The sequence below is a fragment of the Nonomuraea antri genome (genome assembly GCF_013283785.1).
Lineage (GTDB): Bacteria > Actinomycetota > Actinomycetes > Streptosporangiales > Streptosporangiaceae > Nonomuraea > Nonomuraea antri.
On record NZ_JABCPZ010000009.1, the window covers coordinates 1 to 57671 of the forward strand.

The 57671-nt window shown below is 72.1% G+C and carries 48 protein-coding genes (1 of these 48 running past the window's edge); 21 read left to right on the plus strand and 27 right to left on the minus strand.

Annotated features, from left to right (window positions below):
• The 12 genes from HII36_RS04645 to HII36_RS04705 all read right to left on the minus strand — a co-directional run.
• On the minus strand, positions 1-1095 hold a 1095-nt coding region (locus HII36_RS04645), incomplete at its 3' end, for a sensor histidine kinase (protein ID WP_173521782.1).
• Positions 1096-1129: 34 nt separating this feature from the next.
• Positions 1130-1933, minus strand: coding sequence for an ABC transporter permease (locus tag HII36_RS04650; RefSeq protein ID WP_173521783.1), 804 nt, complete (start codon positions 1931-1933; stop codon positions 1130-1132).
• A complete protein-coding gene (locus HII36_RS04655; RefSeq protein ID WP_173521784.1) occupies positions 1930-2844 on the minus strand; it encodes an ABC transporter ATP-binding protein in 915 nt (304 codons plus the stop codon). Before HII36_RS04655 ends, HII36_RS04650 begins: the two co-directional genes overlap by 4 nt.
• Before the next feature lie 87 nt (positions 2845-2931).
• Complete coding sequence (locus HII36_RS04660) at positions 2932-3618, minus strand: GntR family transcriptional regulator (protein WP_173521785.1); 687 nt, start codon at positions 3616-3618, stop codon at positions 2932-2934.
• Positions 3618-4334: an alpha/beta fold hydrolase gene (locus tag HII36_RS04665; protein ID WP_173521786.1), complete on the minus strand. Its 717-nt coding sequence runs from the start codon at positions 4332-4334 to the stop codon at positions 3618-3620. The genes HII36_RS04660 and HII36_RS04665 overlap by 1 nt, the downstream gene beginning before the upstream one ends.
• Before the next feature lie 33 nt (positions 4335-4367).
• Positions 4368-5228, minus strand: a complete 861-nt coding sequence (gene hpaD / locus HII36_RS04670; RefSeq protein ID WP_173521787.1) for a 3,4-dihydroxyphenylacetate 2,3-dioxygenase — start codon at positions 5226-5228, stop codon at positions 4368-4370.
• Positions 5228-6664 carry an aldehyde dehydrogenase family protein gene (locus HII36_RS04675; protein ID WP_173521788.1) on the minus strand — a complete coding sequence of 479 codons (1437 nt, stop codon included), beginning with the start codon at positions 6662-6664 and terminating at the stop codon, positions 5228-5230. Before HII36_RS04675 ends, hpaD begins: the two co-directional genes overlap by 1 nt.
• Positions 6665-8149: a GMC family oxidoreductase gene (locus HII36_RS04680; protein WP_173521789.1), complete on the minus strand. Its 1485-nt coding sequence runs from the start codon at positions 8147-8149 to the stop codon at positions 6665-6667.
• Positions 8136-8822, minus strand: a complete 687-nt coding sequence (locus tag HII36_RS04685; RefSeq protein ID WP_173521790.1) for an ABC transporter ATP-binding protein — start codon at positions 8820-8822, stop codon at positions 8136-8138. Before HII36_RS04685 ends, HII36_RS04680 begins: the two co-directional genes overlap by 14 nt.
• Positions 8819-9514, minus strand: a complete 696-nt coding sequence (locus HII36_RS04690; protein ID WP_173521791.1) for an ABC transporter ATP-binding protein — start codon at positions 9512-9514, stop codon at positions 8819-8821. Before HII36_RS04690 ends, HII36_RS04685 begins: the two co-directional genes overlap by 4 nt.
• Positions 9511-11412, minus strand: a complete 1902-nt coding sequence (locus HII36_RS55530; RefSeq protein WP_217369178.1) for an ABC transporter permease — start codon at positions 11410-11412, stop codon at positions 9511-9513. The genes HII36_RS04690 and HII36_RS55530 overlap by 4 nt, the downstream gene beginning before the upstream one ends.
• Positions 11412-12674 (minus strand): ABC transporter substrate-binding protein, encoded by a 1263-nt coding sequence (locus tag HII36_RS04705; RefSeq protein ID WP_173521792.1) that lies wholly within the window; start codon positions 12672-12674, stop codon positions 11412-11414. Before HII36_RS04705 ends, HII36_RS55530 begins: the two co-directional genes overlap by 1 nt.
• Positions 12675-12949: 275 nt before the next feature.
• Between HII36_RS04705 and dapA the strand changes: the two genes are divergently transcribed.
• The 3 genes from dapA (at position 12950) to HII36_RS04720 (ending at position 16564) form a co-directional block, all read left to right on the plus strand.
• Positions 12950-13864, plus strand: a complete 915-nt coding sequence (gene dapA, locus HII36_RS04710) for a 4-hydroxy-tetrahydrodipicolinate synthase (protein WP_173521793.1) — start codon at positions 12950-12952, stop codon at positions 13862-13864.
• Positions 13861-15327 (plus strand): 5-carboxymethyl-2-hydroxymuconate semialdehyde dehydrogenase, encoded by a 1467-nt coding sequence (gene hpaE / locus HII36_RS04715; RefSeq protein WP_173521794.1) that lies wholly within the window; start codon positions 13861-13863, stop codon positions 15325-15327. Before dapA ends, hpaE begins: the two co-directional genes overlap by 4 nt.
• 136 nt (positions 15328-15463) lie before the next feature.
• Entirely contained in the window at positions 15464-16564 is a 1101-nt protein-coding gene (locus tag HII36_RS04720) for a glycerophosphodiester phosphodiesterase (RefSeq protein WP_236003204.1), read from the plus strand.
• A 27-nt stretch (positions 16565-16591) separates the two neighbouring features.
• Here the strand turns inward: HII36_RS04720 and HII36_RS04725 are convergent, their stop codons facing one another.
• The gene (locus tag HII36_RS04725; RefSeq protein ID WP_173521795.1) at positions 16592-17410 is read right to left on the minus strand and encodes a DUF1206 domain-containing protein; all 819 of its coding nucleotides are present in this window, start codon (positions 17408-17410) and stop codon (positions 16592-16594) included.
• Positions 17411-17511: 101 nt separating this feature from the next.
• Positions 17512-18297: an SDR family NAD(P)-dependent oxidoreductase gene (locus HII36_RS04730; protein ID WP_173521796.1), complete on the minus strand. Its 786-nt coding sequence runs from the start codon at positions 18295-18297 to the stop codon at positions 17512-17514.
• Between the two features lie 66 nt (positions 18298-18363).
• Here HII36_RS04730 and HII36_RS04735 point away from each other — a divergent pair, with 66 nt between their 5' ends.
• Complete coding sequence (locus HII36_RS04735; RefSeq protein WP_173521797.1) at positions 18364-19143, plus strand: MoaF C-terminal domain-containing protein; 780 nt, start codon at positions 18364-18366, stop codon at positions 19141-19143.
• A 12-nt stretch (positions 19144-19155) separates the two neighbouring features.
• The gene (locus HII36_RS04740) at positions 19156-19548 is read left to right on the plus strand and encodes a nuclear transport factor 2 family protein (RefSeq protein WP_173521798.1); all 393 of its coding nucleotides are present in this window, start codon (positions 19156-19158) and stop codon (positions 19546-19548) included.
• Positions 19549-19622: 74 nt separating this feature from the next.
• Here HII36_RS04740 and HII36_RS04745 read toward each other — a convergent pair whose 3' ends face one another.
• Entirely contained in the window at positions 19623-20558 is a 936-nt protein-coding gene (locus tag HII36_RS04745; RefSeq protein WP_217369179.1) for a TIGR03619 family F420-dependent LLM class oxidoreductase, read from the minus strand.
• A 99-nt stretch (positions 20559-20657) separates the two neighbouring features.
• Here HII36_RS04745 and HII36_RS04750 point away from each other — a divergent pair, with 99 nt between their 5' ends.
• From HII36_RS04750 to HII36_RS04775, 6 genes are read left to right on the plus strand one after another with little or no spacing between them, the layout of a single operon-like run.
• A complete protein-coding gene (locus tag HII36_RS04750) occupies positions 20658-21836 on the plus strand; it encodes an ABC transporter substrate-binding protein (RefSeq protein ID WP_173521799.1) in 1179 nt (392 codons plus the stop codon).
• On the plus strand, positions 21836-22693 hold the full coding sequence (locus HII36_RS04755) for an ABC transporter permease subunit (protein WP_173521800.1): 858 nt from the start codon (positions 21836-21838) through the stop codon (positions 22691-22693). The genes HII36_RS04750 and HII36_RS04755 overlap by 1 nt, the downstream gene beginning before the upstream one ends.
• Positions 22680-24413, plus strand: a complete 1734-nt coding sequence (locus HII36_RS04760; protein ID WP_173521801.1) for a branched-chain amino acid ABC transporter ATP-binding protein/permease — start codon at positions 22680-22682, stop codon at positions 24411-24413. The genes HII36_RS04755 and HII36_RS04760 overlap by 14 nt, the downstream gene beginning before the upstream one ends.
• Positions 24410-25108 (plus strand): ABC transporter ATP-binding protein, encoded by a 699-nt coding sequence (locus tag HII36_RS04765; RefSeq protein ID WP_217369180.1) that lies wholly within the window; start codon positions 24410-24412, stop codon positions 25106-25108. Before HII36_RS04760 ends, HII36_RS04765 begins: the two co-directional genes overlap by 4 nt.
• Positions 25105-26688, plus strand: a complete 1584-nt coding sequence (locus HII36_RS04770) for an amidohydrolase (protein ID WP_173521802.1) — start codon at positions 25105-25107, stop codon at positions 26686-26688. The genes HII36_RS04765 and HII36_RS04770 overlap by 4 nt, the downstream gene beginning before the upstream one ends.
• Before the next feature lie 37 nt (positions 26689-26725).
• The gene (locus HII36_RS04775; RefSeq protein WP_173521803.1) at positions 26726-27223 is read left to right on the plus strand and encodes a MarR family winged helix-turn-helix transcriptional regulator; all 498 of its coding nucleotides are present in this window, start codon (positions 26726-26728) and stop codon (positions 27221-27223) included.
• 12 nt (positions 27224-27235) lie between these two features.
• On the opposite strand, the gene HII36_RS04780 is transcribed toward HII36_RS04775, so the two are convergent.
• Complete coding sequence (locus HII36_RS04780; protein ID WP_173521804.1) at positions 27236-28462, minus strand: cytochrome P450; 1227 nt, start codon at positions 28460-28462, stop codon at positions 27236-27238.
• A 112-nt stretch (positions 28463-28574) separates the two neighbouring features.
• On the opposite strand from HII36_RS04780, the gene HII36_RS04785 reads away from it, so the two are divergent.
• The gene (locus tag HII36_RS04785) at positions 28575-29972 is read left to right on the plus strand and encodes a tetratricopeptide repeat protein (protein ID WP_173521805.1); all 1398 of its coding nucleotides are present in this window, start codon (positions 28575-28577) and stop codon (positions 29970-29972) included.
• Positions 29973-30059: 87 nt separating this feature from the next.
• Here HII36_RS04785 and HII36_RS04790 read toward each other — a convergent pair whose 3' ends face one another.
• From HII36_RS04790 to HII36_RS04800, 3 genes are read right to left on the minus strand one after another with little or no spacing between them, the layout of a single operon-like run.
• On the minus strand, positions 30060-33197 hold the full coding sequence (locus tag HII36_RS04790) for an efflux RND transporter permease subunit (RefSeq protein ID WP_173521806.1): 3138 nt from the start codon (positions 33195-33197) through the stop codon (positions 30060-30062).
• A 12-nt stretch (positions 33198-33209) separates the two neighbouring features.
• Positions 33210-33683 (minus strand): hypothetical protein, encoded by a 474-nt coding sequence (locus HII36_RS04795; protein WP_173521807.1) that lies wholly within the window; start codon positions 33681-33683, stop codon positions 33210-33212.
• 16 nt (positions 33684-33699) lie between these two features.
• The gene (locus HII36_RS04800) at positions 33700-36876 is read right to left on the minus strand and encodes an efflux RND transporter permease subunit (protein WP_173521808.1); all 3177 of its coding nucleotides are present in this window, start codon (positions 36874-36876) and stop codon (positions 33700-33702) included.
• Between the two features lie 495 nt (positions 36877-37371).
• Here HII36_RS04800 and HII36_RS04805 point away from each other — a divergent pair, with 495 nt between their 5' ends.
• The 3 genes from HII36_RS04805 to HII36_RS04815 all read left to right on the plus strand — a co-directional run bounded on the left by HII36_RS04805 (position 37372) and on the right by HII36_RS04815 (position 40552).
• Positions 37372-38190: a PIG-L family deacetylase gene (locus HII36_RS04805; protein WP_173521809.1), complete on the plus strand. Its 819-nt coding sequence runs from the start codon at positions 37372-37374 to the stop codon at positions 38188-38190.
• Positions 38191-38497: 307 nt separating this feature from the next.
• The gene (locus HII36_RS04810) at positions 38498-39598 is read left to right on the plus strand and encodes a globin domain-containing protein (protein WP_236003205.1); all 1101 of its coding nucleotides are present in this window, start codon (positions 38498-38500) and stop codon (positions 39596-39598) included.
• A 72-nt stretch (positions 39599-39670) separates the two neighbouring features.
• A complete protein-coding gene (locus HII36_RS04815; RefSeq protein WP_173521811.1) occupies positions 39671-40552 on the plus strand; it encodes a GNAT family N-acetyltransferase in 882 nt (293 codons plus the stop codon).
• A gap of 71 nt (positions 40553-40623) precedes the next feature.
• Here HII36_RS04815 and HII36_RS04820 read toward each other — a convergent pair whose 3' ends face one another.
• On the minus strand, positions 40624-41607 hold the full coding sequence (locus HII36_RS04820) for a BtrH N-terminal domain-containing protein (RefSeq protein WP_173521812.1): 984 nt from the start codon (positions 41605-41607) through the stop codon (positions 40624-40626).
• A gap of 75 nt (positions 41608-41682) precedes the next feature.
• Entirely contained in the window at positions 41683-42474 is a 792-nt protein-coding gene (locus HII36_RS04825; RefSeq protein WP_173521813.1) for a helix-turn-helix domain-containing protein, read from the minus strand.
• A 174-nt stretch (positions 42475-42648) separates the two neighbouring features.
• Here HII36_RS04825 and HII36_RS04830 point away from each other — a divergent pair, with 174 nt between their 5' ends.
• Both HII36_RS04830 and HII36_RS04835 read left to right on the plus strand, forming a co-directional pair.
• On the plus strand, positions 42649-43728 hold the full coding sequence (locus HII36_RS04830; RefSeq protein ID WP_173521814.1) for a WD40/YVTN/BNR-like repeat-containing protein: 1080 nt from the start codon (positions 42649-42651) through the stop codon (positions 43726-43728).
• Positions 43729-43731: 3 nt separating this feature from the next.
• Positions 43732-44040, plus strand: a complete 309-nt coding sequence (locus HII36_RS04835) for a ubiquitin family protein (RefSeq protein ID WP_217369181.1) — start codon at positions 43732-43734, stop codon at positions 44038-44040.
• Positions 44041-44059: 19 nt separating this feature from the next.
• Here HII36_RS04835 and thyX read toward each other — a convergent pair whose 3' ends face one another.
• The 4 genes from thyX to HII36_RS04855 all read right to left on the minus strand — a co-directional run bounded on the left by thyX (position 44060) and on the right by HII36_RS04855 (position 50030).
• Positions 44060-44770: an FAD-dependent thymidylate synthase gene (thyX, locus tag HII36_RS04840; protein WP_173521815.1), complete on the minus strand. Its 711-nt coding sequence runs from the start codon at positions 44768-44770 to the stop codon at positions 44060-44062.
• 112 nt (positions 44771-44882) lie between these two features.
• The gene (locus tag HII36_RS04845; RefSeq protein ID WP_173521816.1) at positions 44883-47549 is read right to left on the minus strand and encodes a M4 family metallopeptidase; all 2667 of its coding nucleotides are present in this window, start codon (positions 47547-47549) and stop codon (positions 44883-44885) included.
• Between the two features lie 142 nt (positions 47550-47691).
• A complete protein-coding gene (gene glpK, locus HII36_RS04850; RefSeq protein ID WP_173521817.1) occupies positions 47692-49203 on the minus strand; it encodes a glycerol kinase GlpK in 1512 nt (503 codons plus the stop codon).
• 20 nt (positions 49204-49223) lie between these two features.
• A complete protein-coding gene (locus tag HII36_RS04855; RefSeq protein WP_173521818.1) occupies positions 49224-50030 on the minus strand; it encodes an MIP/aquaporin family protein in 807 nt (268 codons plus the stop codon).
• A 113-nt stretch (positions 50031-50143) separates the two neighbouring features.
• On the opposite strand from HII36_RS04855, the gene glpD reads away from it, so the two are divergent.
• Positions 50144-51832 (plus strand): glycerol-3-phosphate dehydrogenase, encoded by a 1689-nt coding sequence (gene glpD, locus HII36_RS04860; RefSeq protein ID WP_173521819.1) that lies wholly within the window; start codon positions 50144-50146, stop codon positions 51830-51832.
• A gap of 10 nt (positions 51833-51842) precedes the next feature.
• On the opposite strand, the gene HII36_RS04865 is transcribed toward glpD, so the two are convergent.
• Positions 51843-52988, minus strand: coding sequence for an amidohydrolase family protein (locus HII36_RS04865; protein WP_173521820.1), 1146 nt, complete (start codon positions 52986-52988; stop codon positions 51843-51845).
• Between the two features lie 136 nt (positions 52989-53124).
• Positions 53125-55254 (minus strand): anthranilate synthase component I, encoded by a 2130-nt coding sequence (locus HII36_RS04870; protein ID WP_173521821.1) that lies wholly within the window; start codon positions 55252-55254, stop codon positions 53125-53127.
• A 238-nt stretch (positions 55255-55492) separates the two neighbouring features.
• On the opposite strand from HII36_RS04870, the gene HII36_RS04875 reads away from it, so the two are divergent.
• The 3 genes from HII36_RS04875 to HII36_RS04885 all read left to right on the plus strand — a co-directional run.
• A complete protein-coding gene (locus HII36_RS04875; protein WP_173521822.1) occupies positions 55493-56311 on the plus strand; it encodes an oxidoreductase in 819 nt (272 codons plus the stop codon).
• A 3-nt stretch (positions 56312-56314) separates the two neighbouring features.
• Positions 56315-56914 (plus strand): TetR/AcrR family transcriptional regulator, encoded by a 600-nt coding sequence (locus HII36_RS04880; RefSeq protein WP_173521823.1) that lies wholly within the window; start codon positions 56315-56317, stop codon positions 56912-56914.
• A 201-nt stretch (positions 56915-57115) separates the two neighbouring features.
• Positions 57116-57671 carry the start of a S8 family serine peptidase gene (locus tag HII36_RS04885; protein ID WP_328807592.1) on the plus strand. Its footprint extends 2873 nt past the window's final position, so 556 of the gene's 3429 nt are visible here — the first part of the coding sequence; it begins with the start codon at positions 57116-57118; its stop codon lies beyond the right edge, outside the window.

The following is a 57671-nucleotide window of genomic DNA, read 5'->3' on the forward strand; positions in this document are numbered from 1 at the left end:
GAGCGCCTTCACCCGCCTGGCCAGCCCCGCCAGCCCGCCGCCAGAAGGGTCGGCCCCGCCGCCGCCGTCGTCCGAGATCGCCACGCGCACCGTCCGCTCGTCCTCGCTCACCACGACCAGGATGTCATGGGCGCCGGCGTGTTTGACCGCGTTGGTGATCGCCTCGCGCACGACGAAGTACAGCGCGGTCTCGATCTCCGAGGCCGGCCGCCCGGTCAGCCCGTAGTGGACGGTCACCGGCACGCTGGTGCGTTCGGCCACGCCCGCGAGCGCGGCGCGCAGGCCCAGTTCGTCGAGCGCGGTCGGGTAGATGCGCCAGGCCACGCTGCGCAGCTCGTCGAGCAGGCGGCGCGACTCGGCGTAGGCCTCGGCCACCAGTTCGGCGTTCCTGGCCGGGTCGGCGCCGTGCTTGGCCCGGCCGAGGAGCATGGCCAGGGCGACGCCGCGCTGCTGCACGCCGTCGTGCAGGTCGCGTTCGATCCTGCGGCGCTCGTCGTCCACGGCCTGGACGATCCCGTAACGGCTGGCGGTCAGCTCGGCGATCCGCCGGCGCATGCGTTCCTGGCGTCCAGGGCCGAGCAGGTGGTCGGCGAGGCGGCGTTCGGCGGCCTCCAGGCCGAGCAGGGCGGGCACGGCCAGCGCCAGCAGCACCAGGCCGCCGGTGATCCCGAGCATCCCGCTGCGGGTGATCAGGCGCACGCCCGGCAGGTTCACCGGGACGGCGTCCGGACGTCCCCAGACCAGGTCCCACAGGCCGCCGAGCAGCAGCAGCCCGCCGAGGAACGCCAGGGACCAGACGACGTACCCGCCCAGCACGCCGAGCGCGCCACGGGCGGCCAGGAACCCCAGGCCGCCGCCGCGCCCGCCGCCGGCGGGGTCGTGGCCGAGCCTGGCGCGTTCGAGCGCGACGAGGCGGGCCGTGCCGCGCGCCAGGACCCGCGCGACCGCCCGTCCCGGGCGTCCAGGGAGCGCGGACAGCGGCCAGGCCACCCCGGCGAACGGCACCTCGACGAGGCCCAGCAGCACGCCGGTGACCACCCGGCCCACCCGGCGGCCGAACGATCCGCTTCCCGGCACCACACCCCCCAAGCCCATGCCTGTCACGACATTCCCCGCGTCGGCCCGCAGTCTAGGCGTCGCGCCCGCGCAGGACGGCATGGCCGGCCGCGAGCGCCGCCGCCGTCCAGGCCAGCAGCCAGGCCAGGCCCTCGCCCGCCGAGTACGGGATCGGCCCGCCTGTCAGGTTGTCCGCGCTGTCCATGAAGGCCAGTCCCGCGAACGTCGGCATGCGCATCGACACCTCGAGCGCGACCTGGCTCCCGGTCATGACCAGCACCAGCGGCAGGCCCATGAGCAGCATGAACACCACGCTCAGCGTCCCGGCCGCGCTGCGTACGGCGGCGCCGACGCCCAGCGTCATCACCGAGACCAGGCCGCAGAACACCCCGACCCGCAGCAGGTCGAGCGCGGTCCGGCCGGCCGGCAGGGCCGCCGCGCCGCCGAAGGCGTCGGCTGACAGCACCAGGTAGACGGCGCCGGTCGCCACGCCGCCGATCAGCACGCCGGAGACCAGCATCACGCACAGCACCACCAGCGCCTTGGCGGCCAGCACCCGGCCGCGTACCGGCACTGCCTGCAGCGTGGCCCTGATGCCGCCGGACGAATACTCCGCGGTGATCACCAGCATGGCCGCCGCGACCAGCGCGAACTGCACGAACGAGGTGGCCGAGACCACCGGCGCGCCGACCGGGAACGGCGTCACAGGCCCGCCGTCGCGCAGCAGCTCGGTGGCGGTGCCCGCGCCCAGCGTCACGGCGGTCAGCACCATGAGCGCGGCCGCGATCCCCAGGCACCACCAGGTGGAGCGGACCGACCACACCTTCGCCCACTCCGCGCCGACGGCCTGCCCCAGTCGCCCGATGCCCATCCTCATGCCCTCTCCCCCGCGGCCGCGTATTCCACGCTGGTCCCGGTCAGCTCCTGGTACGCCTGCTCCAGTGACGCCTCGCGGGTACGCAGCTCGTGCAGCCGGATGCCGGCCTCGTGGGCCAGGTCGCCGACGCGCTCGGTGGTGGCGCCGGTGGCCACCAGCTCGTTCTCGGCCACCCGTTCGCACCCGATGCCGGCGGCGCCGAGGCGCGCGGCCAGGTCCTGGACGTGCGGCGTGCGCACCACCACGGCCGTCAGCGAGCTGCGCGCGATGACCTCGGCCAGCGGCGCGTCCACGATGAGCCGGCCCTTGCCGATCACCACCAGGTGGTCGGCGGTGAGCTGCATCTCGCTCATCAGGTGGCTGGAGACGAACACGGTCCTGCCCTCGGCGGCCAGCGAGCGCATCAGCTTGCGCACCCAGCGCACGCCGTCGGGGTCGAGTCCGTTCACCGGTTCGTCGAACATCAGCACCTCGGGGTCGCCGAGCAGCGCCGCCGCGATGCCCAGCCGCTGGCTCATGCCCAGCGACATCGCCCCGGCCCGCTTGCCGGCCGCGCCGGTCAGTCCGACGACGTCCAGGACCTCGTCCACGCGCCGGCGGCCGATGCCGTTGGCGCGGGCCAGCGCCACCAGGTGGGCGCGGCCGCTGCGGCCGGGGTGCAGGGCGCGGGCGTCGAGCAGCGCGCCGACCGTGCGCAGCGGGTTCCTGATGCGGCGGTAGGGCACGCCGCCGATGGTGGCGGTGCCGGCGGTGGGCCGGTCGAGCCCGAGTATCAGGCGCATGGTGGTGGACTTCCCCGCGCCGTTCGGCCCCAGGAAGCCGGTCACCGCCCCCGGCGTGACCCGCAGGGTCAGGTCGTCGAGCGCGAGCCTGCCGCCGTAGCGTTTGCTCAATCCGTCAAGGCTGATCACGCTGGTCAACGCTAGGGACGGCAGGCGCCGGCCACCATGGGGGCGATCCGCCGAGTGCGATGGCGGAAAACCCCATGGCGGCCCGGGTCAGGTGCGCGACAGCGAGCTGTGCAGGGCGTCCGCGGTCGCGATCTTGTGGGCACGGGCGGCCTGCTCGATCTCCTCGGCGGCCGCGCGGGCCTCGATGAGCTCCAGCAGGTGGTCGTGCTCCTCCACCGACTTGCGGGCCCGGCCGGGCACGTAGGTGAAGGTGGAGCGGCGCATGTGGTCGAGCCTGGCCCACTCCGACTCCAGCAGCGCGTTCAGGTGCTCGTCGGGGCAGTGCTGGTAGAGCGAGAAGTGGAACTCCCGGTTGAGCGCCGTGAACGAGGTGGGGTCGAACTCCTGCAGCGCCTCCTTCATCCGCTCGTTGATCTCGCGTGACTCCTGGATCTGCGCGGCGTTCATGTGCGGCGCGCAGATCGCCGTGGCGTAGCCCTCCAGCCTGGCCAGGACGTTCAGCGTGTGCTCGACCTGCACCGAGTCGAACACCGCCACCCTGGCGCCGATGTTGCGCACGACCTCGACCAGCCCGTCGGACTGCAGCCTGCGCACCGCCTCGCGCAGCGGGATCGTGCTCACGCCGGTCTCCCTGGCGAGCTGGTCCATGACCAGCCGGTAGCCGGGGCCGTAGGTGCCGTCGAGGATGCGTGCCCGCAACAGGTCGTAGCTGATCTCGGCCTTGGAACCCTTGGCCCGCTTCGCCGGGGCCGGTTTCTTCGTGGTGCTCACCATCACCTCTGCAGGAACTTCACGAGAGCGGCGCGCATCCCCGCGCCCGCCAGCGCCTCGGCGTGGCCGCCCGGAACTCTCACCAGTTCCGCTCCCTCGGCGACCTCGACGACACGCTCGATGCCCACCGCCATCACATCATCCTCCCCCACGACGAACACCGGTGGCGCCGTTCCCGCCCACGTGCGTGGCGCGAACGGGGTCTCACGCAGCCCCTCGACCATCAGTGCCAGACCGGAGGTGCCGGCGAACCTGGCGATCATCGCGGTGAACGGGTCGCCGGGCGGCTCACCCGTCGTCACGGCCCGGTGCAGCTGGGCCACGTCGACGGCGGCGAACGGCTCGTTCGGGGCGAGGCCGCCCAGCAGCACCTGGCCCACCCGGTCGCCGGCCAGTGCGGGCAGTTCCCACGCCAGCCGGGAGCCGAGCGAGTAGCCGGCCACGTCGAACGTGTCCGCTCCGGCGCGGTCGAGCACGGCCAGGATCTCTGCGGCCACCCGGTCGGCGTGGGCGTCCGCGGAGGTGCCTGGCGCCGGGCTGTCGCCGTGCGCGGGCAGGTCGGGCACGATCACCGTGCGGCCGAGCGCGGTCAGCGCCGCGGCGTGCCCGGTGTCGATCCAGTCGCGCCGCCCGTCGGAGGCGAACCCGTGCAGCAGGACGATCGGCGGGCCTTCTCCCGGAGGGTCCGGGTCGAACCGCCGAAAGTGCAGCCCCGCCATGAACCCTCCATCTGTCACATTTCACATATGATTTTAGATCTTATCGTACGAGGGCACGGGAAAGTCCACGACCACCTGACCGGTTCCCGTCGAACCGAAATAGGGGCAGAGCTGTTCTCCCTGACCCTTGTACGAGCGCCAGCCGAGCATCCCGAAGAGCATCGCGGTGTCGGCCATCGCCCCCTCCCCGCTGCAGCGGACGTTGTAGTCGGGCAGCATGTCGAGGAACTCGCCGATCCTGCCCTCGGCCCACATGTCCAGGACGGCCATGTCGATCTTGCGGTTGAGCGGCGAGCTGACCTCGTTGAGCAGCGACTCGGCCGTCTCGTTGGTCGGGAAGGCGTGCGAGAGCGACCCGCTGGCCAGGAACGCCACCTTGCGGTCGCTGCGCTGGATGGCGCGCATCAGCGCCTCGCCGATGCGCCGGTTCTCGTCGATCGAGGAGTAGATGTTGCACCCGATCGGCAGCACCCGGACGTCGGCGTCGCCGTTCATGAAGTACATCGGCACCAGCGTCGCGTACTCCAGGCCGAGATCCCGGTAGGCGTGCACGAGCGCCTTCTGCCCGCCCGCGGCGATCTCCTGCCTGGCCAGCTCGGCCAGCTCGGCGTCGCCCGGGTAGTCGTACTCCAGGTCGTGGATGAAGTGCGGCAGCTCGTGGCTGGCGTAGGAGCCGTGGTGCCGCTCCTTGCCGTTCAGGTGGAAGCCGATGCTGTTCATCCAGTGCGTGTCGGCGATCAGGAACGTGTCGGCGCCGTGCTGCCTGGCCCGGCGGCCGATCTCGGTCAGCGCCAGCTCGGCCGGCCGTCTGATGCCGTAATGCCTGCCCGGTTGGATCGACAGCCAGATCGACGGCACATGCGTGATCTTCGCTGCCAGGACGAGCTCTCCCATCACGTCGCTCCCAGGTGGGTCCAGACGCCTTTGACCTCGGTGTAGGCGTCGATGGCATACGGTCCCATCTCGCGACCCCAGCCACTGGCCTTGTATCCGCCCCAGGTGGTCGCGGCGTCGGGAACGTGGATCATGTTGATGAACACCGCGCCGGCCCTGATGCGGGCGGCCAGCCGGTGCGCGGTGGACAGGTCGTCGGTCCAGATGGAGGCGGCCAGCCCGTATTCCAGGCCGTTGGCCCGGCCGACGAGTTCGTCCGGGTCGTCGTAGGCGAGCACCGGGATCACCGGGCCGAACACCTCCTCTCGCGCGACCGCCATCGTGTCCGTCACCTCGGCGAACACGGTGGGCTGATAGAAGTATCCCGGTCCTTCCGCGCGCCTGCCGCCGGTGACGAGCTGGGCGCCGTCGTACAGGGCGCTGCGCACGTGCGCGTCGACGGACATCAGGTGGTCCTCGCTGATCAGCGGGCCGAGCTGGGTCTCCGGGTCGAGCCCGGAGCCGACCTTGAGCGCCGAGGCGGCGGCCGCCATCTTCTCGGTGAACTCGTCGGCGCGCTTGCGGTCGACGTAGAACCGCGCGTACGCGGCACAGACCTGGCCGCTGTTGAAAAGCGCGCCCTGCACGTTGCCCGCCACGGCGGCGTCGATGTCGGCGTCGGCGGCGATGATGCTCGGGGTCTTGCCGCCCAGCTCCAGCGTGAGCCGCTTGAGGTTGCCGGCGCTGGCACGTACCAAGGAGCGGCCGACGGCCGTCGAGCCGGTGAACGAGATCTTGTCCACGCCCGGGTGCTCGGCCAGCGCGGCGCCGGTGGCCGGGCCGCCGGTCAGCAGGTTCACCACGCCGGGCGGGAACCCGGCCTGCGCCATCAGCTCGACCAGGCGCACGGTGGTGAGCGGGGTCTGCTCGGCGGGCTTGACGATGACGGTGTTGCCGCAGGCCAGGGCGGGCGCGATCTTCCAGGCGGCGATCATCAGCGGGAAGTTCCACGGGGTGATGAGCGCGCAGACGCCCACCGGCTCGCGCCGCGTGTAGTGCAGCGTGTTCGGGAACGACACCGGGAGCACCGAGCCCTCGATTTTCGTACACCATCCCGCGAAATATCGGAAATGCTCGGCGGTGCCGGGTACCGTCACCCCGCGTGCCACCCCGATCGGCTGGCCGTTGTCCCGCGTCTCCAGCTCGGCCAGCTCGTCCGCGTGCTCCTCGATCAGGTCGGCGACCTTCCACAGCAGGCGGGCACGGGCGGCGGCGGGCAGCTCGGCCCAGGCGGGGTCGTCCAGCGCGGCCCTGGCGGCCGCGACGGCCCGGTCCACGTCCGCCGGTCCCGCCTCGGCGCACTCCGTGATCACGGTGGCGTCGGCGGGGTCGACGGTCGGGAACCGGCCGCCATCGGCGGCGGGCGTCCACGCGCCGCCGATGAAGAGGTCCGTCATTTACTGCATCTCCTCTCGCACCAGGTCCGCGCACCGCTCCCCGATCATGATCGCGGGAGCGTTGGTGTTGCCCGAGGTGACCGCCGGCATCACCGAGGCGTCGGCCACGCGCAGCGCGTCGATGCCGCGTACCCTGAGCCGGTGATCCACGACGGCGCCCATGGCGCAGGTGCCGACCTGGTGGTGATATGTCACAAGCGATGTATCGATATAGGTGGATAGATCGGTAGTCCCCGGATAGAGCTCCTTTCCGGCCCAGCCGGACAGCGCGCGTGCCCGCGCGATCTCCCTGCACAGCTCGACCGCCGCCCGCATGCACTTCCTGTCGGCCGGCGCCTCCAGGTAGGCCGGGTCGATGAGCGGCGGCGCCTCGGGGTCGGCCGAGGCCAGCTCGACCCGTCCCCGGCTCTCCGGCCGGACGATGCCCGCCATCAGCGTGAACGCGTCGGCGGGGCCGGACATCGTCTCGTCGTAGAGCGGGACGTGGAAGAACAGCGGCTGCACATCGGGCGCGGACAACCCGGGCCGGCTGCGCCAGAAGAGCTGGCTGTGCATGGGCTGCAGGCCCGGCATCGGCGGCGGCACCGGCCTGCGGGCCGCCACGATCACCGGGACCAGCGCGTGGTCGTGCAGGTTGCCGCCCACCTGGGGCAGGTCCTCGACCACCGCGATGCCGTGCGCGCGCAGCGCGTCGGCCGGGCCGATCCCGCTGAGCATGAGCAGCCGGGGCGACTCGATCGTGCCGCCGCTGACCACCACCTCGTGCGCCGCGCCCACCCGGTGCAGCACGCCGTCGCGGCTGTACTCCACGCCGACGCAGCGCCGGCCGCGCAGCAGCAGCCGGCGCGCCCGGGACCGGGTGCGGATCTCCAGGTGCGGACGGTCGCGGCGCGACCGCAGGTAGGCCGCGGCGGTGCTGTGCCTGCGGCCGTGCTTGACGGTGAGCTGGCAGAACCCGACGCCGTCCTGCTTCTCTGCGTTGCAGTCGGCGTTGAACGGGATGCCGAGCTCCGTGGCCGCCGCCACGATGGCCGCGTTGACCTGGTGCGGGGCGTAGTCGGCGATCACCCGTACCGGGCCGCCCGCGCCGTGGTAGTCGTCGGCGCCGCGGTCGAAGTCCTCCAGGCGCTTGAAGTACGGCAGCACCTCGGGATAGCTCCACCCGGGACCCCAGGCGTCGTAGTCGGCCGGGGCGCCCCTGACGAAGATCATGCCGTTCAGCGACGAGGACCCGCCGAGCACCTTCCCGCGCGGCCAGTGCAGCCGCCGTCCGCCGAGCTGCCGCTGCGGGACGGTGAAGTAGTTGTAGTCCTCCGGCCCGCCCCACAGCCGGAACACGCCCGCCGGGTCATGGATGTCCGGATTCGTGTCGGGCCCGCCGGCCTCCAGCAGCAACACCCGCAGGCCGTCGTGGTCGGCCAGCCGCCGGGCCACGGCCGCGCCCGACGAGCCCGCCCCGACCACGACGACGTCAAAGGTCTCCATCGAGGTCTCCCAGGTAGGCCGAGTGCAGCTTGTCGCGCAGCTCTTCCGGGGTGCCGCGCAGGGTGACGCGGCCGCGGTCCAGCACGTGGACACGTTCGGCCAGGTCCAGCGCGAGCTGCGTGTACTGCTCGATGAGCAGCACGCCGACGCCGTCGGCAGCGAGCGCGGCCAGCGCGGGCACGAGCCTGGCGACCACGGCGGGGGCCAGCCCGAACGACAGCTCGTCGACCAGCAGGTAGCGCGGCCGGCCGGCGATGGCCTGGGCGAGCGCGAGCATCTGCTGCTGGCCGCCGGACAGGCTGCCCGCCGGCCGCCCGGCCAGTTCGGTCAGCTCGGGGAACGCCTCCAGGGCCGCGCCGGTGGCCGGTCCGGCGACCCTGAGGTTGTCGGCGACGGTGAGCGAGCCGAGCACCCGGTGTCCTTCAGGGACCGCGGCCACGCCCAGCCGCCTGACGCGTTCCGGCCGCAGCCCGGTCAGCTCGTCGTCGCCGGCGCGCACGCTGCCCGACTCGGCCCGCAGCAGCCCGGCCACGGTGAGCACGAGCGTGCTCTTGCCCGCGCCGTTGGCCCCGAGCAGCGCGGTGACCTGGCCGGGCGGCACCTCGAGGTCCACCTCGCGCAGCACCTCGCGGCCGCCGCGGCGGACCGTCAGCCCTCCTACGGTGAGCGTCATGTCACCTCCTCGCCCAGGTAGGCGGCCCTGACCCGGTCGTCGGCCAGCACCTGGGCGGTGGGCCCGGCGGCGAGCAGTCGGCCGAAGTCGAGCACGGCGGTGGTCGCGCACACCTCGCTGACCAGCGCCACGTCGTGCTCGATGAGCACCACCAGCGCGTCGAACTTGTCCGGCACCGCGACCACCACCTCGGCCAGCGCCCGCGACTCGGCCTCCGACAGCCCGGCGGCCGGCTCGTCGAGCAGCACGATCCGCGGCACGCCGACCAGGGCGCGGGCCAGCTCCAGGCGCCGGCGTTCGAGCAGGGTCAGCGCGCCGGCCGGCCGTGACGGGTCGTCCAGGCCGCAGAAGCCGAACAGCCCCTGGTCGGCCGGGCCGCCCAGGTGGTCGGCGGCCAGGCGCAGGTTGTCGGCGGCGCTCAGCTCGGCCACCACCTGCTCCTGCTGGAACGTGCGGCGCAGGCCCCAGCGGGCGCGCCGGTGCGGCGGCAGGGCGAGCAGGTCGGCGCCGTCGGCGGTGACCCGGCCCGAGACCGGGCGCACGAAGCCGGACAGCACGTTGAACAGGGTGGTCTTGCCCGCGCCGTTCGGCCCGATCAGCCCGCACAGGCCGGAGTCGAAGGCGAGAGTGACCCCGTCGAGCGGGCGCACGCCGCCGAAGCGCACCCGCAGGTCCTCGATCAGCAGGTTCATCCGCGCCGCCCTGTCACACGGGTCGCCAGGTCCTCCAGCTGGCCGCCGATGCCGCGTGGCGCGGTCACCAGCGCGTGGATCGTGCCGGCGCCGAACACCACCAGCATGAGGTTGCCGTTCACGCCGACCGCGTCCAGCGCGGCGGGCACCACCTGGCCGACCACTCCGGCCAGGACCACGCCGGTCAGCCCGTACGCGCCGCCGATGAGCACCACGGCGAACAGCAGCACCGAGTCCGAGGCCTTGAACGAGATCGGGTCGAGCCGCCCGGTGTTGGCCGCGAGCAGCGCGCCCGCCGTGCCGGTGATGAAGGCGGCCAGCGCGAAGGCGTGCACCTTGTACCTGGTCAGCGCCACCCCCACGGCCAGCGCCCCGGCCTCGCCGCCACGGATCGCCGCCCACGCGCGCCCGGGCCGGCCGCGCTGGTTCAGCACGACGAGCGCCAGCGCGAGCGCGGCGCAGACCAGCGCGACGACGAAGAAGCCGGCGTCGGTCTCGCCCAGGACGGGCCTGGGCATGGCCTGCTGCATGCCGCTGCCGGCCACCCGGCCGAGGAAGCCGGGGCCGCCGTCGGGGAAGCCGGTGGCCGAGAACGCCACTTGGAACGCTCCCCCGGCCATCAGCGTCACCAGGGCCAGGTCGACGCCGGACAGCCGCAGCGCGGGCAGCCCGTACACGATGCCGACCAGGCAGGTCACCAGCCCCGCCGCCAGCACCACCAGCGGGAACGGCCAGCCGGTGGCGAAGGTCAGCCGCAGCGCCACCCAGCCGCCGACGCCCAGCAGCGCCACCTGGCCGAGCGAGACCAGGCCGAGCCTGCCGTACAGCAGGGCGATGCCCGCGGCGGGGATCGTGAAGATCACCGCCGAGGTGAGCACGCGCACCCAGTAGCCGTCCACGAGGAGCGGCACGAGCACGGCCAGCGCGGCGGTGCCGGCCGCGAGCCCCAGCAGCACGCGCAGCACCGAGCGCGCGTCGCCTGGGGGCAGCGGCCGCCAGGCGGCGGCGACCGGGCGCTCGGCCGAGCGCACCTCGACCACGCCGCCGCGCCTGGCCCTGGCCGCGGTGCGCTGCAGCCACAGGATGGCGACGACGGCCACCGCGAACGGCGCCACCGACCGGTACGGCGCGGTCGCCGCGAACGCCCCGCCCAGCGCCTCGACCAGCCCGATCGACAGTCCCGCGACCAGCGTCACGGTCAGCGACCTGAACCGGCCGACCACGCCGGCCGCCAGCGAGGCGATCACCAGGAACGTCAGCGTGCCCGCCTCCAGCCGGGTCAGCGAGCCGAGCACCAGCCCGGTCAGCCCGGCCACCGCGCCGCCCGCCACCCAGGTCACCGCCTCGACCCGGCGGATGCGCACGCCGAGCAGCGCGCTGATCTCCCGGTCGTCGGCGAGGGCCCGCATGGCGGTGCCGAAGGCCGTCCAGCGCAGCAGCGCGGCGGTGCCCGCGGTCAGCCCGACGGCCAGGGCCAGGGCGAGCACCTGGGTGGTCGTCACCCGGGCGGCGCCGAGGTCGAACCCGGCCGTGTCGGTGGGCAGCGTGAGCGTGCGCGGGTCGTCGCTCCACGTCCAGTAGCACAGGCCGAGCAGCATCAGCGCGAACCCGAGCGTGCAGACGGCCTTGACCAGGGGGTCGCGGCCGGCCACCAGCGGGCTGATCAGCGTGCCGTACAGGCCGGACAGCAGGGCCGACAGCACCGGCGCGGCCAGCAGCGCCAGCGGGACCGGCAGGTCGTCCTGGAGCAGTTGCCACGACAGCAGCGCGCCGATCGCGCCGACGGCTCCGTAGGCCAGGTTGAGCACGCCGGTGGCGCGATAGAGCACGACGAGGCCGACGCCCGACAGGGCGTAGACCGCGCCGAGCGCCAGCCCGCTGATGACGAACGGCAGCATCACCCGGTCAGCCCCAGTTGTTTCTCCGCGTCGAAGATGGGCTGGAGCTCGGGGTCCTGGGTGGGCGTGCAGTCCTTCGCCTTGACCCAGCCGTCGCCCTTCATCGTGACGTAGCGGGTGGTGTGGTTGGCGTTGTGCCGCTGGGTCTCGCCGAAGTACCAGGGGGTGCAGAGCATGTCGCTGCGGAAGTTCTTGATCCCGGCCAGCGCCTTGCCGACCGCGGCCCGGTCCAGCGTGCCGCCGGCCTTGGCCAGCGTGTCCACGAAGATCTTCGCGGCCAGGAAGCCGCCCTGGGAGAAGGAGTCGCGGGGGGCCTTGTCGTCGGCGTAGGCGTCCATGACCTGGCGCCACAGCTTGTTGTCGGGGGTCTCGGCGTCGAGCAGCGTGAACTCGGAGTTCGAGACGAACCCGTCCCAGTACGAGCCGACCTGGCCCGGGAACGTGGTGTCGTAGCAGGGGGTCAGGCAGACGAAGGTGACCTTGTCCTTGAGCCCCTGGGCCTGGGCGGCCTTGAGTATGGCGGCGTCGTCGGGCGCCGGGTCCTGCAGGATGATCGCGTCGGGCTGGTTGCGCATGGCCTCCAGCAGGACGGCGGTGGCGTCCTTGATGCCCGGGTCGTGCAGCACGTCGCCGGCCGAGGTCAGGCCCTTGGTCTTCAGGTAGGCGCGCACGCCGTCCTGGGTCCAGTCGCCGACGTTCGGCACCCGGTTGCTGATCTGGGCGACCTTCTTGGCGCCGACCACCTCGACCGCGTACTGGGCGGCGGCCACGGCGCTCACCCTGGGACCGGCGTTGACCGGGGCGATGCGGGGCGACTCGAAGCAGGCGCGGGGCACGCCCACGGCCAGCACGTCGTAGAGGTCGTTGCGCTCCCAGATCGGGCCCGACACGCCGCACGCGACGAAGCTGGAGCCGCCGACGAGCGCGACCACGTCCTTGTTGCCCGCCAGTTTGGTGGCCAGTTCCGAGGCCTTCTGCGGATTGAGCCCGTCGTCCTCCACCAGGTATTTGATCGGCCGGCCGCCGATGCCGCCGCCGGCGTTCACACAGTCGAAATACGCCCGCGCGGCCTTGGTCGACGAGCTGAAGTCGATCCCGCCGCTGGCCGTGACGATCGCGCCCACGGTGATGGGAGTCCCGGTGGCGGGCTGTCCCGTGCCGCAGGCCATCTTCCCTGTCTTGCCGTCCTGCCCTCCGGTGGAGCAGGCCACGACCACGAGCAGCAATGCGGCCAGGCTCGCCAGGTGTCGTGGACGTCGCATACGCACCCTCCTAGAAGCGCCGTGCGCCAGCCCCGATACCTGGAATCATGTAGGAAGTCGCATATTTTTGTCCATAGCCCCGACGTGTATCATCGACGATGTCCTATACGATTTGACGGGGCTGCCATGGACCATTCGCTTGGCCTTTCACCTGCGATAATCACCGCGACACACCTCACGAGCGCATCGCCGACCGCAGCTCGTGGGAACGCCGCCCACACCGACTTCCCCCTGCCGTGCCCGGGCCGCTGGTCCGGGCGGGACGAGGAGGTCCGATGAGGTTCCGTGCCGATCCGGCCGCCATCAGGGGGTCGATAGCCCCTGTGGTGACCCCGTTCACGGCCGAGGGCGCCGTGGACCTCGACTCGCTGCGCCGCCTGGTCGGCTGGCAGCTCGAGCAGGGCTCGCACGGCATCTCCACCGGCGGCTCGACCGGCGAGCCCGGCGCGCAGAGCGCCGAGGAGCGCAAGGCGGCGATGGCCGCGGTGGCCGAGGTGACGGCCGACCGGGTGCCGTTCCTGCCGGGGACGGGCTCGGCCAAGCTGGACGAGACCCTGGAACTGACCGACGAGGCCGACCGGCTGGGCGCCGACGCGGTCCTGATCATCACCCCGTACTACGCGCGGCCCTCGCAGGAGGCGCTGTTCCGCTGGTACGCCACCGTGGCCGGAGAGTTCCCCGGCCTGCCGATCGTCATCTACAACGTCCCCTCGCGCACCGCCGTCGACATCGCGCCGGAGACCGTCGCCCGGCTGCGCAGGGCCCATGACAACATCGTCGGGATCAAGGAGACCACCAGGGACTTCGAGCACTTCTCGCACGTGCTCCACCACTGCGGACGCGACTTCCTCATGTGGTCGGGCATCGAGCTGCTGTGCCTGCCGCTGCTCGCGATCGGCGGGGCCGGGTTCGTCAGCGCCGCGGCCAACCTGGCGCCCGCCGCGGTGGCCGCCATGTACACCGCCTACGTGGCGGGCGATCACGCCACGGCCCTCGACCTGCACTACGCCCTCCACCCGCTGACCGAGCTGCTGTTCGTCGAGACGAACCCGGCCCCGGCCAAGTGGGTGCTCAGACAGCGGGGACTGATCGCGTCCGAGCACGTGCGCCCGCCGCTGATCACGCCGACCGAGTCCGGCCGCGCCCGCATCGAGGACCTGCTGGCCCAGTGCAAGGAGATCGCCCGTTGAACCTCGAGCACTACATCGGCGGGGCCCACGTGCCCAGCGTGTCCGGCGAGCGGTTCACCTCGCTCGAACCCGCGACCAACCGTCCGTGTCTGACCGTGGCCTCGGGCGGCGCCGAGGACGTCGACGCCGCCGTGCGCGCGGCGCGCAAGGCGTTCACCGACGGGCCCTGGTCGCGCATGTCCGGCGAGCAACGCGCGGTGGTTTTACGTAACATCGCCGCCGCCATCGAGTCCCGCGACGAGCGCATCGCCGAGCTCGAATGCGGCGACACCGGGCTGCCCATCACCCAGGCGCGCGGCCAGGCCCAGCGCGCCGCGCACAACTTCCGCTTCTTCGCCGACGTGATCAGCAACCTCGGCGAGGACGTCTACCGCGTCGGCTCCGCCCAGCTCAACTACGTGGTGCGCAAACCCGTCGGCGTGGCCGGGCTGATCACGCCGTGGAACACCCCGTTCATGCTGGCCACCTGGAAGCTCGCGCCCGCGCTCGCGGCCGGCTGCCCGGTGGTGCTCAAGCCGGCCGAGTGGTCGCCGCTGTCGGCCAGCCTGCTGCCGGAGATCATGGAGGAGGGCGGGCTGCCGCCCGGGGTGTTCAACCTGGTGCACGGCATCGGCGAGCGGGCCGGCGCGGCGCTGGTCGCGCACCCGGACGTGCCGGTCATCTCCTTCACCGGCGAGACCACCACCGGCAAGACCATCATGCGCACCGCCGCGGCCGGGCTGAAGACGCTGTCGATGGAGCTGGGCGGCAAGTCGCCGCTGCTCGTCTTCGACGACGCCGACCTGGACCGGGCGCTCGACGCGGCCGTCTTCGGCGTCTTCTCGCTCAACGGCGAGCGCTGCACGGCCAGCTCACGCATCCTCGTGCAGGACACGGTCTACCAGGAGTTCACCGACCGGCTGGCGGCCCGCGCGGCCAAGGTCAGGGTCGGGCCGCCGCACGATCCCGGCACCGAGCTGGGCGCGCTCATCCACCCCGAGCACTACGAGCGCGTCCTGGGCTACGTGCGCTCCGGCGTGGCGGAAGGCGCGAGGCTGGTGGCCGGCGGCGCACGTCCCGACGGGCTGCCGGAGGGCAACTTCCTGGCGGCCACCGTGTTCGCCGACGTCACGCCGGACATGCGGATCTTCCAGGAGGAGATCTTCGGCCCGGTCGTCTGCGTCACGCCCTTCACCACCGAGAAGGAGGCGGTGGAGCTGGCCAACGCCACCAGGTACGGCCTGGCCGCCTACCTGTGGACCAGCGACCTGCGCCGGGCGCACCGGCTGGCGCAGTCCGTCGAGGCCGGGATGCTCTGGATCAACTCGCAGAACATCAGGGACCTGCGCACGCCGTTCGGCGGGGTCAAGGCCAGCGGGCTGGGCCGGGAGGGCGGCAGGCACAGCATCGACGTCTACACCGAGCCGCACGTCGTGCACGTGGCCACCGACGACCTGCCGATCCCCCGCTTCGGCGCGGGCTGACCCACCTGGACTTGCGCGGGGCCGCCGGTCGTCTCCTCCCCGGCGGCCCCGCGCAACACGAAGCCCTGATCGTCTCGTCTTTCCCCGTGTTCTCTGCCGTAACGCGCCGTCCTCCTGGGCGGTCTACCGTGCGCGCATGATGATGCGCAGGTTAGTCGCGGGCGTGCTGGCCCTCGTGGTGAGCGGTACGGTCGCCGTCGTGCTGTCACAGTCTGAACCGGCCACGGCCGAACGCCGCGGCCCCACCGCCCGTACACCCATCGTCATCGGGCATCGGGGGGCCAGCGCCCACCGTCCCGAGCACACGCTGCTGTCGTACGAGGCGGCCATCGCGATGGGCGCCGACTACATCGAGCCCGACCTCGTCGCCACCAAGGACCACGTGCTGGTGGCCAGGCACGAGAACGAGATCTCCGGCACCACGGACGTGGCCGTCCGGCCGGAGTTCGCCGACCGGCGCGCCACCAAGACCATCGACGGCCGGCCGGTCACCGGCTGGTTCACCGAGGACTTCACGCTCGCCGAGCTGAAGACGCTGCGCGCCAAGGAGCGGGTGCCCGACCTGCGGCCCGACAACGCGGCCTTCGACGGGCTGGCCGAGATCCCGACGTTCGAGGAGGTCGTGCTGCTGGCCCAGCGGCACGGCGTCGGCGTCTACCCGGAGACCAAGCACCCGACGTACTTCGACTCGATCGGGCTGTCGCTGGAGGAGCCGCTGCTCGACGTGCTCGGCCGGCATCGGGTGCGCAAGGCGTTCATCCAGTCGTTCGAGACCGCGAACCTGCGCGAGCTGAGCCGACGGACCAGGCTGCCGCTGATCCAGCTCATCACCGCCACCGGCGCGCCCTACGACTGGGTGGCCGCCGGTGACCCGCGCACCTACGACCACATGGTCACCCCGGACGGCCTGCGCGAGGTCGCCTCCTACGCCGACGGGGTCGGCGTGGACACCAGGCGGGTGATCCCGGTCGGCCCGGACGGCCGGCTGCTGGCCCCCACGACGCTCGTGCGCGACGCCCACCGCAACCGCCTCGACGTGCACGTCTGGACGATCCGCAACGAGAACTCGCAACTCCCGGCCGACCACCGGCTCGGCAACCCGGCCAGCCCGGTGTTCCCGCGCGCCACGGGCGACGTGATGGGCTGGCTGGCCAGGCTGGTGGACCTGGGGATCGACGGCGCGTTCTGCGACGACCCGGCGATGGGCCGCGCGGTGGTGACCAGGCGCTCGGCCTGACCTCCACTGATCACGTACGGCGCCTGATCACGTACGGCGCCAGCGCGACTCGCCGAAGCAGTAGCCGGCGAACAGCAGCAGGCCCACCGCGACCACCACGAGCAGGCCGGGCCCGACCGGGGTGGAGGCGAACTCCCTGAGCGTGGCGTCGATGCCGCCGGCCCGGTCCGGGTCGGCGGTGATCGCCGCCTGCACCACGAACACCCCGGCCAGCACGGCGATCGCGCCGCGCGCCAGGTAGCCGGCGAGCCCCAGCTTCTCCATCACCGAGCGGGCGCGCGGGGACATCCGGCCCAGGTCGAGCTCTTCCCTGAACTTCCTGGTGATGCCCCGGCGCACCCAGTAGACGCCGAGCGCGACGATGCCCAGCCCGACCGCGCCCACGATGAACGGCCCGGCGGGCAGGGCGAGCAGCTTGGCCGTGACGTCCTGCGACTTCTGGTCGTCGGAGGCGGCCTTGCCCGCCTGCAGGACGGTCCACAGCGTGTAGACGATCAGCACGTAGACGCCGGTGCGCAGCCCCGACTCGACCCGCTCCAGCGCCCGGTGGTGGCCGAACGCCACCTCCGAGGCCTGCCAGAGCGCCAGCGCGGCGAAGCCGACCAGCATGATCCACAGCAGCGCGGTGCCGAACGGCAGCGCCGCCACCGTGGTGATCGCGCCGGCCTTGTCGGCCTGTTCCCCGCCGCCGCCCAGCGCGATCTGCACCGCCAGGACGCCGATCAGCGCGTAGAGCACGCCCCGGCAGGCCAGGCCTAACCTGGCCAGCCGGTCCAGCGCGGGACTGTCGGCGGCCCGCTCGGCCGCGCCCTTCGCCTCGCGGCCCGCCCGTTCCACTGTGCCCATGGCCCCTCCTCAAGGGTCGGCAAAACCCTCAAGCTGCCCAGGAGGCGGCGTTCTAGGCCCGGGCGGGCCCGCACGGGACGGAGCGGCCGGCCCTGCGAGGATCAGGTGAAGGCGAGGGTGGGCAGGTCGACGGCGGTCGCGCCGCCGTCGGCGACCACGACCGCGCCGGTCATGAGCGAGCTCTCGTCGGAGGCCAGGAACAGGCAGATCCCCGCGATCTCGGCGGCCGTGCCCGGGCGGCGCAGCGGGACGTCCTGGGTGACCCGCGCGTACGCCTCCTCCACGGTGATGCCGTCGCGTTCCATCAGCGCTTCCATCTGCTCGTCGGCCATCGGGGTGCGGACCCAGCCGGGGCACAGGCAGTTGGCGCGCACGCGCGGCCCGTAGTCGCGGGCGATCGACCGGGTCAAACCCACCAGCGCATGCTTGGTCGTGACATATCCGGAAACAGCGGGGCCGGCGGCCAGACCCGCGATCGACGAGACGACGACGATCGAGCCGCCCGAGTCGACCAGCGCGGGCAGCGTCTCGCGGCAGGTCACGAAGCAGGTGTTGAGGTTGGCGTCGAGGCTCAGCCGCCACGATTCGTCGTCGGTCTCGGCGACCGCGCCACCGCCGTGCCCGCCCGCGTTGGCGATCACCACGTCGAGCGAGCCGAAGCGCTCCACGCACGTCTCGACGGCGTGCCGCGCCTGGGCGCCGTCGGCCATGTCGGCGGCGACCACGGCCGCGGCGGGGCCGAGCCCGGCGGCCACCTCTTCGAGCGGCCCCGCCCTGCGCCCGGTGAGCAGGACGGACGCCCCCTCGGCGACGAACCTGCGGGCGGTCGCGGCGCCGATGCCCGTACCGCCCCCGGTGATCAGAGCGACCTTTCCCTTGAGCCTCATCGCCTACTCCTTTCATGATGGAAGCTATATGATTTCATAGACGACTTCATGGAGGAAGGAGCCGCCATGACCACCGGCACCGACCGTCCCGCCGGCTGGAAGAACATGGACGATTTCGCCCCGGGGATCGCCACGAACCGGCTTCCCGCCACATATGCGCTGGCCGGCACCGAGCTCAGCCTCACCTTCGACGACGGGACCAAGACCCACCTGGCCTTCTCCGGGCGGTACAAGGTGCACGCCGACGGCGGGACCGCCGAGCCGTACGAGGCGGTCGCGATGCGCGACGACCTGTTCTTCGTCGGCCGGGCGCATCTCGAGCGGCCGCGCGAGTACACGGTGACGATCCTGCACACCAGCACGGGACGGGCGCTGCGCGTGGTCTCCACGATCGCGGCCGAGCCGACGCCCGGCCGGCCGCGGGTGTCACAGGAGTTCACGCCGGGCGTGATCGAGGGCCAGGAGGTGACCGGGGAGGCGCCCGCGCCGACCAGGGAGCTGATCGGCCGCCGCGCCCTGTACCGCTACAGCCCCCAGCACCTGTACGAGCACGTCTATCTCAGCTCGGAACGGTACGCCTGGCAGTGCCTGGTGGGCGCGCAGCGCGGGCACGGCGACGTCGACCTGTCGACCGCGTGGAAGATCGCCGACGACGTGTACGTGTTCACCTTCCGCGAGTTCCGCATCCCGGTCGCCGCCACCTGGCTCTACGACTGGGCCGCGCTGCGTACCGTCGGCACGTTCTTCGGGCTGTCGGGCGACGGCGAGATCCACCACTCCCCCGGCGGCGCGTACATCGAGCCGCTCGGTCAGGCCGTCTACCCGGCCGACGAAGAACCCGTTTAAGGAAAGAACCAGATGAGCGACAATCTCGACGCGGTACGCGCCTCCTACGAGGCCTCCGCCGCCGGTGACGTGAAGGGCATCCTGGCGCCGCTGGGGCCGCAGGCCCGATGGACGGAGATGGCCGGATTCCCGTACGCGGGCACGTACGTGGGGCCTGAGGAGATCTTCTCCGGCGTGTTCGCCAGGCTCGGCGGCGAGTGGGACGGCTACCAGGCCGAGCCGGAGGAGTACGTGGACGGCGGCGACGTGATCGTGGTGATCGGCACGTACTCCGGCACCTACCGGGCCACCGGCAAGCACATGACCGCCCGTTTCACCCATGTCTGGCACCTGGAGAACGGCGTCGCCACCCGTTTCGAACAATTCACCGACACCGCCCTGGTGAGGGAGGCGCTCACCCCCTGAACACGCCATGCGGCCGACTGAGGGACGGCCGCATGGCGCCGGCGCCCGGGCCTTCGCGGCCCGGGCCCGGGCCTTCACGAGGTGAGCGCGTCCACGCGGCGGATCACCTCACGGCAGAAGGCGCCCACCCCGTCCGGGTCGTCGATGAACTGCGAGGGCTTGATGCAGAAGGTCGTGTACCCCTCGGCCATCCTGGCCGGGATGTGCTCCAGGGCCGGCCCGAGCGGGGCGCACGAGCGCGCGTCGGGGAAGACCGCCCGCGTGCCGCCGGCCAGTTCCAGCTCGCCGAAGTCGCGGCCGGCCGCGGCCAGGCCGTCGGCCAGGGCCTTCATGTCGGCGGCCGGCGGGTAGCCGAGCGGGTTGAAGCCGCTGCCCCACCGGGCCAGGCGGCGCAGCAGGTGCTCGCTCATGCCCGCGCCGCCGAACCACAGCACCGGGCCGCCAGGCCGGTAGGCCTTCGGCTCGAAGTACACCTCGTCGAAGCGGTAGTGCTCGCCGTGGTAGGTGGCGGGCGACTCCCGCCACAGCAGTTCCCAGATCTCCAGGTGCTCGTCGAGCAGCCGGCCGCGCCGCTCGAACGGCACGCCGAGCGCGGCGTACTCGTCCCGGCTCCAGCTGACCGTGGGCAGCACGATCAGCCGTCCTTCGCAGAGCAGGTCGAGCGTGCCCAGTTCGCGGGCCAGCAGCAGCGGGTGGCGCAGCGGGGCGAGCACGGCGGCGGCGGCCAGGCGCAGGGTGGAGGTGACCGAGGCGATGGCGGCCAGCAGCGACAGCCCGTACGGCCAGGGCGTGAGCGGGTCCTGGTTGCCCGGCAGCGCGTACTCGCGCGGATTGGCCATCCGCCCCCGCGCCCCGGCGTCGGGGCCGAGCACCAGGTGCTCGCTGATCATCACGGAGTCGAACCCGGCGTCCTCGGCCTCGCGGGCCCAGCGCACCAGCAGGGGCAGGTCACGGGCCGGGGCCATCGTCCAGTTCTCGGACAGCACCAGCTGCATACGTGGTCGAGTCATCTTGCTTTCATACCCGAACGATCTGTTCAGCACTAGCTCTTGCCAGCATTCGTTTGGGACCTTACGATCCCCCCACATTCGTAAGAGAGGCCAGCGTCCATGAACCGAACCAGGGCCCTCGCCGTCCTGCTCGCCGCCACACTGACCGCCTGCGGTCTGTCGGACGAGCCCAGCACCCAGACCAGCACCGGGACGATCAAGGTCGGCGGCGTCAGCTCGCTCAGCGGCGCGGTCACCTTCCCCGACTCCTCGGCCGCCGCCAAGGCCGTCTTCGACCGGGTCAACGAGCAGGGCGGCATCAACGGCAGGAAGATCGAGTACATCAGCGCCGACGACAAGGGCGACCCGGCCGCCGCCGCGCAGGCCGCCCGCGACGTGGTCACCAACCAGGGCGTGGTGGCGCTGGTCGGCTCGGCCAGCCTGCTCGACTGCGCCGTGAACGCGCCCTTCTACCAGCAGTCGAACATCGTCGCGATCCAGGGCACCGGGGTGGACCCGACCTGCTTCGAGTCGCCGGCCATCTCCCCGGTCAACACCGGCCCGTACCTGAACACCGCGATCAACCTCTACTACGCCTCCGAAGTGCTCAAGCACGAGAAGGTCTGCCTGTTCCTGGCCATCCTCGGCAACACCAACGACGCCTACGGCGGCGCGGTCTCCAGCTGGAGCTCGCTGACCGGCAAGAAGCTCACGCTCGACGACCGGACCGTGAAGCCCGACTCCGACCCGACGCCGTTCGTGCTGCGCGCCAAGCGCGAGGGCTGCCAGGCGGTGCTCTACAACGGCACCGAGCCGATGGCGATCGCCTGGATGAAGGTGGTCAAGCAGCAGGACGTCACCGGCATCGACTGGCTGATGACCACCGCGCCGTACACCGAGGCGGTGGCCAAGGCGCTCGGCGCGGACGGCGACGGCACCTACGCCAACGCCGAGTTCGAGCCGTTCACGGACGCGAACTCGGCCGCGCTGAAGGACTGGCGCGAGCTGATGACCGCCAAGAACGTGCCGCTCACGTCGTTCGGCCAGGGCGGCTACCTGGCGGCCACGTACTTCGTCCAGACGCTCAAGTCCATCCAGGGTCCGATCACCAGGGAGTCGGTGACGAAGGCGTTCAAGTCGCTCAAGCCCATCCAGACGCCGATGACCGGAACCCCGTACGAGTTCGGCGAGGCGGCCAAGCACCTGTCGAACCGGGCCGGGAAGATCGTCCAGCTCAGGGGCGGGCAGTGGCACGTGATCACGCCCGACTGGGTGCGTTACCCGGGGACGCTCGGCTGATGCTCCAGGGTCTCGTCTCCGGCCTGGCCGCCGGTGGCACGTTCGCCGCGCTCGGGCTGCTGCTGACCGCGCTGTACCGGCTGACGGCCACCGTCAACCTGGCCGTCGCGGCGACCGGCGTGGCCGGCGTGTACGCCATGGCGGAGCTGGCCGGCGCGGGCCGGCCGTACTGGGTGGCCGCGCTCGCCGGGGTGCTGGCGAGCGCGGCCGTGTCGGCCGGCTGCGGGTACGTGATGACGCGCTGGTTCGCCGACAGCGGGCCGCAGACCAGGACCGCGGTGTCGATCGCGCAGCTCATCGGGATCATCGCGCTGGCCTACATCTGGTTCGGCGACGAGCCGCGGGTGCTGCCGAACCCGGCGCCCGGCCGGCTGTTCACGCTGGCCGGGGTGGTGGTCACGCAGGGCGCGCTGGTGCTGCTGCTGCTCGCGGTGGCGATCGGGGCGGGGACGTACCTGCTGCTCGGCCGTACGCCGCTGGGCCTGCGGCTGCGCGCGATGGCCGAGCGTCCGGTGACCACCGAGCTGCTCGGCATCGGCACCCGGCTGCTGACCGTGACCGTCTGGGCGATCGCCGGGGCGCTGTCGGCGCTGGTGCTGCTGCTGGTGGCGCCGGTGCGCTCCAGCGACATCCTGTCGCTGAGCATGCTCATCGTGCCCGCCTGCGCGGCCGCGCTGCTCGGCGGGCTGCGCCGGCTGGACGGCGCGCTGCTCGGCGGGCTCGCGCTGGGCCTGCTGGAAGGGCTGCTGGCCGGGTCGGCCGCGGTGCAGCAGTACCGGGACGTGGTGCCGTTCGCGGCCATCCTGCTCATCCTCATGTGGAGCCGTCGGCGGGAGGTGTGGGATGCCTCCCGCTGACCGGATCGTGCGCTGGGCCGGGGTGGCCGTCGGGCTGTGCGCGCTGGCCTACGGGCTGGCCGCGGCGCTGCCCGCGTACTGGGTGTTCCTGGCCATGTCGGCGGTCATCTCCGGGGTGCTGCTGCAGAGCCTGGGCGTGGTGGCCGGGCAGGCCGGGATGGTGTCGCTGTGCCAGATGGCCTTCGCCGCCATCGGCGCCTGGACCACCGCGCAGCTCAACGTGTGGGGCGTGCCGGGCGGGCTGTACCTGTGGGCGCCGCTGGCGGGGCTGGCGGCGGTGCCGTTCGGGCTGCTGATCGGGCTGCCCGCGCTGCGGCTGCGCGGCGTGCACCTGGCGATCGTCACGCTCGGCTTCGCCGCCACGGTGGACGTGGTGATGGCGGCCAACTCCTTCCCCGGGGTGAGCCAGGGGCTGGTGGTGGGACGTCCGGCCGGGCTGTCGTCCGACCGGCAGTTCTTCCTGTTCTGCTGCGGGGTGTTCGCGCTGGTCGCGGTGGCGCTGGCGATGGTGCGCCGGACCAGGCTGGGCGCCTCGTGGCGGGCGCTGCGCGAGTCGGAGCGGGCCACCGCGGCGGCCGGGACCGGCGTGCCCGGGGCCAAGCTGAGCGCGTTCGCGGTCAGCGCGTTCGTCGCCGGGGTCTCCGGCGCGTTGCTGGCCGGGCAGCTCGCCATGGTCGTGTCCAGGAACTTCGACCCGGGGCAGTCACTGGTGGCGTACGCGGTGGCGGTCATGGCCGGGGCGCACCACGCGGAGGGCGCGTTGCTCGGGGGCGCGCTCGGCGTGCTGGTCGCCGAGCTGCTGCGGCGACTCGGGGTGCCGCAGCAGTGGGCGAACGTGGTGTTCGCGGTGGGCGCGGTGCAGGCGATGACGCAGGGGTCGGGCATCAGCGACGGCCTGCGCGCCGCCCTGCGCAAACGACTCCCCCGCCGCGCCGCGCCGCACGCTCCCGCTCTCCTCGACGAGCCCGGCGAAGACGTCGCCGCGGAAAGGACCACGGCCCCCGCGCCGGGTGCGGCGGCGCTGCGGGTGCGCGGCGTGAGCGTGCGGTACGGCCAGGTGGTCGCCGTGGACGCGGTCGACCTGGAGGTGCCGGCGGGCGCCGTGCACGGCCTCGTCGGCCCGAACGGCGCGGGCAAGTCGTCGCTGGTCGACGCGATCAGCGGCTTCCTGCCGGCCGGCGGCGGCACGGTCGAGGTGGCCGGCGCCGAGGTGACGCGGCTGCCGGTGCACCGCCGGGCCAGGGCCGGGCTGCGCAGGACGTTCCAGCAGGACCGGGTGCCCGCGGGCCTGTCCGTGCGCGAGTACCTGCGTTTCGCGGCCCGCCGGTCGCTGAGCGACGCCGAGATCGCCGGCGGGCTGTCCGGGCTGGTCGCGGTCACGCCCGGCGAGCCGATCGCCGGGCTCGACGTGGGCACCAGGCGGCTGCTGGAGGTGGCGGGCGCGCTGCTGGCGCGTCCGGCCGTCGCGGTGCTCGACGAGCCGGCCGCCGGGCTCGGCCACGCCGAGTCCGAGCGGCTGGGCGCGTGGCTGCGCGAGGTCCCGGCCAGGCACGGGACGTCGGTGCTGCTCATCGAGCACGACCTGGACCTGGTCAGGGCGGCCTGCTCGCGGGTGACCGTGCTGGACTTCGGCCGGGTCATCGCCGAGGGGCCGCCGGCCGAGGTGTTCGCCGAGGCCGGGGTGCTGCGGGCGTACCTGGGCGAGGAGGTGACCGCGTGAGCGAGTCGGGCGTGGACCTGGTGCTGCGCGACGTGAGCGTGGCCCGCGGCGGCCAGCCGGTGGTCAGGAACGTGACGCTGACCGCCGCGGCCGGCCGGGTGACCGTGCTGCTCGGGCCGAACGGCGCGGGCAAGACGACGCTGCTCGAAGCCGTCTCCGGGGTCGTCCCCGCGGCCGGCGGCGAGATCGGGCTGGGCGGTCAGGTGCTCACCGGCCGCCCGCGCACCCGGCGGGCCAGGCTCGGCCTGGCGCACGTGGAGCAGGGCCGCGCGGTCTTCGCCACCCTCACCACCCGCGAGAACCTGGCGCTGGCCGGCTCGCCGGAGCGGGCGATCGAGCTGTTCCCCGAGCTGGAACGGCGTCTCGACGTGCGGGCCGGGCTGCTGTCCGGCGGCGAGCAGCAGATGCTCGTGCTGGCCAGGGCCATCGTGCGCGGTCCCCGGGCGCTGCTGCTCGACGAGATGTCGCTGGGCCTGGCGCCCGGCGTGGTGCGCCGCCTGCTGCCGGTGATCAGGCGGCTGGCCGACGACGGCTGCGCGGTGCTGCTGGTCGAGCAGTTCGCGCACGCGGCGCTGGCACTGGCCGACGCGGCGTACGTGCTGGCGCACGGGTCACTCACCTACGGCGGCGAGCCGGGCCCGCTGCGCGAATCCGATGCCGCGCTCAAGCGCGCCTACCTGGGAGACGAATCATGACGGCTGCCGATCTGCTGCTGGTGAACGGCCGGGTCCTCACGATGGACCCGGCGCTGCCCTACGCGTCGGCCGTGGCGATACGCGGCAACGAGATCGTGCACGTCGGCCCGGACGCCGCCGGCTGGGCCGGGGCCGAGGTGGTGGACCTGCGCGGCCGGATCGTGCTGCCCGGGATCAACGACTCGCACCTGCACGCCTGCGGTTACGGGCTGCACCGGCCGCCGTTCTGCGTGAACGTGGCGCTGGGCTCGATCGAGGAGGTACGGCGGGTGGTGGCCGCGGCGGTCCGCGAGGCCCGTCCCGGCGCGTGGATCCGCGGCACCGGGTGGAACCCCGGCTACCTGGCCGAATGCCTGGCCGACCCGGGCCGCCGGCCCAGGGCCGCGGACCTGGACGACGTCGCGCCCGACCACCCGGTGGTGCTCCAGGACTTCTCCGGGCACACCACGTGGGCGAACTCGGCGGCGCTGGCCGCGGCCGGGCTCTCCGGCGACGGCCTGCTGCACCACGGGGACCAGGGGCTCGTCCAGCGGCTGGTGCCGGCGCCGGAAGGCGGCATGATCGCGGTGCTCAGGGACGTGGTGGCCGAGCTGAACCGGCTGGGCATCACCAGCTTCACCGAGCCCGGGCTCGGGCGCGGCGGCGAGGAGGCGTTCGCCGGCGGGATGGGGTCCGGGGTGCTGACGGCGTACGCGGAGCTGGCCAGGGAGGGCGAGCTGAGCGCGCGGGTGAGCGTGCTGGGGCTGCCCAGCCCGATGTCCGGGGCGTCGGTCGCGGACACCGAGGCGTACCTGGCGGGGCTGTCCGGCGAGCCGGTCTGGGACGGGGTCGATCCGCGGGTGCTGCGGGTGCTCGGGGTGAAGGTGTTCGCCGACGGCATCCCGCCGTCGGAGACCGCGTGGATGCGGGAGGCGTACCCGTCGGGCGGGCACGGCTCGCTGTGCACGCACGGCGGCACCGACGCCGAGCGGGTGGCCGAGCTGGACGAGATCCTGCGCCTGATCCACCTGGCCGGCCTGCAGGCGGGCGTGCACGTGGTGGGCAGCAGGGGCATCGACGCGGTGGCGGACGCGCTGGCCGCGCTGAACCGCGAGCACCCCAGGCCGGACGCCAGGCACTACGTGATCCACGGCCAGTTCGCCTCGAAGTCGGCGCTGACCACGCTGGGCGAGCTGGGCTACGGCATCAACCTGCAGCCGGTGCTGCAGGCGATGGAGTCGGGCACCACGCGGGCGCTGTTCGGCGAGGAGGCCGCCGCGCAGGAGTGGCCGGCCCGCTCGGCCATCGACGCCGGCGTGCTGACGGCCTGCAGCTCCGACGCGCCGGTGACGGGCCCGGACTGGCGGGCCGGGGTGGCCGCGCTGACGGCCAGGGACGGCGAGGGCATCACCCTGGAGGAGGCGCTGCGCACCTACACCAGCGCGCCGGCCAGGCAGGACTTCGCCGAGCGGTGGAAGGGCACGATCACCGCGGGCAAGGTCGCCGACCTGTGCGTGAGCGGCGCCACCGGCCTGGCGGAGATCACCGCGGCCCCGGTGGAGCTGACCGTGTTCGACGGCAGGGTGGTCCACTCATGCTGACACCACGATCGTTCGGTGCCGAATATACTGACGGGTCATGACGGGACACCATACGTTGCGGCAGACCGAGGAGGCCGTCGGCCAGCGGCTGGGCGCGCTCAACATCGACTTCGAGGCCATGTGGGCGGTGTCGAACATCTACCGCGCCTCCTCGGCGATCCGCAACCACCTGGAGCAGACCGTGCTGCGCGACACGGGGCTGACCTGGACCGGGTTCGTGGTGATGTGGGTGGTGTGGATCTGGGGCGAGAGCGAGACCAGGAACGTCGCGGCCGAGGCGGGCATCTCCAAGGGCACGCTCACGGGGGTGGTCAAGACGCTGGAGTCCTACCGGCACCTGCGCCGCTCGCCGCACCCGACCGACAAGCGCCGGGTGATGTTGTCGCTGACCGCGACCGGCGAGCGGCTGATGCGCGAGCTGTTCCCTGAGTTCAACCGGCAGGAGGCGTTCGTGGTGAAGGAGCTGGACAGCGAGCGGCGCCGGGAGCTGGCCGCCTCGCTGCGGCGGATCGTCGAGCACCTGGAGAGCCTCTGAGCGAGGGGCCGGTCAGCGGAGCGTGACCCTGACCGGCAGTTCCCTGATGCCGTTGACGAAGTTGGAGCGGACCCTGCGCACCTCGCCGGTCAGCTCGATCGAGGCCAGCCTGGGCAGCAGTTCCTCGAACAGCACCCGGATCTCCAGCCGGGCCAGCGCGCCGCCCAGGCAGTGGTGCGGGCCGCCCTTGCCGAACGTCAGGTGCTCGCCGGCCTCCGCGCGCCGCACGTCGAAGCGGTAGGGGTCGGGGAAGACGCGCTCGTCGCGGTTGCCCGAGGCGTACCACATGACCACCTTGTCGCCGGCCTTGATCCGCCGGCCGCCCAGCTCGGTGTCCCTGGTGGCGGTGCGCCTGAAGTGGTAGACGGGGGTGGCCCAGCGCAGGAACTCGTCCACCGCGCGCGGCAGCAGCGACGGTTCCGCGGCCAGCCGTTCGGCCTCGCCCGGGTGCTGGACGAGGGCGAGCATGGTGTGCGAGATCGCGTGCCTGGTGGTCTCGTTCCCGGCCACGACCAGCAGCAGGAAGTAGTTGTCGAAGTCCCGGTCCGACAGCGGCTCCCCGTCGATCGGCACCTGGTTGACCAGCCTGCTCACCAGGTCCGTGCCCGCTCCCCCGCGCCGGCGGCGGGCCAGCTCGCGGCCGTAGGCGAACACCTCCAGCGCGGCGGGGCTGCGGAAGGGCAGGTCGCGGTACTCCTCGCTGGCGTGCAGCTTCTCCGGGTCGGTGTTCTCGATGATCTGGTTGCCCCAGTCGATGAGCCGCTGGGTGTCGGGCACGTCGAGCATGCGGGCCAGCACGTTGATCGGGAAGTCGGCGGCGACCTCGGTGACGAAGTCGAAGTCCGGCCGGGCCAGCGCGGCGTCCAGGGTGGTCGCGGTCAGCCCGCGCAGGAACGTCTCGTATCCGGCCACGGCCCTGGCCGAGAAGTCGCGCAGCAGCAGCCGGCGCAGCGCCGTGTGGCGGGGGCCGTCGGTCTCCAGCAGCGAGCGGCGGATCCCGGCCTGCCGCTCGTCGACCTCCTCCAGGTTGGTGAAGCGGGTGGAGGTGAACGTCTCGGGGTCGCGGCCGACGGCCACGATGTCGGCGTGCCTGGTGACCGACCAGAAGCCGCTGCCGTGCGGGCCCTCGTCCTGCCAGTGGACGGGTGATTCCGCGCGCAGCGCGTCGAACATGCGCCACGGGGTCACGCCGTCGAGGAAGTTACCGGGGTCGCTCAGATCGACGTCGGCTGGCCGCATCGCGCCGCTCCTCTCATTTGGTATCAAACAATAAGACGGTGATCGGCGGCTCGACAACCCTCAGTGCAAGATCGTACGGAAGCGAACGAAAGCCGGTATCTATAGTGGAACGGTGACCACGGATCAGTACGGCCTGGCCATGTCCGGGGCGGGCGAAGGCGCCGTCCGGCACTACGACCGGGCCATCGACGAGCTGCTGCACTTCCGGGCCGAGGTCGTCGGCGAGACGAAGGCGGCGCTGGCCGACTCGCCCGGCTTCCCGATGGGCCAGGTGCTGTCGGCCTACCTCGGGCTGCTCACCACCGAGTCCGACGACGCGCGCAAGGCCCGCGCCCGCTTCGCCGCCTTCCGCGCCGGGCTCGACCACGCCGCGCTGACGCCGCGCGAGCGCGCGCACGTGGCGGCCGTGCAGGCGCTGCTCGACGGCGACTTCGGCACCTGCGGCCGGCTGCTCGGCGACATCAGCCAGGAACATCCGCGCGACGCGCTCGCGCTGGCCGTCGGGCACCAGGTCGACTTCTTCACCGGCGACGCCAGGTCGCTGCGCGACAGGATCGGCGGCGCGCTCAACGCCTGGCGCCCCGACGACCCGCACTACGGGCACGTGCTCGGCATGTACGCGTTCGGGCTCGAGGAGGCCGGGCACTACGACCGCGCGGAGGAGGTCGGGCTGCGCGCGGTCGAGCTGAACGCGCGCGACGTGTGGGGCATCCACGCGGTCGTGCACACCTACGAGATGCGGGGCAGGTTCGGCGACGGACTGCGCTACCTCGACGCGCGCGTCGGCGACTGGTCGACCGGCACGTTCTTCAACGTCCACAACTGGTGGCACTACGCGCTCTACGCGCTGGAGTCCGGCGACATCGGCCGGGTGCTGGCCGTCCACGACAGCGTGCTGGCCGGCGGGCGCTCGGCGATGGAACTGCTCGACGCGGCCGCGCTGCTCTGGCGGCTCCACCTGGAGGGCTCCGACCAGCACGAACGCTGGCAGGCGCTGGCCGACCTGTGGCCGCCGCTGGTGGCCGAGCCGTTCTACGCCTTCAACGACGCGCACGCGGTGATGGCCTACGTCGGCGCGGGCCGCCTGGCCGAGGCCGACAAGCTCATCGCCGACCGCGAGTCCTACCTCGCCACCCCGCACCCGGGCGTCACCAACCACGACATGACGGCCAGGGTGGGGCTGCCGGTGTGCCGGGCGCTGGTGGCGTTCGGCCGCGGCGACCACGACACGGTGGTCGACCTGCTGCACCCGATCAGGCACCGGGTCAACGAGTTCGGCGGCAGTCACGCACAGCGCGACGCCGTGCAGCGCACGCTGCTGGCCTCCGCGCTGCGCGGCCACCACCACGACCTGGCCCGGGTATTGGTCAGCGAGCGGGTGAACGTGCGCCCCTGCAGCCCGTTCAACTGGCTCAAGCAGGCCGAGCTCGCCGACCACCTGGGCGACCAGGCGGCGGCCGCCGCCGCCCGGCTGCGGGCCGGCGAGCTGATCGCGGCCGCCGCGCACTGAGCCGCGCACTGAGCCGCGCATTGAGCCGCGCACCGGCCGTCGGGCGAGGCGCGTGTCAGCGCCTCGCCCGCGCCCCCCGACGACCACTCAAGGGGACGGCAGCGGCTCCGCGGCCGGAGTGGTGTCCCCGCGCCGCCGCCTGCCGAAGCGCAGGTAGAGCGACGGGGTGACGAACAGGTTCAGCAGCGTCGAGGTGAACAGGCCGCCCAGCACCACCACGGCCAGCGGATGCTCCACCTCGTGCCCGGGGATGTCCCCGAGTATCACCAGCGGGAGCACCGCGAGCCCGGCGGCCAGCGCGGTCATCAGGATGGGCGACAGCCGCTCCCTGGCCCCGCGCAGCACCAGCGCCGGCCCGAACGGCTCGTTCTCGTGATCCTCCAGGTGCTGGAAGTGGTTGATCATCAAGATGCCGTTGCGCGCCGCGATGCCCAGCACGGTGAAGAACCCGACCAGCGCGCCCAGCGAGACGATCCCGTCACCGAGATAGATCGCCAGCACGCCGCCGACCAGCGCCACCGGCAGGGTCGCCAGACTGAGCACGGCCAGCCGCCAGCTGCGGAAGGACAACCCGAGCAGGATCAGCACCGCGACGCCCGCCAGCCCCGCGTACCCGAGCAGGCGTTGCTGCGCGGCCTGCCGCTCGGCGTACTCGCCCAGCACCTCGGCGTGGAAGCCCTGCGGGAAGCCCATGCCGGCGACCGCGGCCTCGACGTCGCGTGCGACCGAGCCGAGGTCGCGGCCCCGCACGTTGGCGCCCACGTCGATGCGGCGTGACCCGCCCTCGCGCTCGATCACGTTGGGGGTCGGCTTGATCCGCACCTGGGCGACGTCCCCGAGCCTGACCTGGTCGCCGGCCGGGGTGTCGATGGGCAGCTCCTCGATGGCCTCAGGGCTGCGCCGGGTCTCCGGGGTGCTCCACACGCGCACGTCGTAGACGCGGCCCTCCCAGTAGGTGTCGCTGACCTCCTCGGTGGCCAGCAGGGTGCCGGCCGCCCGCCGCACGTCGCCGGGCTTGAGCCCGTGCTTGCGCGCGGCGGCGAGGTCCACCTCCACCTCGACCTGCGGGATGTCCTGCTGCAGCGACGCCTGCGCTTCGACCACCCCGTCGATCCCGGCGATCCTGTCCTGGACGGCCTTGGCCGTCTCACGCAGTTTCTCCAGGTCGTCGCCGTAGATGCGGACGACGATGGTCTCGCTGGCCCCGGTCAGCACCTCCTTGATGCGTTCCTTGAGATAGGTCTGCACGTCGCGGTAGAGGCCCGGGTAGCCGTCCACGACCCCCTGGATGGAGGCGAGCGTGGCGTCGTAGTCGGCGCCCGGGTCGACGCTGATCCAGTTCTCGCCGAAGTTGACGCCGACCACCTCGTCGGCGTTGACGGCCTGCCCGATGTGCGCGCCGAAGTTGCGCACGCCGGGGATGGCGCGCAGCTCCTTGCTGGCCGCCGTGCTGATCCTGATCATCTCCGGGTGCGAGGTGCCCGGCTGGGTGACCCAGTGCATGAGGAAGTCGCGTTCCTTGAACGAGGGCAGCAGGGACTGCCCGAGGAACGGCATCGCGGCCAGACCGGCGGCCAGCACCAGGGCGGTGGCCGCGTACACCCAGCGGGCCCGGCGCACGGTCCTGGTCAGCGCCCGCTGGTAGCCGTTCTGCAGCCACCTGACCAGCGGCGACTCGCGGCGCTCGATCGACGACCTGGACAGCATGATCAGCGCCATCGCCGGGGTCACGGTGAGCGCGATCAGCAGCGACGCCCCCACCGCCAGGATGTAGGACACGGTGAGCGGCCCGAAGAACGCTCCCGCCAGCCCGCTGAGGAACAACACCGGCACCGCGGCCACGATGATGATCAGCGTGGCGTAGATGATCGGCGAGCGGACCTCCAGCGACGCCTCCAGCACCACCCTGGCGGTCGAGTGCCCGGTGTCGGCCCTGCGGTGCTGGCGCAGCCGCCGGACGATGTTCTCCACGTCGATGATGGCGTCGTCCACCACCACGCCGAGGGCGATCACCAGCCCGGCCAGCACCATCGTGTTGATCGTGTCGCCGCGCCACCACAGCACCAGCACCGCGGCGGTCAGCGACAGCGGGATGCTGACCAGGCTGATCACCGCGGCCCGCCACTCGAACAGGAATGCCCCGATGATCAGCACCACCAGCAGGAAGCCGAGCAGCAGCGACGTCACCAGGTTGTCCAGCGCGACCTCGACGAACGTGGCCGGTCTGAAGATGGCGGTGTCGATGTCCACGCCGGGCAGGCCCGGCTTCAGCTTCGCGATGGCGTCCTCGACGCCCTTGGTCACCTCCAGCGTGTTGCCCCACGGCAGCTTCTCGACGATGAGCATGAGCCCCTCGCCGTCGTTGATCACCGCGTCGCCGATCAGCGGCTGGTGGCCCTCGACCACGTCGGCCACGTCGCCCAGGCGCACGTTCTCGCCGTCGGCGTTGGTGACCGGCACCTCGGCCAGGTCCGTGCCCGCGGTGATCGGCAGCACGTGCCTGACGCCGTAGCGCTGCTGCGGCGTGTCGATGAAGCCGCCGGTGCCGACCGTGGCCCCGCTGGCATAACGCAGCAGGCCCGCGTCCACCGCGCCGGCCGAGGCCTCCATCACCTGGTTGAGCGAGACGTCCTTGGCGTTCATCCGCTTGGGGTCGACCTGGACCAGGGTCATCTGCTGGCGTTGGCCCCAGGTGGCCACGTTGGCCACGCCGGGAACCTGCAGGATGCGGTTCCTGATCGTCCAGAACGAGATCATCGACAGGTCCAGCACCGAGCGGTCCTTCGACGAGATGCCGATCTTCATCACCCGGCTGGTCGAGGACAGCGGTTGCAGCATGGTGGGCGGCGTGGCCCAGCTCGGTATCGCCGGGGCGACGGTGGCCAGCCGCTCCTGGACGAGCTGGCGGGCCCGGATGAGATCGGTGCCCGGCTTGAAGATCATCAAGATCGACGAGAGCTGGGAGACCGACTTGGAACGCATGACGTCCAGGCCGTCCACGCCGTTGAGCGCCTCCTCCAGCGGGACGGTGATCAGGCTCTCCACCTCTTCCGCGGCCAGACCCAGGCAGGCGGTCTGCACCTCGACCCGGGGCGGGGCGAACTCGGGGAAGACGTCCACCGGCATGTCGCGCAGCAGCCCGACGCCGAACGCCACCATGCCGGCGGCGAGCGCGAGGACGATGAACCGGAACTTGAGACTCGACCCGACGATCCACCTCATCATGGCGAAGGCCCCCTACTTCCCGATTCCGAGTTCGGTGCCGAACAGCTCGGCCGCGCCGGTCGTGACGATCGCCGTCCCGGCCGGCGGACCGGCGGTCAGGACGGCCGTGTCGCCGTCGACGCGTTCGACCGCGATGCTCTGCCGGACGTACACCCTGGTCTGCGGGGTGGTGTAGACCCAGGCCGCGCCGTCGGCGCCGTAGACGACGGCGGCGTGCGGCACGCTGAGCCGCGTTCCCGCGCCCGCGCGCACCGGCTCGGTCCTGATGCCGAGCCGTCCCGCCGCCTGCTCGGTCACCGTGATCCGGCTCAGCTCCGAGCCGGCGATCTCCTGCACCTCGGCGGGCGGGTTCTCCGCCTCGTGCGCCTTGTCCTTCACCGCCGCGCAACCGGCCCCGGCCAGGGCGACGGCGATCAGAATCGCCGTCGCCCGCCACCGGCGGACCGCGTGCGGCGTCGTCACCTGACGTCGGTGGCTTGCCCGCATCGTCGTCTCCCCGCCCTCAGTCGCGCGCCATGCTGACGCTGAGTTCCAGGTCGTCGCCCGGCTGGGCGCCCGGCCGCCGCGGCGCCAGGTGGAGGTAGAGCAGCGGCACCACGAGCAGGCCGTGCAGCAGCACCGTGACCAGCCCGCCCACCAGCACGAAGGCCAGCGGCCGCACCACTTCCAGCCCGGGACCGCCCATGACCATCGCGGGCAGCAGGACGGCGGCCACCGCCACGGCCGCGACCAGCACCGCGCCCGCCCGCTCGCCGGCTCCGCGCACCACGAGCTCCGGCGTGATCTGCCCGTCCTCGCGTTCGCCGAGCCGCCGCAGATGGCCGATCGTCACGATCGAGACGCGTATCGCGATCGCCAGCACCCCGAGCACGCCGGCCAGCACCACCGGGGTCAGCGCCGCGCCGGTCAGCGCCGCGGCCACGACCGCGCCGGCCAGGGCCACCGGCAGCGTGAGCGCCACCAGCAGCGCCAGCCGCCAGGCGCCGACCGCGGCGTGCAGCAGGAGCAGCAGGAGCACCACCACGAACAGCAGCAGCCCGGCCAGCCGCAGCGTCCGCGCCCCGTCGCCGGCGTAGTCGCCCAGGACCTCGGCGTGGTACTCCAGCGGCAGGGCCAGCCCGGCCAGCCGCTGCTCGACCTGCGCGGCCACCGCTCCCCTGTCGCCGCCCGCCACGTCCAGCACGACGTCGTAGTAGCGGGCGGTGGCCTCGTGGGTGAAGACGTTCTGGTTCGGCTGCACGCGCACCTCGGCCACGTCGCCGAGCCGCACCCGGCGGCCGTCCGGCGTGTCGACGGGCACCTCGCTCACGCTGGCCAGGCTCTGCCGGGCGCCCGGGACGCCGATCACGACCACCTCGAAGACCTTCTGGTTCTCGAACAGGCTGCCCACCTCGATGCCGGCCAGGTAGGTGGCCGCGGCCCTGCGCACGTCGCCCGGCTTGAGCCCGTCCTGCCTGGCGCGCGGGATGTTCACCTCGACCTCGACCGTCGGCTCGACCGGCGGCAGCTCGACCCGGGAGCCGCGCACGCCGGGCACGGCCGCCGCGCTCTGCCTGACCTTCTCCGCCTCGGTCTTGAGCACGTCCAGGTCCCGGCCGTAGACGCGGACCACGACGCCGTCCGCCTGGCGGCCTTCCGCCGCCGCGATGACCTCGCCGGCGTAGGTGCGCAGCCCGCCCTCGAAGCCGGGACGTCCCTGCAGGACGCGCCGCACGGCCGCGACGGTGGCGGCGTAGTCGGCGTCGCCGTTCAGGCTGACCCACAACATGCCGGAGTTGATGTTGACCACCTCGTCGGCGGCGATGGCCCGGCCGACGTGCGCGGCGACGCGGCGCACCCCCGGCACGGCGCGCAGGTCCCTGCCGACCTGCTCGCCCATCGCGACCATCGCGGGATGGGAGGTGCCGGGCGGGGTCTGCCAGCGCACCAGCAGGTCGCGGTCCTGCAGGTCCGGGATCGGCGCGGCGCCGGCCCGAGGCACGACGGCGAACACGGTCACCGCCACCCCCGCGACCGCCACCAGCGCGGCCACCGCGTACACCCAGCGGGAGCGGAGCGTGGCCCGCGACAGCACCGCCTGGTAGCTTCGCCGCATCCGCCCGGCGAAGGCCGGCTCGCGGCCCATGGCGACCGGCCTGGCCAGCAGGAACGAGGCCAGCGCCGGTGTCACGGTGAGCGCCACCAGCAGGGACGCGGCCACCGCGAGCACGTAGGAGGTGGCCACCGAGCCGAGGAAGGTGCCCGTGACTCCGCCGAGGAAGAACAGCGGCACGGCGGCCAGGAGTATCGCCAGCGTGGCGTAGACGATCGGCGAGCGGAGCTCCCGCATCGCCTCCAGGATCAGCGTGGCGACCGGCTTGCCGCCGTTGTCCGGCCGGTACTCGGCCAGCCGCCGGCCGACGTGCGTAGCGCCGGTGACGGCGTCGTCGACGACCACCGCCAGCGCGACCACCAGCCCGGCCACGACCAGCAGGTTGATCGGCTCACCGCGTAGTTGCAGCACCAGGAACGCGGCCAGCAGCGAGAGCGGCACCACGATCACCACGATCAGCGCCGTGCGCCACCGGAACAGCAGCGCCGCCACCACCAGGACGAGCAGCACGAGCCCGAGGCCCAGCGACAGCGCCAGGTTGTCCGTGGCCTGCTCGATGAACGTGGCCGGACGGTAGAGCGTGGAGTCGAACTTCATGCCCGACAGGCCGGGGCTGAGCGCCTTGAGCGCGGCCTCGACGTCCCTGGTCACCTGGGTGGTGCTGGCGCCGGGGAACTTCTCCACGATCAGCATGAGCCCCTTGCCGCCGTCGCCGACGACCGCGTCGCCGATCAGCGGCTGGTTGTCCTCGACGACCCGGCCCACGTCGCCGAGCGTCACGCTCTTGGCGTCCTTCTCGCCCGCGGCCGGTTCCACGGGCACCTGGGCGAGGTCCGCGGCGGTCTTGATGGGCGAGATGTGCTGGATGCCCAGCCGCTGCTGCGGGGTGTCGATGAAGCCGCCGCTGCCCGGCGAGGACGCGCGGACGAAGCTCAGCGGCGACGACCACAGCGCGTTGCCCGTGGTCGACAGGACCCGGTCGAGCGAGACGCCGTGCGCGGCCAGCCGCTGCGGGTCGACCTGCACCTGGAGCTGCCGCTCGCGTTGTCCCCAGATGGCCACGTTGGCCACCCCGGGCACGCCCATCAGGCGCGGCTTGACGTTCCAGCGGGCCAGCACGGACATCTCGATGAGCGAGAGCTGCTCCGAGGACAGCGAGATCATCGCCACCCGGTTGACCGAGGAGAGCGGTTGCAGCATCGCCGGCGGCCTGGACACGTTGGGCAGGGTGTGCGCCTGCGTGAGGCGTTCCTGCACCATCTGGCGGGCGCGCAGCAGGTCGGTCCCCGGCTCGAAGATCAGCTCGATCGACGAGAGGCCGGCGACGGAATTGGACCGGATCTCGTCCAGCCAGGCCACCCCGTTGAGCAGGTTGACCTCGAGCGGGACGGTGATGAGCTGCTCGACCTCATACGCTGACAGGCCCAGCGCCTCGGTCTGCACCTCCACGTACGGCGGGGAGAACTCGGGCAGCGGCTCCACCTGGACCTCGCGCAGTTGCACCACGCCGACGGCGATCGCCGCCAGCGCGGCCGCCACCACGAGGCCGCGGAACTTGATGCTCGACCTGACAAGCCACTTCATCATCACCGGATCCCCTTCGGTGCGCATGACTGGGCAGAGGGCCCGCGTCCAGGCCTCGCGATGCGGCTCCTCAGGGCCCTATTCGTCGAGGAGGCGCGGATGGATGAATCGCGGAGGCTCGCAGATCTGGCGTCGTTCGCTCGGGTTGTGAGCAGGGCGGCGCGGACGCCGTGAACCGCTCGGGTTCCGGGCGGCACGGCGTGACCGCCGTGAACCGCTCGGGATCGGCGCGTGCGTCCGGGCGGCGGAAGATCGCCGCAGGCCCTGCCGGGGTCGCGCGCCGTGGCCGGTCCCGCCCCTGCCGGGCGGGACGTACTCCCCTTCACCTGGGGTGGTGCTGCTGCGTACTGCGATGTGCCCCGAGTATGTGCCGCCGCCGGGCTCGCGTCAGCACCGCCGGGTGTCCGAATGCGGTCAAAGTACGCCGGCACCGCGGAGCGCCCCGCACGACCGGGGCCGCCGGGGGATTGTCGGTGGCCGCCGGTAGTGTTTCGAGGCATGGATCGGCAACTCACCCTGATGGCCGTGCACGCGCACCCCGACGACGAGGTCCTGAGCACCGGCGGCGTGCTGGCCCGCTACACCGGCGAAGGCATCCGCACCGTGCTGGTCACCTGCACCAACGGCGAGCAGGGCGACGGCCCTGGCGGCGTCAAGCCCGGCGACCCCGGCCACGACGACGAGGCGGTGGCCGAGCGGCGGCTGGCCGAGCTCCGCGAGTCGGTGGCGCACCTGGGCATCGACCACCTGGAGCTGCTCGGCTACCGCGACTCCGGCATGCAGGGCTGGGAGACCAACACCCATCCCCGGGCGTTCGCCAACATCCCGCTCGACGTGGCGGCAGGGAAGCTGGCCGAGCTGATGGAGCGCTATCGTCCCGACGTGGTGGTGACCTACGACGAGACGGGCGGCGGGGGCTACGGGCACCCCGACCACGTGCAGGCGCACCGCGTCGCGGTGGCCGCCGCGCAGTCGACCGGCATCCCGGCCAAGTTCTACTACACCGCGATCCCGCGTTCGGCGATCAAGAAGATGTTCGAGACCATGCAGGCGAACGGCGTCGAGGTCGACTTCGAGCCGTCCGACGACTTCGGCACCCCCGACGAGCAGGTCACCACGATCGTCGACGTCAGCCCGTTCGTGGAGCACAAGCTGAAGGCGCTGCGCGCGCACGAGAGCCAGGGGGAGAACATCTTCCTGCTCAGGATGCCGGAGGAGGCGCAGCACCAGGCGTTCTCGCACGAGGCGTTCACCCGCGTGCACTCCCAGGTCCCCGCGCCGGGCCACGAGGACGACCTGTTCGCCGGCCTCCGCTGAGCCCCCCACCGGCGCTCCAGGGCCAATAAACGCGAATGTTATTTATCTTCACATTTACCGACCGAAAATCACCGCGCCGCGCGCACGGATAATCACGACACCATTCCGCATACTTCAGATTCGCCATGTATTAGGCAGAAACGGTTGTGACGCGGAAGAGGTGGTGTAAGACTCGAATTTCGAGCGAGTGGAACCGCCGGGGCACGACCGCCCGCTCGTCACCCGGAGCGTCAGGGAGGTGAACGACAACGACCGGAATCCGTTTCCGGTCACTAAGTGGGGTCGGTAAATGTCGTTAAATCCGCGCTTGGTCAAGGAGAGCTTCTCCGTCGTCGAACCGGTCGCCGACAAGGCCGCCGCGTACTTCTACGGCCGCCTCTTCGCGGAGAGTCCACACCTGCGAGCCATGTTCCCGCCCGCGATGGACGTCCAGCGAGACCGGCTGTTCAGCGCGCTGACGAGGATCGTGTGGAGCCTGGACAGCCCCGACGGCCTGGCCACCTACCTGGGGCAGCTGGGCCGCGACCACCGCAAGTACGGCGTCGTCTCCGAGCACTACACCTCGGTGGGCAACGCCCTGCTGGCTACCGTACGCAAGTTCGCCCGCGAGATCTGGACCCCGGAGATCGAGGCCGCCTGGGTGTCGGCGTACGCGGCGGCCGCCCAGGCGATGATCGACTCGGCCGAGTCCGACGCCGGGGTCTCGCCGGCCTGGTGGCTGGCCGAGGTCGTCGACCACGAACAGCGTCACCGCGACATCTCGGTCATCACGCTGCGGCCCACGCAGCGGCTGCCGTTCACCGCGGGCCAGTACGTCAACGTGCAGACGGCCCGCTGGCCGCGCGTCTGGCGCACCTTCTCCATCGCGAACGCGCCCCGCGTCGACAACACGATCAGGCTGCACGTGCGCTCCGTGCCGGGCGGCTGGGTGTCCACCACGCTGACCAGAGACACCCGCATCGGCGACACGATCATGCTGGGCCCGCCCATGGGCACGATGACCCCGCACGACCGCAGCACCCGCGACGTGCTGTGCGTGGCGGGCGGCACCGGGCTGGCGCCGCTGAAGGCGATCATCCAGCACATCATCGACTCGGGCCGCCGGCCCAACATCCACCTGCTGTTCGGCGCGCGCACCCGCGACGAGCTGTACGACCTGCCCGACCTGATCAGGATGGAGTCGTCCTTCCCGTGGCTGCGCGTGCTGCCGGTGGTCTCCGACGACCCGTCCTACGACGGGATGCGCGGCAGCCTGCCGGAGGTCACCCAGCGCTTCCACTCCTGGGCCGAGCACGAGGTCTACGTGTGCGGCCCGACCGCCATGGTCAACGAGACCGTGCGGCGGCTGCAGATCGACGGCGTGCCCCTGTCGCGCATCCACCGCGACACCATCCGCGGCGAACGGTAGCGGCGGCGAGCCGTGGGAGAATGCGGCTTCTGCCCGCTGTGTCCCTGCTGCCGCCATGTCCACGGAGTTGCGTTGACCATCACCTTCGTCCCGCTCACCGACCCGGTTCAGACCTCCTCCAGCCGCCGCGTCGCCTGGCTGGCCGCCGACGCCGACGGCAACCCGCTGGGTTCGGCGTTCCTGCGCCTGTTCACCCGCGAGGGCCAGGACCACCTGGCCGAGCTGGAGCTGAACGTGCACCCCGCGGAGCGCCGCAAGGGGACGGGCACGCTGCTGCTCAAGCGGGCGGTCGACGCGGCCAGGCAGGAGGGCCGCAGGTCGCTGCTGGCCCAGGCGGGCGCGGGCACGCCCGGTGACCTGTTCCTGCCGGCCAGGAAGTTCAGGAAGGTGCTCGGCCTGACGTTCGCCAGGCTCGCGCTGGCCGAGGCGGACCTGACCGCCGTCGCCGCGGTGGCCGCCGAGCCGCGCCCCGGCTACCGGCTGCACTCCTGGGACGGCATGGTGCCCGACGACCTGGCCGACACCTTCACCGCCTCCCGCCGGGCGATGGACGACATGCCGATGGACGACACCGACTACGGCGTGGTCACCTGGGACGTCGAGCGGGTCCGCGCCGCGGCCAGGACCATCGCCGACCGGGGCGACCTGCTGCACACGGTGGTGGCCGTGGCCGAGTCCGACGGCTCGATCGCCGGTTTCACCGAGCTGGTCGTGCCCGGCGACGGGCGCGGCGACGGCCAGCACTACGGCACCGGCGTGCTGCCCGAGCACCGCGGCCACGGCCTGGCCCGGTGGATGAAGGCCGAGGCGATCGGGCAGGCCCGCGCCCGCCACCCGGAGCTCGGCGGCCTGCTGACCGACACCGCCGACAGCAACACGCACATGCGGGCGGTCAACGACTCGCTCGGGTACGTGCCGACGCACAAGAAGCACGAGTACCAGCTCGACCTGTGACGAGCCCGGGGTATCAGCTCGACCTGTGACGAGCCCGGGTCCCGGCCCGACCCGCAGGAGGCGCCGGCGCGCTACACCCGGCGCAGCACCTCCATGGCCTCCCGTTCGATGCGCGCCAGCTCGCGGAGCAGGGCGGCGGCCCGGTCCAGGTGCCCGGCGTCGCCGCTCTCCCCCGCCGCGGCGATCAGGCTCGCCACCTCCGTCCAGTGCGTGGCGGCCTCTGCGTACAGCGCGTGACCGGTGCGCAGGCCGGGCTCGCCGGCCAGGTCGGCGCTCTCGGCGAGGAAGTCGCGGAACAGGGCGCGGAACAGGGCGCCGCCGGTGCCGGCCCGCTCCATCAGGAGCGCGGCATGCGGCAGGTCGCGCCGCGGGTCCTCGGCGCGCGCGAGCCAGTTCGGCGCCTGCGCGGCGGCCTTGTCGATGCCGCGGTGGCCCAGGTTCGCGATGGGTGCGGCCAGGAACGCGGCGGCGCAGTCCCTGACGGCCGGGAGGATCTGGTCCTGCCAGCGGGGCGGCGGCCCGGGCAGCGCGATGGTGAAGGAGCGGTTCCTGGCGGTCATCGGGCCGCGTTCGCTCCGCGCCGCGGCCAGGCTCTGCCGGCTGGCGCGTACCGCGCCGCCCTGCTGGTCGGTGTCGACCAGGTGCGCGTCGTGCTCGTCGTAGCCGTACATGGCGACGAGGTGGCCGCCGAAGTGCACCTTCGTCCGGAAGTAGGCCAGGTGGTAGGAGTCGAGCTGCAGGCCGACGGGGCGGCCGGCGTCGATCGGGCCGGCCGCGTTCTCCCACGCCTTGCGCGCCGAGGCGGTCTCGCGGACCTCCAGGGTCAGCCCCAGCCTGGCGGCCAGGTTCCTGGTGAGCTCGAAGGGCTTGATCCGGCCGCCGAGGAAGGGGAACGGCATGGCCTTGGCGTCCCAGTAGACGAAGGACAGGGCCGAGCCCAGCCCGAACAGCATGGGCTCGGACAGGTCGAGCCCCTCGTGCCGCAGCAGCACGCCCAGCGTGGTCGTCTCGCAGTGGTGCGTCCCGCGCGGCTCGACGTCCTTCAGTACGGTCATGCGTCGTCTCTCCCCGTTCACTCGCCCGGCTCCGAAAACAGGATGGGGTCTCCCCCGGAGGGAGAGTCCAGCCGGCTAGCGGAAGGCAGCGGCGGTCTCCTCGTCGTTGGGCCAGAACGTCTCGATGGCCAGCTCGGAGACCGTGACGTCGACGGGCGTGCCGAACGTGGCGATCGTGGTGAACATCGACAGGATCCTGTCGCCGTGCCTGATCCGCAGCGGCAGCAGGATGTCGGCAGGGCCGGGCACGTGCGCCACGTTCAGGTCCACGCCCGGGTAGGGGTAGGCGGCCAGCTCGTCGTGCAGCTCGGCCAGGCGGCCGTCCCCCGACGCCTCGGCCTGCCTGCGCAGCCGGTGCAGCAGGTGGGCGCGCACCTCCGCCAGGTTCACCAGCCGCCCGCCCATGGCCCGCGGGTGCAGGGACAGCCGCATCACGTTGATCGGCTCCTCCAGCAGCTCGGCGGGCACGCCGTCCATGAACATGGCCGCCGCCGCGTTGCCCGCCACCAGGTTCCAGGCCGCGTCCACGACCAGCGCCGGGTACGGCTCGTGCCCGGCGAGGATCTTGTCCAGCGCCTGGCGCACCACGGCCATCTCCGGCGCCCGCACCTCGCGCTCGGGGAACACCGGCGCGTACCCGGCGGCCATCAGCAGCCGGTTGCGGTGCCGCAGCGGCACCTCCAGTTCCTCGGCCAGTTTCATCACCATCTCGCGGCTCGGCCGGGCCCGCCCGGTCTCCAGAAAGCTGATGTGCCGGGCCGAGACGTCCGCTTCGATGCCCAGGTCGAGCTGGCTCACGCGGCGCCGCTGACGCCACGATCGCAACAAATCACCAAAAGTCTCTTCTTGTACGGCAAGGGCTCCCATACCGGGCAACGCTAGCGGTTCGAGGGAAGCGTCACGATTACCTGGCGGGTAAAGCGCCCGCTCAGGGCGGCCTCCCGGCGGTTCCCTTGCGGCAAATCGCCCAGTCCTCGGCGATGCCCGCGGCCACGTGACACGATGGCCGGAAGCGAACTCGGGAGCGATGGGAGCTTAGGTATGAGCGACGCGATGCTCGCGATCGGTACCCGCAAGGGCCTGTTCCTCGCCCGCTCGACGGACGGCGGCCCGTTCGAGGTCGAGCCGATCCGGTTCTCCACGGTCGGGGTGACGTCGGTGGCGATCGACACCCGCGGCGCCACGCCGCGCCTGCTCGCCGGCATCGAGTACGGCCACTTCGGCCCGTCCGTGATGTACTCCGACGACCTGGGCGAGACCTGGGGCGAGGCGGAGCAGCCGCCGATCGCCTTCCCGGAGAAGACCGGGGCGACGCTGGCGCGGGTGTGGCAGCTCATGCCGTCCCCGTCGGAGCCAGGCGTGGTCTGGGCCGGGGTCGAGCCCGGCGCCCTGTTCAGGTCGGAGGACCGGGGCGTCACCTACCGCCTCGTCGAGGGGCTGTGGGACCACCCGCACCGGCCCAGCTGGCAGCCGGGCGGCGGCGGGCTGTGCCTGCACACGATCATCAACCACCCCACCGACCCGGAGGTCATGGGCGTGGCGATCTCCACCGGCGGCTTCTACCGCACCAGGGACGGCGGCATGTCCTGGGAGGCGGCCAACAAGAACATCCGCGCGCCGTTCCTGCCCGAAGGCAAGCAGTACCCGGAGTACGGGCAGTGCGTGCACAAGGTGAGCATGAACCCGGCGCGGCCGGAGCGGCTGTTCCTGCAACACCACTTCGGCGTCTATCGCAGCGACGACTTCGGCGGGAGCTGGCACGACATCGGCTCGTCGCTGCCGTCGGACTTCGGCTTCCCGATCGTGGCGCACCCGTCGCGCCCCGACACCGTGTACGTGCTGCCGCTGCACGCCGACATGGACCGCACCCCGGTCGGCCACGTCTACCGGGTCTTCCGCAGCGACGACGCCGGCCGCACCTGGCAGCCGCACGGCCAGGGCCTGCCCGAAGGGCCGGTCTACGCCAGCGTGCTGCGCGACGCGATGAGCATGTCGGCGGCCGGGCTGTTCTTCGGCACGCGCGACGGCGAGGTCTACTGCTCGCGCGACGACGGCGAGACGTGGGAGCAGGTCGCCAGGCATCTGCCCGACGTGCTCAGCGTGCGCGCGGCGGTGCTGTAGGCGATGGCCAGATCCGTGACGATGGTCGTGTTCGTGCTGCCCAGCTCCCTGCGGCGGTGGGTGAGCGGGCTGGCGGAGGTGAAGGTGTTCGCGATCGGCGCCGACCGCGACTCACCGCCGACGCTCGGTTCGGCGCTCGACATGCTGCGCCGCACGCACCCGCTGCTGGAGGAGCGGCTGCGTGACGACTACGGGCGCATCCGCAGGCACATCAACATGATCGTGTGCGGGGAGAACGCCCGCGGGCTCGGCGGCCTCGACTGCGCGCTGCCGCCGGGCGCCGAGGTGTACGTGCTCCCCGCCCTGGCCTAGGAGCCTCTGGTCGCGCGGGTCAGGGTGCGACGCGGCCGTTGGCGACGAACGCGGCGTGGGTGAGCGGCATCAGCTCCGCCCACGCGGCCTCCATGCGCTCGGCCACCATCTCGATCTCCCGCTGCGGGAACGAGGGCACCTTGGCCTGCTCGTTCTTGGTGCGCAGCGACAGGAAGTGCATGAGCGAGCGGGCGTTGCAGGTGGCGTACATGGTGGAGAACGTGCCGACGGGCAGCACCGCGCGCGCCACCTCGCGGGCGACGCCGGCCTCCAGCATCTCCTGGTAGGCCTCGTAGGAGCGGGTGTAGCTGGCCTCCATGGCCTGGCGCACCAGCTTGTGCTGCTCGGCGGTGCCCTCGACGAAGACGTACTGGCCCGGCCGGCCCTCCTGCACCAGCCTGCGGTCCTCGCCGGGGACGTAGAACGCCGGCTGCAGCTCCCGGTAGCGGCCGCTCTCCTCGTTGTACGACCAGCCCACCCGGTGCCGGTGGAACTCGCGGAACACGAAGATCGGCGCGCTGACGAAGAACGTCATCGAGTTGTGCTCGAACGGGCTGCCGTGCCGGTCGCGCATGAGGAAGTTGATCAGGCCCTTGGACCGCTCAGGGTCCTTCTCCAGCTCCTCCAGCGACTGCTCGCCCGCCGTGGACACGCGTGCCGCCCAGAGCACGTCGGTGTCGGACGCACTGTGTTTGACCAGCTCAACCGTCACGTCGTCGAGAAAGCGCACGCGCGGAACCCCCTTCGTCCGGAACCTTGCCGCCCGCCATCGTACGCCTGCCCGCCGTGCCCCAGGGACGGGGGACACGGCGGACAGGGTGCGATCGGGCAGGTGAGCCGGGTCAGCAGTGGCGGGCGAGCCGGTCGCGGGTGACCAGATCGGTATCGCCGGCGGTGCCGTCGATCCAGACCACGCGCCGGCCCTCGCCGGAGGCGAACACCGATTGCTCGCCCTGGTTGCAGGACAGACGCTCCAGCGGGCCGCCCGTGACCGGCACCTGGAACAGCTTGGGCAGGCTGGCGTTGGTCCAGTCGAACTCGCTGGGGTTCAGCCCGATGGTGACGATGGTGTCGTTGGCGTCCAGCGAGACGGGCTGCGGGGCCTTGGGCCCGTCCGGCACGACGGCGGTGGTTCCGGTGCCGTCGGCGGCGGCCCGCATGACGCCGTAGCGGCCGTCACGGTCGGTGTCGGTGTACCAGACGACGTGGTCGCTGGTCATGATCGGCAGCAGCGACAGCGACGGCAGCCGGCCGGTGCCGGGCACCTCGGGGATCACGGTTTCCTTGCCCGTGGCCAGGTCGTACACGACGGGGGTGCTGCGCGAGAACCCGCCCTCGACCCACACGCGGACGTAGGCCAGCTTGCCGCCCTTGATCGACGGCTGGAAGCCGCGCACGCCGGCGGCGGGCGTGAGGTTGACCGGCTCGGCGTCCCCGCGCTTCAGCCAGATCTCGGTCTCCCTGGTGGCGGGGTCGGCCGCGTCCCAGGCGACGGCGTCCCCCGAGACGACCACGGAGTTGACGACCGAAGGCGACCGTGCCACCAGCCGGGACGGCGTGCCGGCGGTCAGCGGCCTGGCGCGGATCTGGAAGTCGGCGCCGTCGTTGTCGTAGGACGCCCAGACCGCCTGCCTGCCGTCGGTGGCCGGGGCGTAGTTCCACCGGTCGTCGTCGGAGAGCGTGGTTGTCCTGCCGCCGTGCACCCGGCCGGTGACGATCGAGGTCGGCCGCGCGCCGTCGGGCGAGGAGTTGGACACCACGTACCTGTCGCCCGCCACGTCGGGGTAGGCGGTGAAGTCGGTGATGTTGTCGACCAGGACGCGGCTGTCGGCGCCGACGCGCCGCTCCCAGCCCTTCCTGATGCCGTGCCGCTCGAAGGCCAGCGCGACCGTCAGCCGGTCGCGCGGCGACAGCCCGGCGGCCCTGGCCGCGGACTCCACGGCGCGGCGGCCGTCCACGAAGTCGTCCAGCGGGGTCATGTACTCGGTCAGCGCCTTGTAGACGACCTTGTCGAAGCGGGTGCCGAGCTTCTCCCTGACGTCCCACAGCGCGCCGGAGAAGATCGTGGAGTTGAGGTGCACGCCGCCGTTGTCGGAGGCCACGGTGACGCCCAGGTAGTCCTCGGCGGCGACGCGGTCGTCGTCCAGGTCGCGGAGTGCGCACTGGGCGGGCGTGCCGCTCTTGCACAGGCGGTCGCCGAGCAGGCTGGCGTCCGGGTGGCTCATCGGGACGCCGAGCGCCCCGATCTCGACGGCGTTGCCGAAGTAGTCGGCCAGGCCCTCGTTCATGGCCCCGGACTGCCCCAGGTAGACCAGGTCGGCGCTGTTCGTGATGACGCCGTGGGTCATCTCGTGGCCGACCACGTCCAGGCCGGCGGCGAAGGAGTGGTAGCTGGGGCCGCCGCCGCCGTAGACCATCTTGGTGCCGTCCCAGAACGCGTTCTCGAACGGCCGGCCCAGGTAGGTGACGTTGACGACGGAGTACATCGTCCCGCCCTTGCCGTCGAGCCCTTCGCGGCCCAGGTTCCGGTAGAACTCGTACACCTTGCCGGAGCCCCAGTGGGCGTCGACGGCGCCGGTCTCGGTGTGCTGCGGGCCGAAGACCGGGGTGGGCGACTCGGCGAGCTTGGTGCCGGCCGGGACGCCCGGGGAGAAGAAGCCGCCGACGTCGGCCTTGTTCGCGTCGTAGGTGAGGATCTCGCCGGTGGCGCCGTTCCACATCGGGCGGGCGCGGTCACGCAGCTCGTGCCCGCCGTCGGCGCGCTGGTAGACGTTCAGCGGGACGTCCGCGCCGTGCGCCGTGCGGCCCGAACCCTCGGCCGGCCCCTCGAAGCGCAGCCTGTCGATGGCGAACAGCGGCCGGCCCGAGTGCGCGTCCACGTAGGCGTCGAGCAGGACGGGGCGGTGCCGTTTCACGTCGTCGCCGCGGAGCACGAGGTGCCAGGCCAGCAGGCCCTTGCCGCGCGGCAGCACGACCAGCTCGGCCCCGCCCGTGGCCTCGGTCCCCGCGGTGGCGGTCTCCCTGATCTCGCGATCCCTGATCAGGCGGGCGAGCGCGATCTCGCCGGCCCGCGCGGCGCTCACCCTGGGGGTGGCGTCGACGTCCAGGCCGGTCTGGAAGCGGCCGCCGGCCCCGGTGATCTGCCGCTGCCCGCCCTCGTCGCGCAGGTGGACCAGGTACTGGCCGCCGAGGACCGGCAGGTTCTTGTAGCGCTGGGCGAAGCGCACGGTCTGGTCGCGCCCGTCGGTGACGGTGTGCAGCGGGACGAGGTCGGCCGGGTTCAGGTGGTAGCGCGGATCGGCCAGATGCGCCTTGGCCGCGGCGACGGGGTCGGCCGACGCGGCGGGCTCGGCCAGGCCGCTCACCTCGGCCGGGGCGGCGGTGCCGGCACGGGACTCCACTTGCGGTTGCGGCGGGTCGTCCGCGTTCGCGACGCCGGGTAAGGCCATCGACAAGGGCAGCGCCAAGGACAAGGCGGCGATCGTGGCGGTGATGGGACGCCAGGACACGACACCTCCAGGTGTGTGTAGGGGGTTCTGGCGTCCTGATCATCACCGCATATTTGACAAGGAGACAAATCACGATTCGATTACTTTAGTTTGGAAATTGTGCTTTCCAAACAGAAACGCGCATTCGATCGTCCGGCGTTTCTCATTCCTCCCAGCCGAACGTCCTGCTCACCGCCCGCTTCCAGCCGGCGTAACCTTCGTCGCGCTGCTCCTGGCTCCACTCGGGCTGCCAGCGCCGGTCCTCGGCCCAGTTGGCGCGCAGCTCGTCGGTGTCCTTCCAGTAGCCGACGGCCAGCCCGGCCGCGTACGCGGCGCCCAGCGCGGTGGTCTCGGCCACCACCGGACGGCTGACCGGCACGCCCAGGATGTCGGACTGGAGCTGCATGCACAGGTTGTTGGCGGTGACGCCGCCGTCCACCTTCAGCACGTCCAGCTCCACCCCGGAGTCCTGCTGCATGGCCTCGACGACGTCCCTGCTCTGGTAGCAGATCGCCTCCAGCGTGGCGCGCACCAGGTGGGCGTCGTTGTTGAAACGCGACAGCCCGACGATGGCGCCGCGCGCGTCCGGCCGCCAGTACGGCGCGAACAATCCGGAGAACGCCGGGACGAAGTAGATCCCGCCGGAGTCGGAGACCCGCCTGGCCAGCTCCTCGCTCTGCGCCGAGTTCCTGATGATGTGCAGCTGGTCGCGCAGCCACTGCACCGCCGAGCCCGTCACCGCGATCGAGCCCTCCAGGGCGAACACCGTGGGCTGCCCGGCGAACTTGTAGGCCACCGTGGTGAGCAGCCCGCGCTCGGAGCGCACGAGGTCGGTGCCGGTGTTGAGCAGCATGAAGTTGCCGGTGCCGTAGGTGTTCTTGGCCTCGCCCGGCGAGAAGCAGACCTGGCCGACGGTGGCCGCCTGCTGGTCGCCGAGAATCCCGGTGATCGGCACCTCGCCGCCGAACGGGCCGTACCTGAGCGTGGTGCCGTAGGTGGCCGGGTCGGACGACGGCCTGATCTCCGGCAGCATCTCGCGCGGGACGCCGAAGAACGACAGCAGTTCGTCGTCCCACTCCAGCGTCTCCAGGTCCATCAGCATGGTGCGGCTGGCGTTGGTGACGTCGGTGATGTGCACGCCGCCGTGGATGCCGCCGGTGAGGTTCCACAGGGTCCAGGTGTCGGTGTTGCCGAACACCGCCTCGCCGCGCCCGGCCGCCTCGCGGACGCCGTCGACGTTCTCCAGGATCCACTGGATCTTGCCGCCGGAGAAGTAGGCGTCCGGGCGCAGGCCCGTCTTCCTGCGGATGACCTCGCCGCGGCCGTCCCGTTCCAGCTGGGCGGCGATCTTGTCGCTCCTGGTGTCCTGCCAGACGATCGCGTTGCAGTACGGGCGGCCGGTGCGCGGGTTCCACACCACCGTGGTCTCGCGCTGGTTGGTGATGCCCAGCGCGGCCAGATCGGTGTCGTGCAGCCCGGAACGCTGCAGCGCGCTCTGGATGACCGCCGTGGTCCTGGTGGAGATCTCGACCGGGTTGTGCTCCACCCAGCCCGCCCTGGGCAGGATCTGCTCGTGTTCGAGCTGGTACTTGGCGACCTCCTGGCCGTCGTGGTTGAAGATCATGAACCGGGTGCTGGTCGTGCCCTGGTCGACGGCCCCCACGAAATCGGGCATGGTTCTCCTCCGGGTTCGGGTCAGACGCGGCCCGCGTCCTCGACGTCGGGCTCGGGCTCGGGCAGGAATCGGGCGATCAGCAGCTGGTAGAGCCCGGCGCCCACCAGCCCGCCGATCAGGGGTCCGATGATGGGCACCCAGAAGTACGGGTCGCCGTACTGATCTCGCCAGGCGCCCGAGTACCCGGTGAGGAAGCTGGCCAGGCGCGGCCCGAAGTCGCGCGCCGGGTTGATGGCGTAACCGGCGTTGGTTCCCCATGCCATGCCGATGCCCACGATGAGCAGGCCGATGACGACCGGGCTGAGGTTGGCGCTGGGCGCCAGGTTGTGCGAGTCGGACAGCGCGTAGATGACGAACAGCAGGATCGCGGTGCCGATGATCTGGTCGCGGAAGCCGCCCCACATGCCCACCGGCAGCTCGCCGTTACCCGGCAGGGTGGAGAAGACGCCCTGGGTCTTCAGCGTGTGCTCCGGGTCGGCCTTGGTCAGCACCTCGGTGTAGTTCCAGCGCACCAGCAGCGCCCCGGCGAACGCGCCGGCGGTCTGGGCCAGCGCGTACGGCAGCACCTTGGCCCACGGGAAGCCGCGGAAGGCGGCGAAGGCCAGCGTGACGGCCGGGTTGAGATGGGCGCCGGTGATGCGCCCGGCCACGTAGACGCCGAGCGCCACGCCGATGCCCCAGGCCCAGGCGATGCTGTCGTGGTCGCCCAGCTCGGCCGCGCTCACCTGGGCGACGACGCCCACGCCGAACAGGATCAGCACCATCGTCCCGGCGAACTCGGCGATGAGTTCACCGGCCAGCCCGATCCGATTGAGACGTTCGACCACGGTTGCCCCCGCTTTTTGGTGGTGTCGGCGTTGTGTGCCATTCCCTGAACCGGGAAACGTATACGGACTGTGAGTGATTGAGCACGCAGAGTTTGAGCAGGGGGCCGGAACTCATGAACATGACCGGGGCGCTCGACGCCAGGAACCGGCAGGCCGCCGTCGACCGGCTGGCCACGCAGACGTTCGACGTGCTCGTCATCGGCGGCGGCGTGACCGGCGCGGGCGCCGCGCTGGACGCCGCCTCCCGCGGCCTGCGCGTCGCGCTGGTGGAGAGCCAGGACCTGGCCGCGGGCACGTCGAGCAGGTCGAGCAAGCTGATCCACGGCGGGCTGCGCTACCTGGAGCAGTTCGACTTCAAGCTGGTCCGCGAGGCGCTGAAGGAACGCGACCTGCTGGTCTCGCGGCTGGCCCCGCACCTGGTCAAGCCGGTCACGTTCCTGTACCCGCTGCAGCGCGGCATGATCGAGCGGCCCTACGTCGGCGCCGGGCTCACCCTGTACGACACGCTGGAGGGCATGCGCCGGCCGATGCCCAGGCACCGGTACCTGTCGGTCAAGGAGTCGCGCAGGATGGTGCCGGGGCTGCGTGCCGACGCGTTGTCCGGCGGCATGATCTACTTCGACGCCCAGGTGGACGACGCCCGCTTCACCCTCGCCTTGGCCAGGACGGCCGCCGCGCACGGCGCGGTGATCGCCACCCGCGCCCGGGCCGTCGAGATGCTGCGCGACCAGGGCAGCGAGCGGATCGTCGGCGCCCGCGTGCGCGACGAGGAGAGCGGCCGCGAGCTCGACGTCAAGGCCGACGCCGTGGTCGTGTGCGCCGGGGTGTGGACCGACCCGGTCAACGCGCTGCCCGGCGCGGCGCCGGCCGGGTTCAAGGTCAGGATGTCGAAGGGCGTGCACATCATGGTGCCCGGCGACGCCATCGCGTCGTCCACCGGCATGATCATCCCGACCGAGAAGAGCGTGCTGTTCATCATCCCGTGGACCAGGCGGCGGTGGATCGTCGGCACCACCGACACCGACTACGACGGCGACAGGGCGGAGCCCGCCGCCACCGGCGAGGACATCGACTACCTCCTGGAACACGCCAACGCGGTGCTGTCCAGGCCGCTGACCCGCGACGACGTGGTCGGCGTCTACGTGGGGCTGCGGCCGCTGGTGGCCGCCGACGAGAGCTCGGCCACCACCAAGCTGTCACGCGAGCACGTCGTGGACGTGCCGATGCCCGGGCTGGCCACGATCGCCGGCGGGAAGTTCACCACGTACCGGGTGATGGCCAAGGACGTGATCGACGCCGCGCTGGAGGGCTTCGACGTGCCCGATTCAGTCACCGACAAGCTCCCGCTGATCGGCGCCGACGGGCTGCCCGCGGTGCGCGCGTCGGTGCGCCGCCTGGTGCAGGACCACGACCTGGACACCGACGTCGTCAACCACCTCATCAGGCGCTACGGCACGCTCGCGCTGGAGGTGCTGGCTGTGATCGACGCCGACCACTCGCTGGCCGAGCCGCTGGTGCCCGGCTGCCCGTGGATCAGGGCCGAGGTGGTCTACGCCGTCACGCACGAGGGCGCGCTGCACGCCGAGGACGTGCTGTCGCGCAGGACCCGGATGCTCATCGAGGCCATCCCGCCCGCGCTCGACGCCGCCCCGGTGGTGGCCCGGCTGATGGCGGGCCTGCTCGGCTGGGACGAGGCCAGGGTCGAGGCGGAGGTGGCGCGCTGCCGCACCCTGATCGAGGCCGAGCAGCGGGCGCTGGCCGAGGCCACCGCCCCGCGCCGGGAGCCGGCCGCGGCCTCGTGAACCGGGCGGGTCACAGGCGGTAGACGCGGCGGGCGTTGCCCGAGCCGATCATGTGGGCGATCCTGGCCGCGTCGGCGTTCGTCCACTCCCCCGCCGCCAGCCGCGACGCCAGCGCCGCCGCCAGCGACCGCCGGAAGTACAGCGCGCCGAGATAGCAGGTCTCGGCCACGCCGTGGCAGTCGGAGCTGTAGAGCTGCTTGTGGAACGGGGCCAGCGCGAGCAGTTCGTCCATGAGGCGGGCCGACCCGGCCGCGGTGTGCGCGAGCGCGAGCCCGAGGTCGACGTAGACGTGCGGGAACACGTTGGCCAGGTAGGCGGCCTGGCGCAGGAACGGGTAGCAGTGCAGCAGGATCACCGGCACGCCGACGGGCTGCAGCGCCCTGATGAAGCCGCTCAGCCTGGCCGGGTCGGTGCGGTGCAGGTCGCGGACGGGGCCGCCGAACCCGGCGTGGACCTGCAGCGGCAGGCCGCCGTCCCTGGCCACGTCCACGGCCGTCCAGAGCAGGTGACGCAGCAGCGTGGGCTCGGTCAGCGGCTCCTTGGGGTCGGACAGGCGGCGGTTGGCCGCCGCGATCACCGCGCCCCTGCTCGGCCTGGACGGTTCGAAGTCGAAGCCGCACCGGCGGCCGATGACGGTCTTCAGCCCGACCGCCCCCGCCGCCCTGGCGGTCAGCTCGTCGCCGAGCACGTCCATGTAGTCGACGGCGGCCTCGGCCAGCTCGGCCACGTCCTGCTCGATCTGCTCGATCCTGACGATCTCGTCGGCGGCCGCGCCGCCCTGCCGGCCCATCTCGGCCGCCGAGAGCAGGCCGGCGTCCTCCGTGCCGGTGTCGACCAGGAACGCCACCACGCCGGAGGCGCGCAGCAGCCGCCGGTTCACCTCGTCGGCGCCCAGCTCGGCGCGGCGGGCCAGGTAGGTGGCGGGCGCGGCGTGCGGCGCCAGGTCCAGCACGGGCGCGCACCAGCGGCGCAGCCCGGCGCCGAACGGGGTGTCGAAGTGCGTGGTGCCCGGCGGGGCGGGCGCGCCGCCCTCGTTGATGAGCAGCTCGAACCCGGCCCTGGTCAGCTCGTCGCGGCGAACCCCGTGACAGTGGTGGTCGACCAGCGGGGCGAGCAGGGCGTCACGCACCGTATCGGGCAGGTCTACGGGGAGCATGCGGAGACTCTAGGGGGCCGCGCCCGCTTCCCGTGGACGTTTGACGAAGGGAAATCCCGGTCCGGGCGGATCGGGCACCCCGCAGGAGCGGCCCCGGCGGGAGTGTGTGCCCGCCGGGACCTTCCGCAGGCGACCGTCAGGACCGGCGGGTGAGGCGCAGGACGTTGGCGATGATCTTGGCGCCGGCCCCGCCCTCCTGCGTGAGGATCGACTCGGGGTGGAACTGCACCGCGTAGCGGCGGCGCGCCACGTCCTCGATGGCCATGACGTTGCCGTCGGGCGTGAGCGCCGTCGGCGTGAAGCCGACCACGCCCGGCCGCTTGGCGTGCAGCGAGTGGTAGCGAGCCGCGGTGAACACCTCGGGCAGCCCGTCGAGCAGGGCGCTCTCGCCCAGCCTGCTCACCTGGCCGCGCTTGCCGTGCTCGGGGTAGCCGAGCAGCTCCAGCGAGCCGCCGTCGTACTCGACCATGGCCTGCAGGCCCAGGCAGACGCCGAAGACCGGCAGGTCGCGGGCGTAGATCTGCTCGATCAGCGCCGACATGCCGAAGTCGGACGGCCAGCCGGGACCGGGCGAGAGCACCACCAGGTCGGGCCCGATCTCGTCGATCATGGCGGGCGGGAAGCCGTGGCGCAGCGTCACGACGTCGGCGCCCTCCTGGCGGAAGTAGTCGGCCAGGGTGTTGACGAAGGAGTCCTCGTGGTCGACGAGCAGCACCTTCATGCCCGCGCCCGGCTGCTCCCTGACCGGCTCGGCCACCTCGGCGTGCGGCTGGTTGACCGCGGCCAGGGCGCCGAGCAGGGCGCTGGCCTTGAGCTCGGTCTCGCGCTCCTCGGCCTCGGGGTCGGAGTCGAACAGCAGCGTCGCACCGGCGCGCACGGTGGCCAGGCCGTTCTTGATCTGCGCGGTACGCAGGGTCAGGCCGGTGTTCATGGAGCCGTCGAAGCCGATGAAGCCGATCGCGCCGCCGTACCAGCGGCGGGTGGTGGCCTCGTGGTCCTCGATGAACTGCATGGCCCACGTCTTGGGCGCGCCGGTCACGGTGACCGCCCACATGTGGGTGAGGAAGGCGTCGAGCGCGTCGAACTCGGGACGCAGGCGGCCCTCGATGTGGTCGACGGTGTGGATCAGGCGGGAGTAGAGCTCGATCTGACGGCGGCCGATGACCTTGACCGTGCCTGGCACGCAGATGCGCGACTTGTCGTTGCGGTCGACGTCGGTGCACATGGTCAGCTCCGACTCCTCCTTCACGCTGGACAGGAGGGTGCGGATGGCCTCGGCGTCCTCGACCGGGTTGCTGCCGCGGGCGATGGTGCCGGAGATCGGGCAGGTCTCGACGCGGTCGCCGTTGACCCGGACGTACATCTCGGGCGAGGCGCCGACCAGGTGCTCGCCCTCGCCGAGGCTGATGATGAACTCGTACGGCGCCGGGTTGCCGTGCCGCAGCGCGCGGTAGAAGGCCGACGGGTCGGCGCAGGTGGCGTGGAAGACCTGGCCGGGCACGACCTCGAACAGGTCGCCGCGCTTGAACTTCTCCTTGGCCGCGGCGACGACCTTGGCGTAGTCGCCCTTCGCCGGGTTCGCCGGCACCTCCTCGGGCACGACCAGCGGGGCCGAGGCGCCGGAGCGCTCCAGGCCGCGGGTGGTGGCGCCGTCGACGGTGAACTCGTAGCGGTACTCGATACTGGTCTCGCGCTGCCTGTCGATCACGACGAGCCGGTCGGGCAGGTGGAGTACGAGGTCACGCTGGTCGTCGGGGCGGACGAGCTCGTGCCTGATGGGCTCGAACTGGAAGGCCAGGTCGTAGCCGAAGGCGCCGTACAGGCCGAGGTGCGGGTCGTCGCCCTTGAAGGCGGCGATGACCTCGCGGATCGCGGTGAAGACGGTGGGCCTGCGACTGCGCATCTCCTCGGGCAGCAGGTCCTCGGACTCGGCGACGTGCACCTTGATACGGTCGGCCGTCGGCTCCTCGACCGGCTTGCCCGCGGCCAGCAGGCACGAGGCCACGGCGGGCAGCACGACGCGGCCGCGCTCGTTGAGCGCGGTGGCCGAGATGGTGCGGCCCTTGGCGACCAGTTCGAGGCAGGGGTCGACGTAGCCGAACGCCCATCGGCTGTAGCGGCCCGGGTAGTCCATGCCCGAGGAGAAGGCGCCCCCGCGCCGCTCGCCCAGGGCGGTCACGATCTCTTCGAGCGCCTCCTCAGGCACGTCACGTGCCTCGCGCTCCACGCCGATGCCGCCGGCCGTGGTATATCCGCTCGTCTCCACTGCTGATGCCCCTTTGCCAAAGATGATCCCCGGGGGCGGACAAGCAGAAGGCCGCCTTCCGGGGCGGCCGTCCGTGAATGGAATGCGAAACTCGCGCCGCCTAGGAGCGGCGCCACCACTGAAGCGTAACGCGATTTCGCATGCGAACAGGGTAACCGGCCTACCAAGATCCGCGCAACGCGCGCCACGCCCACTCGTCCTGTCCCCACTTTTCAATACAGAGCTGTACTGTATTCATATGAAGATCTGCCTCATCACCGGGGCCTCGGCCGGCATCGGCCTGGCCACCGCGCTCGACCTGGTCAAGGCGGGTCACGTCGTCTACGGCGCGGCCCGCAGGGTGGAGCGCATGGAGCCGCTGCGCGCGGCGGGCGGCCACCCGATCGCCCTGGACGTGACCGACGAGGCCGCCGCGGCCCGCGCGGTCGCCACCGTGCTCGACGCCGAGGGCCGCATCGACGTGCTGGTCAACAACGCCGGCACCGCCGCGCACGGCGCCACCGAGGAGGTGCCGATGGAGCGGGCCAGGCGCGTGTTCGAGGTCAACTTGTTCGGCCTGGCGCACCTGACCCGGCTCGTGCTGCCGCACATGCGCGAGCGCCGCTCCGGCACGATCGTCAACGTCTCGTCGATCGCCGGGGAGATCGCGCTGCCGCTCGGCGCCTGGTACTACGCCTCCAAGCACGCGCTGGAGGCCTACTCCGACTCGCTCAGGCAGGAGATGCGGCCGTTCGGGGTGCGCGTGGTGCTGGTCCGGCCGGGCATCATCAGGACCGAGTTCGAGCAGGACACCCCGCGCGAGCTGCGCGAGACGTCCGGGCACGGCCCGTACGCCGAGCTGGCCGAGCGGTTCGCCGCCAAGACCGAGCAGTCGTTCGGCGGCAAGGTCAGGGCCTCCGACCCGGCCGTCGTCGCGCGGGCGATCGCCGGGATCGTCGAATCGGCCGATCCGAAGCCTCGCTACGCTGTCGGGTACATGGCCAAGACATTGCTGAGGCTCAACCGGATCCTGCCGGACCGCGCCTGGGACAAGCTCATGACCCGCGGGAGCGCCTAGAACATGAAGAGCACCACCCGATCCCCTGGCCGCCCGCGCAGCCAGGAGGCCGACGCGGCCATCCTGGCCGCCGCGCTCGACCTGCTCATCGAGTACGGCGCCGCGCAGCTGAGCATCGAGCAGGTCGCGCAGCGGGCCGGCGTCACCAGGGCGACGGTCTACCGCAGGTTCGCCGACAAGACGGCGCTGCTGGTGCAGGCGCTGGAGGTGGCCAACCACGACCACGACCCGGCCTTCGCCGGCTGGCGCGACCTCGACCACATGCTGGCCGAGTGGGCCGACTACCTGAGCCGGCCGCGCTACCGCCGGCTGCTGCGCAGGCTCTTCGGCGCCGTCGACGACTACCCGGAGCTGGTGAGCACCTACCGCAGCGTCAACAGCGGACGTCGGGCGGCGGCCGTGCGCGAGGCGCTGGGCCAGGCGCAGGAGCGCGGCGAGCTGCCGCCCGGCCTGGACGTGGCGGTCGTGCAGGAGCTGCTCAACGGCGTGATCATGGGCCATCTGGGCCTGCAGCCCGACACGAGCACCGCGGCCGAGATCAAGGCGTACCTGGTGGCGATCATGGAGCAGGTGGGGTACCGGCCGGTGCGCGCAGACGGCTGACCAGATTACATTTCAGGATTTATCACGGCTTGTTGGCATGCGCCCCTTGCGTCGTCCACAGTCACTCTTCACTCTTCTCGACAGAGGCGTAAAGATCACCTCTCCCCTCCCTGTCGTGAAGGAGAGCGCGTGCCGTACACCCTCCGCCGGCGTGCGATCCTTATCGGGATCATCCTTGCCGGACTACTATTCCCCGCGGGCGTGGCCCAGGCGGCCCCCGACCCAGCGAAGATCGACAAAGCGGTGCAGGCCCAGCTCGACCGCGACGACAAGGCCACGTTCTGGGTGCGCATGAAAGGCGTGGCCGACCTGAGCGCCGCCCGCCGGGCCGGCACCAAGCAGGCCAAGGCCAAGCAGGTCTACCAGGCCAAGACCGAGCGGGCCGAGACCTCGCAGCAGGGCCTGCGCAAGCTGCTCGACGCCCAGCACGCCGAGTACACCCCGTTCTGGATCGTCAACGCGGTCCGCGTGACCGCCGGGGCCAAGCTCGCCGCCGAGCTCGCCAAGCTGCCCGAGGTGGAGCGCATCGACCCGGTGTCCACCGTGGCGCTGCCCAAGCCGGTGCCAGGCACGGCCGAGGCCCGGGTGCAGGCGGTCGAGTGGAACATCGACCGGATCAACGCCCCGCGCGTGTGGGGCGAGCGCGGCGACCGCGGCGAGGGCATCGTCATCGCCCACATCGACTCCGGCGCCCAGTACGACCACCCCGCGCTGGCCGCGAGCTACCGGGGCAACAACGGCGACGGCACCTACAGCC

Excerpts from the sequence above, each read along its gene's own strand:
- dapA (WP_173521793.1), top strand. The coding sequence starts at position 12,950 with ATGAGGTTCCGTGCCGATCCGGCCGCCATCAGGGGGTCGATAGCCCCT.
- HII36_RS04735 (WP_173521797.1), top strand. The coding sequence starts at position 18,364 with ATGACCACCGGCACCGACCGTCCCGCCGGCTGGAAGAACATGGACGAT.
- hpaD (WP_173521787.1), bottom strand. The coding sequence starts at position 5,228 with ATGGGAGAGCTCGTCCTGGCAGCGAAGATCACGCATGTGCCGTCGATC.
- HII36_RS04775 (WP_173521803.1), top strand. The coding sequence starts at position 26,726 with ATGACGGGACACCATACGTTGCGGCAGACCGAGGAGGCCGTCGGCCAG.
- HII36_RS04705 (WP_173521792.1), bottom strand. The coding sequence starts at position 12,674 with ATGCGACGTCCACGACACCTGGCGAGCCTGGCCGCATTGCTGCTCGTG.
- HII36_RS04680 (WP_173521789.1), bottom strand. The coding sequence starts at position 8,149 with ATGGAGACCTTTGACGTCGTCGTGGTCGGGGCGGGCTCGTCGGGCGCG.
- HII36_RS04750 (WP_173521799.1), top strand. The coding sequence starts at position 20,658 with ATGAACCGAACCAGGGCCCTCGCCGTCCTGCTCGCCGCCACACTGACC.
- HII36_RS04745 (WP_217369179.1), bottom strand. The coding sequence starts at position 20,558 with ATGACTCGACCACGTATGCAGCTGGTGCTGTCCGAGAACTGGACGATG.
- HII36_RS04790 (WP_173521806.1), bottom strand. The coding sequence starts at position 33,197 with ATGATGAGGTGGATCGTCGGGTCGAGTCTCAAGTTCCGGTTCATCGTC.
- HII36_RS04820 (WP_173521812.1), bottom strand. The coding sequence starts at position 41,607 with ATGACCGTACTGAAGGACGTCGAGCCGCGCGGGACGCACCACTGCGAG.
- glpD (WP_173521819.1), top strand. The coding sequence starts at position 50,144 with ATGAACATGACCGGGGCGCTCGACGCCAGGAACCGGCAGGCCGCCGTC.
- HII36_RS04755 (WP_173521800.1), top strand. The coding sequence starts at position 21,836 with ATGCTCCAGGGTCTCGTCTCCGGCCTGGCCGCCGGTGGCACGTTCGCC.
- HII36_RS04690 (WP_173521791.1), bottom strand. The coding sequence starts at position 9,514 with ATGAACCTGCTGATCGAGGACCTGCGGGTGCGCTTCGGCGGCGTGCGC.
- HII36_RS04865 (WP_173521820.1), bottom strand. The coding sequence starts at position 52,988 with ATGCTCCCCGTAGACCTGCCCGATACGGTGCGTGACGCCCTGCTCGCC.
- HII36_RS04875 (WP_173521822.1), top strand. The coding sequence starts at position 55,493 with ATGAAGATCTGCCTCATCACCGGGGCCTCGGCCGGCATCGGCCTGGCC.
- HII36_RS04660 (WP_173521785.1), bottom strand. The coding sequence starts at position 3,618 with ATGGTGAGCACCACGAAGAAACCGGCCCCGGCGAAGCGGGCCAAGGGT.
- HII36_RS04675 (WP_173521788.1), bottom strand. The coding sequence starts at position 6,664 with ATGACGGACCTCTTCATCGGCGGCGCGTGGACGCCCGCCGCCGATGGC.
- HII36_RS04795 (WP_173521807.1), bottom strand. The coding sequence starts at position 33,683 with ATGCGGGCAAGCCACCGACGTCAGGTGACGACGCCGCACGCGGTCCGC.
- HII36_RS04780 (WP_173521804.1), bottom strand. The coding sequence starts at position 28,462 with ATGCGGCCAGCCGACGTCGATCTGAGCGACCCCGGTAACTTCCTCGAC.
- HII36_RS04725 (WP_173521795.1), bottom strand. The coding sequence starts at position 17,410 with ATGGGCACAGTGGAACGGGCGGGCCGCGAGGCGAAGGGCGCGGCCGAG.
- glpK (WP_173521817.1), bottom strand. The coding sequence starts at position 49,203 with ATGCCCGATTTCGTGGGGGCCGTCGACCAGGGCACGACCAGCACCCGG.
- HII36_RS04800 (WP_173521808.1), bottom strand. The coding sequence starts at position 36,876 with ATGATGAAGTGGCTTGTCAGGTCGAGCATCAAGTTCCGCGGCCTCGTG.
- HII36_RS04740 (WP_173521798.1), top strand. The coding sequence starts at position 19,156 with ATGAGCGACAATCTCGACGCGGTACGCGCCTCCTACGAGGCCTCCGCC.
- HII36_RS04665 (WP_173521786.1), bottom strand. The coding sequence starts at position 4,334 with ATGGCGGGGCTGCACTTTCGGCGGTTCGACCCGGACCCTCCGGGAGAA.
- HII36_RS04685 (WP_173521790.1), bottom strand. The coding sequence starts at position 8,822 with ATGACGCTCACCGTAGGAGGGCTGACGGTCCGCCGCGGCGGCCGCGAG.
- HII36_RS04650 (WP_173521783.1), bottom strand. The coding sequence starts at position 1,933 with ATGAGGATGGGCATCGGGCGACTGGGGCAGGCCGTCGGCGCGGAGTGG.
- HII36_RS04770 (WP_173521802.1), top strand. The coding sequence starts at position 25,105 with ATGACGGCTGCCGATCTGCTGCTGGTGAACGGCCGGGTCCTCACGATG.
- HII36_RS04880 (WP_173521823.1), top strand. The coding sequence starts at position 56,315 with ATGAAGAGCACCACCCGATCCCCTGGCCGCCCGCGCAGCCAGGAGGCC.
- HII36_RS04835 (WP_217369181.1), top strand. The coding sequence starts at position 43,732 with ATGGCCAGATCCGTGACGATGGTCGTGTTCGTGCTGCCCAGCTCCCTG.
- HII36_RS04760 (WP_173521801.1), top strand. The coding sequence starts at position 22,680 with ATGCCTCCCGCTGACCGGATCGTGCGCTGGGCCGGGGTGGCCGTCGGG.
- HII36_RS04830 (WP_173521814.1), top strand. The coding sequence starts at position 42,649 with ATGAGCGACGCGATGCTCGCGATCGGTACCCGCAAGGGCCTGTTCCTC.
- HII36_RS55530 (WP_217369178.1), bottom strand. The coding sequence starts at position 11,412 with ATGCTGCCGTTCGTCATCAGCGGGCTGGCGCTCGGCGCGGTCTACGCC.
- HII36_RS04720 (WP_236003204.1), top strand. The coding sequence starts at position 15,464 with ATGATGATGCGCAGGTTAGTCGCGGGCGTGCTGGCCCTCGTGGTGAGC.
- HII36_RS04805 (WP_173521809.1), top strand. The coding sequence starts at position 37,372 with ATGGATCGGCAACTCACCCTGATGGCCGTGCACGCGCACCCCGACGAC.
- HII36_RS04730 (WP_173521796.1), bottom strand. The coding sequence starts at position 18,297 with ATGAGGCTCAAGGGAAAGGTCGCTCTGATCACCGGGGGCGGTACGGGC.
- HII36_RS04825 (WP_173521813.1), bottom strand. The coding sequence starts at position 42,474 with ATGGGAGCCCTTGCCGTACAAGAAGAGACTTTTGGTGATTTGTTGCGA.